Raw genomic sequence first — 57,671 nt, forward strand, 5'->3', positions numbered from 1 at the left:
AAGCTCGAAGCTCGAAGCTCGAAGCTCGAAGCTCGAAGCTCGAAGCTCGAAGCTCGAAGCTCGAAGCTCGAAGCCAGCATGATCGCCTAGCTTATCAAAGTGACAACCCCCGGTGGGACTCCACCGGGGGTTGTCTTCCAGCTTCAAGCTTACAGCTTCCGGCTTTAGTTCACCTGATAGCGGTTGAGGCGATTGCGGCGCTCAAACTCCTGCACCCGCTGGCGGGCGAACTCCACGGTCTGGGCGGTCATCACGCTCAGGTGCTCGTCCTTCAGCACGCCGCCCAGATGGCGGACGATGACCATAGCGGTCTCGACCATCGCCTCGAAGGCCGCCGCGGTATCACTGGCACCCGGCAGCGGCATCAGCAGGGTGATGCCCTGAGTGCGGAAGTCGTCCATGGCCTCGATGGGGAAGGTCCCCGGCTTGACCACGTTGACCATCGAGAACTGTAGGCGGCTGTCGGGATCCTCGGTCTCGAAACGGTGGAAGATCCCCATGTCGCGACCGTAGCGCAGCCCGCAGGCCAGCATCAGGTCGAGCAGCGCCGTGCCCGAGAAACCTTCCTCGTCGCGGGACATCACGCTGATCACGAGGATCTCCTCGGCGTGACTCAGGGTCTCGCGCGCATGCTCGGCGTTGACGTCGTGACGCAGCGCCCGCTCGAGCACCGGGTGGGTGCGCACCACGTCATCGCGCGGGGGCCGATCGTCCATGGCGGCCTCGGCGGGCGCTTCCCAAGGCGGCTCCGCATACGAAGCGGGAGCCTCGTGCGCCTGCTGCCGGCCGCGCGACGGGGTGAAGAGCGGATCGGCATCGTCGGTGCGCGCCACCGCCTCGGCCTCGAGGCGCCGCCGCTCGGCCTCGCGCACGGTCTCCTCCTGCTCGGCCTTCTGACGCTGCGCTGCCTCCCGGGCGGCCTTCTCGGCGCGCGCCTGCTCCCGGCGCTGCTTTTGGTCGCGCTTGTGCTCGCGGCGGTCGTTCAGGGTCTTCTGCAGGGAGGCGCCGAAACGCTGCACGGAGGAGCCCACCCGCCGGGAACCGCTCTTCAGGGAGTCGCCCATGCCCTCGAGGTCCACCAGCCGATAGCGCTCCTCGTCGGCATAGGCGTCGTGATCCTCGGGATCGGCGGCCAGGGCGCCGATGCCCTCGGCCTCGCCGGCCGTCCGCACCTCGGTCTCTTCCGGATGAGTGAGCGCTGGCTCTCGACGCGTCTCGGCGGTGGCGTGACCGGCAGAGAGGCCGGCGTGTTCGGCTCTCGCGGCTTCATCCTGTTGCGCGGACGCTGCTTGGGAAGACGAGACCGGGTCAGCATGCGCTTCACGGCGCACGGGGCGAGCGCTGTCACCCTGGCGATCGCGCGACGTCTCGTCTCGCGGGGCGCTGGCGCGCGGGGTGCCGTGGGCGGTGTCCTGCTGGACGCCTACGTCGTGGCGGGCGGCCGTTGACGCGCGGTCGTCGGCCGTCTCGGCCGGCCTGACCTCTTCGGCGTGGCGCCGGAACTCCGACAGCACCCGCGACGGGCCGGGATGCTCTTGGCGCTGCAGCTTGGGCTTGGGACGCACGGCCCCCTCGTCCGCCGGCCTGACGACCCGCGCCCCTCCGTTGGGCAACTCCCAGTTGATTTCGGCCCGGCGGGCCTCGGCGTCGGGGTCCACCTCGGGCTCGGCGTGCTCGTCAGCAGCGGTGCTCTCGACCTGATCCAGACGCGGTACGCGACGTTGACGCTGCAGGCGACGCACGCCATCGATGACGATGAGCGTCACCAGCGCCAGCCCTAGTATGATCAGCCACTCTCTCAATTCCATGGGTCGTCATGCCTTTTGCTAAGGCGCCATGCCTGATGGTTGTCCGTCAACAGCATAGCGCGATTGCCAAAAAAAGGGCCAATTCTTTTATTTGTCAAGCTCGGCATTGTGATGCCGTCACCTGACCCGGCCCTTCGCAATCGCCCTTCGGGTTCCCCATGCGTCCCTGCATTTCCATCGTTGTTTCCATCCTTGTTAACCCGTTTACCGTTGACGTTCAAGCCCATCAGGCCTCGGCCAGGGCCGCAGCCTCCTCCACGCCCACCGAGACCAGGCGCGAGACACCCGGCTCCTGCATGGTCACCCCCATCAACCGTTCCGATGCCTCCATGGCGATCTTGTTGTGGGTGATGTAGATGAACTGAACGGTATCGGACATCTCCTTCACCAGCTTGGCGTAGCGCCCGACGTTGGCGTCATCCAGCGGCGCATCGACTTCATCGAGCATGCAGAAGGGCGCCGGATTGAGCTGAAAGATGGCGAAGACCATCGACAGCGCGGTGAGGGCCTTTTCTCCGCCGGACAGCAAGTGAATGGTGCTGTTCTTCTTGCCCGGCGGGCGCGCCATGATGGCCACGCCGGTCTCCAGCAAATCCTCGCCGGTCAGCGTCAGCCAGGCAGTTCCGCCACCGAAAACTCGCGGGAAAAGGCCCTGTAGCCCGTTGTTGACACGCTCGAAGGTGTCGCGGAATCGCGTCCGAGTTTCCTGATCGATCCGCCGGATCGCCCGATCCAGGGTCTCCAGGGCCTCGCTGAGCTCGGCGTGCTGGGCCTCCAGGTAGTCGCGACGCTCGGCCTGCTGGTCGTACTCCTCGATGGCCGCCAGGTTGATGGCGCCCAGTCGCCGGATGCGCTCGCCGACCTCCTCCAGCCGGGTCTGCCAGGCGGATTCGGTGGCGTTGGGGTCGAGACTCTCGGCCAGGCTTTCGGCATCGTGATTCAGTTCAGCGAGCTGCTCGTCCTGGGTCTCGGCTTTGAGCGCCAGGGCCTGGACCTGCATGCGCGACTCCTGCAGGCGCTCGCGGATCCCCTCGAGGTTGCGCTCATGCCCCTGGCGGGCCTGCTCGTCTTCGCGCAGACGCTCGACCAGCTCGGCGGCGCGGGCACGGGTCTCGTTGAGCATCCGCTCCTCGCGCTCGCGGCGGGCCAGCAGCTCGTCGAGGCGTTCGCGCCGCTCCTCATCGGGCTCGTGGAGCCCCTCGCGGGCCTCCTCCAGTTCGGCGCAGCGCAGCTCGAGGCGCTCGCGCGCCTCGCCGGCCCGCCCCTGCTGCTCGGCGAGACCGGTACGCTCCGTGGACATCCGCTCCTGCTCGAGGGCCAGGCGCTGGGCCTGATCGGCCAACGGCCGCTGGCGGGTTCGCAGCGCGGCCAGCCGCTCTCGGGCCTCGCGGCGCTGCCGCTCGAGGCGCTCGCGGGTCTCGGCGCCCTCTTCCAGACAGGCCATGGCCGCCTGCCACTGCTCGCGCGCCTCCTCCAGGGCCAGCATCGCCTCCTCGCGGGATTCGGCCAGCCCCTCGAGTTCTTCGGCGAGCTCGGCGGCGCGCCCTTCCAGGTGCTCGAGCCGGCTGGCGAGCCCGCTCTCCTGCACGGCCAGCTGCTGGCGCTGCTGCTCGAGCTCGCGCTCCTCCTGGCGCGTCTGTTCCAGGGCCGACTCGCCCTGCTCGACCCGGGCCGCGGCCGCCTCGAGACGCTGCTCCTGTTCGCCCAGGCACGTCTCCACCTCGGCGAGGCTCTCGCGCACCTCCGCCTCTCGGCGCCGGCTGACCAGCAGGGCATCGGGCCCAGCGCCGGCGCCGCGATGACGTACCCAGCCCATGCCGAGCCAGAGACCGTCGGGGGTAATCAGGCTCTCGCCCGCGGCGAGTGCCTCGCGCGCGGCCCAGGCCGCCTCACGGCTCTCGATGCAGCGAATGCCGGCGAGCCACTGGCCGGCCGCCCCGGCGCCACGCACCCGGGCGGCTAGGCTCCCCGCCGGCGCGCTGACCTCGTCGGCCTCGAGCAGGCCGAGTTCGGCCTGGGGCGGCGCCACCATGGCCTCCTGAGACGCGCCCCGAGCCGCCAGACGCGCGCTCAGCCAGGGCGCCAGCACCCAGGAGACCGCCTCCTCCCAGCCGGACTCGACCTCGAGCGACTCGCCGAGGCGCGGCTGCCCCCCCAGGCCGTGGGCGGTCAGGTGCGCGTCGAGGGCCTCGTCGTGATCGGCCAGGGCGGCCTCGATCAGGGCCTCCAGCGAGGCCAGCTCGCCCTGCAGGGTGCTGCGACGCTGACGGTCGACCTCGCGGGCCTCCTCGGCCTCGCGCACCGCGCCGCGGGCGGCGTCGCGGTCGGCCTGGAGCTCACCGCGGCGCGCCTCGAGCTCGGCCAGCTGGCCCTCTATCTCGGCGTGACGCTCGGCCAGCTCGCGGCGCTGCTCACCGAGACCGGCGATATCGGGGAGTTCCGCGTGCTGCTGGCGGCGGCGACGCTCGTCGGCCGAGAGGCGCTCGAGCCGGCCCTCCAGGTCACGCAGGCGATCCTGGGCGCGTTCAGCCTCGCGGCTCTGCTCCTGCCAGCGCTCGCCGAAGCTTTCCCAGGCGGCCTCGGCCTCCTCGGCGAGCGGTTCGGCTTCCTCCAGGGCGGCCTCCAGCTCGGCGAGTTGCTCCGCCACCTCCTCCTGCTCGGGCCCCAGGGTCTCGAGGCGCTCCTCGAGACGCGCCAGGCGTTCGCCGTCGTCATCACCCAGGCGGGCGAGCTCGGCGAGCTCGCGGCGCGCGGCCTCGAGATCCCGAGCCAGCTGCTGGTCGCGGGAGCGGGTGTGCTCAAGGTCCTGCTCCAGGCGCGCGATGGCGGTGGTGGTCTCGTAGAAGCTCGACTGACGGCCGTCCAGCTCCTCGGCCAGGCGATCGTGCTCGGCACGAGCCTCCTCGAGGCGCGTCTCGGCCTGGCGCATGCCCAGCACCTCGCGCTCCACCGCGGTCTCGAACTCGCGAACGCGGTTCTCCTCCTCGGTCTGGCTGGCGCGCAGCGCGCGACCGCGCAGCAGCGCCAGCTCGCCCTTGAGGCGATGCTCCTCCTGCTTGAGGTTCTGGTAGCGGCGCGCCGCCTCGGCCTGGCGCTTGAGGCGCTCGAGCTGCTTGTCGAGCTCCTCGCGGATGTCCTCCAGACGCTCCAGGTTCTCCTGGGTGCGACGCATGCGGTTCTCGGTCTCGCGCCGCCGCTCCTTGTACTTGGAGATGCCGGCGGCCTCCTCGAGGGTGGCGCGCAGCTCCTCGGGGCGTGCCTCGATCAGCCGCGAGATCATGCCCTGGCCGATGATGGCGTAGGAGCGCGGCCCGAGGCCGGTGCCCAGGAAGAGGTCGGCGATATCGCGCCGCCGACACTTCTGGCCGTTGAAGAAGTAGCTGGACTGGGCGTCCCGGGTGACCTGGCGTTTGACCGCGATCTCGGCGTACTGGGCATAGATGCCGCCCATGGCACCGTCGCGGTTGTCGAAGAACAGCTCGATGGAGGCCATGCCCACCGGCTTGCGCCCGGTGGAGCCGTTGAAGATGACGTCGGTCATCGACTCGCCGCGGAGGGTCTTGGCCGAGGACTCGCCCATGACCCAGCGCACGGCGTCGATGATGTTGGACTTGCCGCAGCCGTTGGGGCCGACGACGGCGGTCATGTTGCCATCGAAGGGCACGGTGACCGGGTCGACGAAGGACTTGAAACCCGCCAGGCGAATCGATGTCAGGCGCATGGACTCACTCGACGACCCGGTCGATCACCACCTCGACGGGATCCCCGTCGACCCTGTCCACCGAGACCCCGCCGAGGGTGCCGACCAGATCGCCCGGCTGCGGCGTGGCCTCCCCGCTCTGGGAGACGCGCACCGTCAGCCGCGCCGCCTCCACCTGGGAGAGCTTGGCCATCGGTGCCATGGCGTCGGCGTCGTTGAGCACCGTGGTCAGCGGCAGCTCGCCGAGCCGCACTCGCGCCACGGCCAGCGGCGGCAGCTCGCCGGCGAGGTCGCGAGCCACCACGAAGACGGTGGCATCGTCGTCGAGCCGGCCGGCGAGTTCGTCGGCGAGGCGGACCCGCACGGCGATGCCGGGCCCCTCGGCGACGGCCGGCTGGTCAGGATCGGGGGCGACGCCCAGGCGCTGCTGGGCCACGCGGATGCCCTCGCGCAGGGCCTCGGCGGAGTCCGGATTGCTCATGCCGGCGATGGCCCGGCGCCAGCGGTCGATGGCGGCGTCGTAGTCACCCGTCTCGAAGGCCTCGATGCCGAGCATGCCGAGCACCGTGGGTTGGGCGGGCTCCGTGGCCAGCACCTCGTCGACCAGCGCCTGGACCCCCTCGGTCATCTCGCGGCCGGCGGCGAAGTAGCGAATCTGGGCGAGTTCGGCGAGCAGCCAGGGCTGGCGCCCCTCCAGCGCGACCAGCCGCTCCAGGGCGCGGGTGGCCTCCGGGATGCGGCCGCTGTCGCGATAGAGCGGGAACAGAGAACGCCAGACGTTGGGGTTGTCGGGTTGGCGCTGGGCCTGCTCCTCGAGGCGTTCGATCAGCATCGGCGTCGAGCCTTCGGGGTCGCTCATCACTTGGCGCTGCACGGCGTAGAGAGCGAGGTCCCCCTCGGCCCCCTCGTGGTGGTACCAGGCGACGCTGGCCAGCACCACGGCCACCATCACCACCGGCACCACCAGCCGGCCGGAGGCGGCCGGCTTGAGCGGGGCTCGTTCGAGATGCTCGGTGTCCTCGAGCAGGCTGCGCTCGAGCTCCAGGCGATCCTCCTCGAGGCGGGCCGCGTCGATCTCGCCGCGGGCGTGGGCGGCCTCTAGCGACGCCAGCCGGCGACGATAGATGGCGAGGTTCTGTTCGGTGGTGCGGTCGTTGGCCTCCACGTCACGCTGGGCCGCGCGCACGCCCGCGGCACGACGCAGCGGAGCCACCAGCAACCACAGGGCCGGCAGCAACAGCACGGCCAGGGCGATCCATAGCAGGGTCATTCGTTTCTCTCGCGATTGATCAGGGCATCCAGGCGATCACGCTCCTCGGCGCTCAGGGCACGGGCCGAGGTGCGGCGCCGCGCGCGCACCATCAGCACCACCACCACGGCGCCGAGCAGCACCAGCGCCGCGGGCAGCCCCCACAGCAGCAGGGTGCGACCCTCGAGGCGCGGATTGTAAAGCACGTAGTCGCCGAAGCGGCGCACCATGAAGTCGAGGATCTCCTTGTCCGAGCGGCCATCCTGGAGCTGGGCGTAGACCCGGTCGCGCATGTCGCCGGCGATCGGCGAGTCGGAGTCGCCGATCGCCTGGTTCTCACACTTGGGGCAACGCAGGCTGGCGGTCAGGTCCTGGTAGCGCTGCTCGGTCACCGGGTCATCGAACGGGCGGACCTCGATGCCCGCCGCCTGGGCGAGCAGCGGCAGCAGTAACAGCGCGGCCAGCAGGCCGCGGATCAGTCTCGCCATTTTTCCACCTCCGGCAGGATCGTCTCGCGCACGTCTTCCGGCTTGATGTAGCCGGTGTGGTGATAGCGGATGATGCCGTCACCGTCGACCAGGAAGGTCTCTGGGGCACCGTAGACGCCGAGATCGAAGCCCAGGGTGCCAGCGGGGTCGAAGACGTTGACCTCGAAGGGATTGCCGAACTCGGCCAGGAACTCGCGGCCCTTCTCCCGGGTGTCCTTGTAGTCGACACCGACCAGGCGCACGCCGCGGTCGGCCAGGTCGAGCAGCTGCGGCATCTCCTGCTTGCAGGTCGGGCACCACTCGCCCCAGACGTTGACCAGGGTGACCTTGCCCTCGAGCAGCGAGGCATCGACGGTGCGCTCGGGCTCCTCCAGGGTCGTCAGCTCGAAGGCCGGGAACTCCCGGGCCATCAGCGCCGAGTCACGCTCGAAGGGATTGATCGACAGCCCCATGTAGAGGAAGCCGCCCAGCACCAGGAAGCCGAGCAGCGGCAGCAGCAGCAGCAGGCGACGCTTCATGCCGTGGCCTCCTTGGGCGCGGCCGCGGCGGCCTGCTCGGGGTCGCGGGCGGTCGCGGTGCGCCGGTAGCGGCGATCGGCCACCGCCAGGATGCCGCCGGCCGCCATCAGCAGGCCGCCGAGCCACAGCCAGCGCACGAAGGGCTTGTACTGCAGGCGCATGGCCCAGCTACCGTCCTCGAGGTCCTCGCCCATGGCGACGTAGAGGTCGCGGAACAGTCCCGGACGCAGCGCGACGTCGGTCATCGGCATGCCTCGGGCGAGGTAGAGGCGCTTCTCCGGGGTCATGGTGAAGCTGCGCTGGCTATCGCCGCGGCGCACCTCGATCTCGGCGAAATCGGCCAGGAAGTTGGGGCCGCGACGGCTGCCGAGCTCGGTCATAGTGAAGGTGTAACCGGCCAGCTCGACGCTGTCGCCCACCCCCATGCGCACGTTGCGGTCGATGGCGTAGTTAGAGACCACGGTGACGCCGATGATGGTCACCGCCACCCCCAGATGGCCGAGTATCATGCCCCAGTAGGCGAGCGACAGGCGCCTGGCGCCGGCCAGGCGGCCCGACGAGTGGCGCGTCTTGACCCACAGGTCGCGCCCCATGGGCAGCACGACCCACAGCGCGATCAGCACGCCGAGGCTCACCTGGAGGTTCCACTCGCCGCGGTAGAGCAGCGGCGCCAGGGCGCCGATGGCCAGCGCCAGCAGGCCGGCGAGCCAGCTGCGCTTGAAGAGGTCGCGCCCGTCGGTGCGCTTCCAGCGCGCCAGCGGCCCCAGCCCCATGAAGAGGCACAGCACCACGGTCAGTGGCACGAACAGCGCATTGAAGTAGGGCGGGCCGACGCTGATCTTGCCGAGGTTCATGGCATCGAGCAGCAGCGGATAGACCGTCCCCAGCAGCACCGTGACGGTGATGATCACCAGCAGGATGTTGTTGATCACCAGCAGAGCATCACGCGACAGCCAGCTGAAGCCGACCTGGTGGCTGACCCGCGGCGCGCGCAGGGCGAACAGCAGCAGCGACAGGCCCACGGTGATGCCCAGCAGCACCAGAATGAACATCCCCCGGGAGGGGTCGTTGGCGAAGGCGTGCACCGAGGTGAGCACCCCCGAGCGCACCAGGAAGGTGCCCATCAGCGACAGCGAGAAGGTGGAGATCGCCAGCAGCACCGTCCAGCTCTTGAAGGAGCCGCGCTTCTCGGTCACCGCCAGGGAGTGGATCAGCGCGGTGCCGGCAAGCCAGGGCAGTAGCGAGGCATTCTCGACCGGGTCCCAGAACCACCAGCCGCCCCAGCCGAGCTCGTAATAGGCCCACCAGCTGCCCAGCGCGATGCCGACGGTCAGGAAGGCCCAGGCGACGTTGGTCCAGGGCCGCGCCCAGCGGGTCCAGGCGGCATCCAGGCGGCCGCCCAACAGGGCCGCGATGGCGAAGGCGAAGACCACCGAGAAGCCCACGTAGCCCATGTAGAGCATCGGCGGATGGACGATCAGGCCGAAGTCCTGGAGCAGCGGATTGAGATCGGCACCGTCCTGGGGCACGTTGGGCAGCAGCCGCTCGAAGGGGTTGGAGGTGACCAGCACGAAGGCCAGGAAGCCGACGCTGACCAGCCCCATCACGCCCAGCACCCGGGCCAGCATGTCGCGGGGCAGTTCGTGGGAGAAGCGGCTCACCGCGAAGGTCCAGGCGCCGAGGATCAGGCTCCACAGCAGCACCGAGCCCTCGTGGTTGCCCCATACGGCGCTGGCCTTGTAATACCAGGGCAGCAACGAGTTGGAGTTGTTGGCCACGTTGGCCACGCTGAAGTCATCCAGCAGGTAGCTGGCGGTTAGGCAGGCGTAGGCGATGGCCAGGAACAGGAACTGGCCGGTGGCCATGGGCCGCGCATAGGCCATCCACAGCGGGCGACGGGTCGCCGCGCCGGCCAGTGGCATCACGCCCTGGACCAAGGCCATCAGCAGGGCAATGATCAGGGCGAAGTGGCCGATTTCGGGGATCATCAGGGTCTGCATGGACACTCCGGATCAGTTCGCGAGGGCGCCGTCGTTCTGCGCCTCGAGCCGTTTGCCCACCTCGGCCGCCTTGGCCTGGTAGTCCTCCGGCGAATAGCCGGCCTCCTCCAGCGCCTGGGCCACCTCGGGGGGCATGTAGTTCTCGTCGTGGCGGGCCAGCACCTGGTCGGCACGCAGCCAGCCGCCCTGCTGGAGCTCGCCGACCACCACTACGCCCTGCCCCTCGCGGAACAGGTCCGGCAGGATGCCGCTGTAGCGCACCTCGACGTCCTCGACATAGTCGGTCACGGTGAACATCACCTCGAGGCTATCCGGGTCGCGCTCCACCGTGCCCTCGCGCACCATACCACCGGCGCGAATCTGGCGCTCCAGCGGGGCGTCGCCGGCGGTGATCTGCACCGGGCTGAAGAACAGGTTGATGTTGCTGCGCAGGGCATAGAGCGTCAGGCCTACGGCGATGGCAGCCAGCGAGACCAGCCCCAGGATCACGAACAGTTTCTGCTTGCGTTTAGCTCTCACGGGCGTGGCCCTCTTGATGTGAATCCGGTGTCGAGGCGCCCCGGCGCTGCTCGCGGCGCGCCCGGCGACGCAGGTCGCGAAGCAGCGCCCGGCGCTCGGCGCGGGCATGCAGGGTCACCCCCAGCAGCAGCGCGGCGGTGGCGCCGTAGGCCGCCCACACATAGGGGCCATGGCCACCCATGGCGAGGAAGGCGGAAAGCGACTCGAAGGCCATCAGGTCACCTCCCCGGCGAGCTCACGCACCCAGCGCTTGTTCGATTCGCGACGCAGGATCTCGCTGCGGGTGCGCATCAGGGTCACCGCGATGAAGAAGCAGTAGAAGCCCAGCACCATGATCAGCAGCGGCACCCACATCTCCACCGGCATGGCCGGGCGCGAAGTAACGCTGAAGGTGGCGGGCTGGTGCAGGGTGTACCACCAGTCCACCGAGTACTTGATGATGGGGATGTTGATCACGCCGACCATGGCCAGCACCGAGGCGGCGCGGGAGGCGCTGTCGCGGCTCGAGAAGGCGCCGCGCAGCGCGATCACACCGAAATAGAGAAACAGCAGGATCAGCATCGAGGTCAGGCGCGCGTCCCACATCCACCAGGTCCCCCAGGTGGGCACGCCCCAGACTGCCCCGGAGAACAGTGCCACGAAGGTCATGGCGGCGCCCAGCGGGGCCATCATCGCCGCGGCCATGTCGGCGACCTTGATCTTCCAGACCATGAAGACGAAGCCGGCGATCGCCATGCTGACGAAGATGGACTGCGCCAGGAAAGCCGCCGGCACGTGCACGTAGATGATGCGGAAGCTGTTGCCCTGCTGATAGTCGGCGGGCGCGAAGGCCAGCCCCCAGACGCTGCCGACGACGATCAGCAGCGCCGCCGCCGCCCAGAACCAGGGCGAGAGCCGAGCGCTGATGCCGTAGAACCACTTGGGGGATCCGAGCTTGTGTATGAAGGCCCACATGCCGATTGTCGTCCTCAACCGTTGATACTGATGCGCAGTGACGCCGCGATCGCCCAGGGGGCCAGGATCAGCGCGACTGCAAGAAGCGCCCCGAGAATCGCCAGGTGCGCCGCGACCCCCTCGCCGAAAATGGCCGCCTGCACGGCGCCGGCGCCGAAGATCAGCACCGGGATATAGAGCGGCAGCACCAGCAACGAGAGCAGCACGCCGCCCCGGGAGAGCCCCACGGTCAGCGCCGCGCCGATGGCGCCGATCAGGCTCAGACTGGCACTGCCCAGCGCCAGCGACAGCGCCAGCACCGCGTAGCTGCCCGCCGGCAGCGCCAGCATGATGCCGAGGATCGGCGCCATCAGCGCCAGCGGCAGGCCGGTCAACAGCCAGTGCACCGCCACCTTGGCCAGCACCAGCGCCGGCAGCGGCTGGGGCGAGAGCAGTAGCTGCTCCAAGGAGCCGTCCTCGTAGTCGCTGCGAAACAGGCTATCCAGGGACAGCAGGGCCGCGAGCAGCGCCGCCACCCACAGCAGGCCCGGCGCGATGGTCGCCAGTAGTTCCGGGTCCGGCGAGATGCCGATCGGAAACAGGGTGATCACCAGGGCGAAGAACACCAGCGGGTTCAACACCTCGCTGCGGCGGCGCATCAGCAGCACCAGATCGCGTTTCAGCGTTGCCCGGATTGCGACCCCGGCACCGCCCTCGGGTTCCCGGAACAGCCGAACGGCGTCCGCTTGCTGTACCAGGTGGGGGTCAGAGTTCGGCATCGCGCGCTTCCTGACCGAGCCGGATCCGCCGCAGGGCGGGCGTGTCGGCGAGTTCGTGGTGGGTCGTGACCAGCACGCAGCCGCCGCGGCGGGCATGGGCGGCCAGGCGCGCCTCGAGATCCGCGACGCCGTCGCGATCGATGGCGGTGAACGGCTCGTCGAGCACCCACAGCGCTCGCGGGATCAGTTCGAGGCGCGCTAGGGCCACGCGGCGCTGCTGACCGGCGGAGAGCTGTCCGGCGGGCAGGTCCTCGAAACCGACGAGGCCCACGGCCGCGAGCGCCGCGAAGCGCGCGGGCTCGTCATCGGGCTCGCCCGCCAGGGCCTGGTACCAGGCGAGGTTCTCCAACGGCGTCAGGGTCGCCTTGACCCCCGGGGCATGGCCCAGATAGAGCAGGTTGGCCAGGAAGTCCTGGCGCGTCCTACGCATGGGCTGCTCGTTCCAGTAGAGCTCACCGTCGAAGTCGGCCAGCTGCCCGGAGAGAATCTTCAGCAGGGTGGTCTTGCCACTGCCGTTGGGACCTTCCACGCGCACGATCTCGCCGGCATGGATATCCAGATCCAGGTCTTGAAACAGCCAGCGATCGTCCCGCTCACAGGCCAGCTTTCGGGCTTGCAGACGCAGGCTCAAGGCACTCTCCCGGCATGGATAATTGCGCCCGGAACTCTACACGGAAAGGGCTCTGGCTACCAGTCGAGGGGGTTGCGGCAGCCGGTCGCACTTGCCCTGAGTCAAGCGAATCGTGGAGCGCTTTCCCTTGCCAGTTTTCGATCGGCTGCTATGCTCGTGAAACACTGTATGTATCAACAGGTTTAGACGACCGGGGAGAGACCGCATGCCCAACGTCACACCGCAGTACCTGCAGCGCCGACCCAACCTGCCCCTGGCCGAGGCCTGGGAGGCCATCGCCGCCGACACCCTGACCGAGATCCCGATGCTGGGCCAGGTCTCGGCGGGCATGCCCATCGAGGCCTGTCCGGAGGCCGGCAGCATCCGTGTGCCCACGACCATGGTACGCCGCAACACCTACGCCCTGCGGGTGCGCGGCGACTCCATGGTCGATTGCAATATCTTCGACGGGGATGTGATCATCATCGAACGCCGCGAGAGCGCCGAGAACGGCGAGACCGCCGTGGTGATGATCAATGACCAGGAGGTCACCCTGAAGAAGTTCTACATCGAGAAGTCGGGCGTGCGCCTGCAGCCGGCCAACGAGCGCATGGCGCCGATCTACCTGCGCAACGATGACGTCCAGGTGATCGGTCTGGTGATGGGCGTGGTGCGCCAGACGGAACTGGCCGCCTGATGCGCTACGCGGTACCCGACCTACCGCCCGGCCGCTGGCAAGAGCGCGAACTCGAGGTGGAGAAGAGCCGCTTCATCGCCTGGCTCTGCCACGCGCCGAACACGGCCGCCTTCGAGGCGATGCTCGCCGAGGCCCGTCGCCTCCACCCCAACGCCAGCCACCACTGCAGCGCCTGGATCGCCGGCCCGCCCGGCGAGCAGACTGCCATCGGCTTCTCCGACGACGGCGAACCCGGTGGCACCGCCGGCCGCCCGATGTTTCAGGTGCTGGACGGCGCGGCCCTCGGCCAGGTGGGCTGCGTGGTGACCCGCTACTTCGGCGGCACCAAGCTCGGCACCGGCGGCCTGGCCCGCGCCTATTCCCGGGCCGTCGCCCAGGCGCTGGAGGCGCTGCCCCGGCGCGAAGTGGTCGAGCGCGCGCCGCTGCGCCTGAAGGTCGATTTCGCCGGCGAGGCCGAGGCCCGCGCCTGGCTGGCCGAGCGCGACGTGCCGGTAGAGCAGGCCGACTACGGCGCCGAGGGGGTAGAGTTGACCGTGGGCTGGCCGAGCGACACGCCCGCCGACCTGAGCGCGCTGGAAACGCGCCTGCGCGGGCGCCTCGCCCTGCTGCAGGACGACTGAGCACCCTGCCCCGCTCCCCGACAACCCACCATCGAGAACGGCGCCCGCAGGCGCCGTTCTCGATGGGGCAGGACGTTCGGTCTCAGCCGAGGTACTTGATCATCACCCCGGCGGCCACCGCCGAGCCGATCACCCCGGCCACATTGGGCCCCATGGCATGCATCAGCAGGAAGTTGTGGGGATTGGACTCGAGCCCCACCTTGTTGGAGACCCGCGCCGCCATGGGCACCGCCGAGACACCGGCGGAACCAATCAGCGGATTGATGGGCATCTTGCTGACGGTGTTCATCAGCTTGGCCATCAGGATACCGCAGGCCGTACCGATGGCGAAGGCCACCATGCCCAGCGCCAGGATGCCCAGCGTCTCCACCGCCAGGAAACGGTCGGCGATCAGCTTGGAGCCCACCGAGAGTCCCAGGAAGATGGTCACGATGTTGATCAGGGCATTCTGGGTGGTGTCGGAGAGACGCTCCACCACGCCGCTCTCGCGCATCAGGTTGCCGAAGCAGAACATCCCCAGCAGCGGCGCCGCATCGGGCAGGAACAGCACCACCAGGATCAACAGGCTGAGCGGGAAGACGATCTTCTCCAGCTTCGAGACCGGACGCAGCTGGGTCATGGTGATCTCGCGTTCCCGCTTGCTGGTCAACGCCTTCATGATCGGCGGCTGGATCAGCGGCACCAGTGCCATGTAGGAGTAGGAGGCCACGGCGATGGCACCCAGCAGCTCCGGCGCCAGGATGCTCGAGACATAGATCGAGGTCGGGCCGTCGGCGCCGCCGATGATGCCGATGGCGGCGGCCTGGTTGAGCGAGAAGTCCATCCAGCCCATGGCCGACATGCCCACCGCCCCGAGCAGGGTGGCGAAGATGCCAAACTGCGCCGCCGCGCCCAGGAACAGGGTCCGCGGGTTGGCCAGCAGCGGGCCGAAGTCGGTCATCGCGCCCACGCCCATGAAGATCACCAGCGGGGCAATGCCCGAGGCGATGGCCACGCTGTAGAACTGGTAGAGCATGCCGTGGGCGTAGCCACCATCCATGGCCACATCGTTAGCGGCGCGCACCAGGGCCGGCGAGATATCGCCGTGCAGCACCTCGGCGAGGCTATGCCGCCAGGCCTCGATACCGGCGGCCGGATCCAGGCTGAGCTGCAGGGTCTGAGCCATCTGCTCGAGCAGCGCCGGCGACGCCAGGTGGGCCGCCTGCTCGGCGGCCGACAGGGCGAGGCCCGCCTCAGGGATGTTGGCCAGTATACCGCCGAAGCCGATCGGCACCAGCAGCAGCGGCTCGAACTTCTTGCGGATGGCGAGGTAGAGCAGCAGCAGTCCCACCAGCACCATCACGGCCTGGCCCAGGGTCAGGTTGTAGAGCCCCGAGCCATACCAGAGGGTCAAGATCTTTTCCGACATGAAAACCGTCCTCAGAGCTCGATCAGGACATCGCCGACGGCGACGCTGTCGCCCTCGCCGACCTTGATGGCGGAGACGGTGCCGGCGCGACTGGCCCGCACCTCGGTCTCCATCTTCATGGCCTCGAGGATGATCACCACGTCCCCGTCCTCGACCTGGTCACCGGGGCTGACGTTGACCTTGAAGATGTTGCCGGCCAGCGGCGCGGTGATGGTCTCACCCGAGGGCGCGGCCGGGGCACTGGCGACCGACTGGGCGCCGCCCTGTTCGGTCACCTGGCCGATCTCGCCGCCCTCGGCGACCTCGACCACGTACTGCTTGCCATTGACGGTGACGGTGTAGGTCTCGGGACCGGCCGGCGCCGGGGCCTCGACCACGCGCTTCTGGGCAGCGGCCGGCAGGTTGGCCGACTGAGCCTCGGCGGCCTGGGGCGCCGGCTCGAAGGCGTCGGGGTTGTCGCGGTTCTGCAGGAACTTCAGGCCGATCTGCGGATAGAGTGCATAGGTCAGCACATCATCGATCTCGCGCTCGCCCTCGGCGAGACGGATGCCCATCTCCTTGGCCTTCTCCTTGAGCTCGGCGGTGAGGGTCGCCATCTCGGGCTCGAGCCGGTCGGCGGGACGGCAGGTAATCGGTTCGCCGCCCTCCAGCACGCGCGCCTGCAGCTCCTCGTTGAACGGGGCCGGAGCGGCGCCGTACTCACCCTTGAGGACCGCCTGGACCTCCTTGGAGATGGACTTGTAGCGCTCGCCCATCATCACGTTCATTACCGCCTGGGTGCCGACGATCTGCGAGGTCGGGGTGACCAGCGGGATGAAGCCCAGGTCGGCGCGGACCCGCGGAATCTCGGCGAGCACGTCGTCGAGCTTGTCGGCGGCGCCCTGCTCCTTGAGCTGACCCTCCATGTTGGTGAGCATGCCACCCGGCACCTGGGCGACGAGAATGCGCGAGTCGATGCCCTTGAGCGAGCCCTCGAAGGCGGCGTACTTCTTGCGCACCTCGCGGAAGTAGGCGGCAATCTCCTCGAGCAGTTCGAGGTCAAGGCCGGTATCCCGCTCGGTACCCTGGAGCATGGCGACGACCGACTCGGTCGGGCTGTGGCCGTAGGTCATCGACATGGAGGAGATGGCCGTATCGACGTTGTCGATGCCCGCCTCGGCGGCCTTGAGGGCCGTGACGGTGGAGAGGCCGGTGGTCGCGTGGCACTGCATGTGGATCGGGATATCCACGACCTTCTTAAGCTTGCTGACCAGCTCATAGGCGTCGTAGGGCTTGAGCAGGCCGGCCATGTCCTTGATCGCCAGGGAGTCGGCGCCCATGTCGGCGATGGTCTTGCCGAGCTCGACCCAACCGTCCAGGGTATGCACCGGGCTCACCGTATAGGAGAGCGTGCCCTGGGCGTGGCCCTCGACCCGGCGCACGGCCTGGATAGCCCGTTCGAGGTTGCGGGGATCGTTCATGGCGTCGAAGACGCGGAACACGTCGACCCCATTGATCTTGGCCCGCTCGACGAACTTGTCGACGAGATCGTCACCGTAGTGGCGGTAGCCGAGCAGATTCTGCCCGCGCAGCAGCATCTGCTGCGGCGTATTGGGCATCGCCTCCTTCAACGCCCGTATCCGCTCCCACGGATCCTCGCCGAGATAGCGGATACAGGCGTCGAAGGTGGCACCGCCCCAGGATTCCAGCGACCAGAAGCCGACACGATCGAGCTTCTCGGCGATCGGCAGCATGTCGTCCAGGCGCATGCGGGTGGCGAACAGCGACTGGTGGGCGTCGCGCAAGACGACATCGGTGATACCGAGCGGGCGTGTCTTGTCGTTCATGGTGTTGACCTTGTCGTTATGAATGGGAGGGGGAAGGCGGGACGCTCGCCTCAGCGCTTGTGGCGCTGGCGATAGCGGTGCACCGCCGCGCTGATGACCACGGTGAGGTCATCGTCCTGGCGCGCGGCCGGGGCACGGGAATCGCGGACGGCAGGGGCAACCGGCTCGGGGAAGAAACGGCCGATCGTCTTGGACATTAGCGTGGTGACGCCCACCAGCACGGTAAGAAAAACAAAGACGAAGCCCATGCCGAGGCCCATCAGGGCGAGACCCTCGTTTAACAGCTGTGAATCCTGCATGCGAATTCTCCTGACTCTTGCGGCAAGTTGGGCAATAAACGGCAAAAAAACCCGACTTGCGCATTTTTTGTGATCATATAACCTGCCAGATCCTCGACAGATTGCAATGGCGTCATGGTGGAAGTCAGCGTTGTTAATTTACTACATAGCGGGCGAGTCGGCCTAGCCCCCATGGAGGGGGTCATCGATGCGGTGACCCGCGACCTGCTGACGCGCGCCCCCGGCTTCGACTGGGTGGTGACCGAGTTCGTGCGCGTCGTCGATGCCCGGCTGCCGCCCCGCGTCTTCTACAAGCACTGCCCGGAACTGCAGGCCGAGACGCCGCCCGCCACCCCGAGCGGCGTACCGGTGACGCTGCAGCTGCTGGGCTCCGATCCCGCGGCGCTGGCCGCCAATGCCCGGCAGGCGCTGCGCCTCGGCGCCACCGGCGTGGATCTCAATTTCGGCTGCCCGGCCAAGCTGGTCAATCGCCATGACGGCGGCGCCTCGCTGCTTCGCGACCCACGCCGCGTACAGGCCGCCGTGGCGGCGGTGCATGCGGCCGTGGGCGAGGCGATCCCGGTGACCGCCAAGATCCGCCTGGGCTTCGCCGACCGCCGCCTGGCACTGGCCTGCGCCCTGGCCACCCAGGATGCCGGCGCCCGGCGGCTGGTGGTCCATGGCCGCACCCGCGACGAGGGCTACCGGCCACCCGCCCACTGGGAGTGGATCGGCCGGATCCGCCAGCGCCTCTCCATTCCGGTGGTCGCCAACGGCGACATCTGGACCCTGGAAGACTACTGGAAGGCGCGTACGCTCTCCGGCTGCCGCGACGTGATGCTCGGCCGCGGCGCCCTGGCCGACCCCCGGCTGGCCGCCCGCATCCGCCACTGGCAGGCCACCGGCGAACGCCTGCCAGAGACGCCCTGGCACGCGCGAGCGGCGATCCTCGGCGAGTTTGCTGCAACGCAGCGTAGCACGCTGCCCGACCGCGTCGTCACCTCGCTGCTCAAGCAGTGGCTCAACCATATGCGCCAGCGCGACGCCGAGGCCGCCCGACGCTTCCAGGCGCTCAAGCGCATCACGCAACTCGACGCCCTGCTCGAGGGACTGGCCGCGCCAGCGCCCCGCCCCACCTCCCGAGCCACGACCGAGGCGACGCTCAGCGCCTAGCCTCCCCCATCGTCGCGTGGAAGCGCCGATGGCGCCCATGCGATCCGCGCGGGTATCAGACCCGCCAGGCCTCGCGGAAGGCCACCTCTCAGCGACGACACAGGGCCATCATCGCCGGCATTCTCCAGACATGGGCGCATCCGCCGTTGAGTGATCGGGCCCCGTGGCTGGAGGCCGAGGCTCAGCAGCAGCGCTGCCGCTTGATCTCGGTCCAGTCGGTGTCCGGCGCACGACGCCCGTGGTGGCCGCGATAGGGCGCCGGCTCGGGCGAGCGCCAGCCCGCCAGACGTGTCTCGTCCAGGGCGTAGATCTCGACGCCGAGGGGGTGACAGGTCTCCAGCGGGTCGCGCGCGTCGGGGCCCCACAGATCCACCGACAGGTCGCCGCCAGGGCAGCACGACATGGCGCAGAGCAGATCGATCTCGGCGAAGAACTCGAGATAGTCGCCCTGGCGCGCCGGGCACGCCTTCATGAAGTACTGGTCGTCGTCGTTCAGCCCGGTGCACTGGAAGATGTTGAGCACATCATGCACATCGAACTCGGTCAGCCCCCAGGGCTCCACCGCGCGCACCAGGTTGGAGTGGCAGTGGAAGTCGAAGTCCTCGCCGGTGAGCAGGCGATTGACGTAGGGGTCGCAGCGCGTGCCCAGCAGGTCATGGACGCGCCCACCCTCGTCATCGACCCCATAGTCGGCCAGGGTGTCGTCGATGATGGTGGCCATGGGCCGCAGGTAGGGCAGCGTCGACCACAGGCGATCGTAGGTGCTGATGTGGGCGCGCTGCAGCTGGCGGGTGCGCGAGGCCCACATCCGCTCGCGGGGGTTGTGCAGGTTCCACATGTTGAAGTCGCCGACCTGTGAGCCCTCGACCACCTTGACCCGGAAGACGTGCCCCGCCGGCACCTTCCATGCCAGGCCGTCGCGCAGCGGCACCACGTGGCTCTCCTCCAGGCGGCGCGCGCCGTGCGCCGCGGTCAGGCGATCGTAGAAGGCCTGATCCACGTCGAGGATCGAGCCCTGGGTGGCCTGGTAGGCCGCAGGTACCTTACTGCTCATGGGAAACTCCTTGCGCCTTGGCGGCGGTCGGTTCACGGCTGGAATCCTGGGGGCGGCGCCAGGTGTTCATCTGCGTCTCGAAGCTCTCGCGCTCGCGACGCCCCTCGCCGAGGCGACTGACCAGCAGCGACAGCGCGAAGCCCGGCGCCACCTCGAACATGCCGAAGATGCCCGCCGGACCGCCGGAGAGCGGCTTCCAGACGGCCACGCTCACGGCGCCCCAGGCGTAGGAGACCAGATCGAGAATGCTGCTGTCACGATCCTGGGCCATGAAGGTCGCCAGCAGGGCCACGATCAGCACGCTCAGAGGCTCAGCCAGACCATCTCGCGCAGACTCACCACGGGCGTGCTCTAGCCGGACTTCAACCTGCTGAGTGCAGCGACCAGGGACGCCAGATGTCAGGTTAGGAGAAAACCCAGGACATAAAAAAGAGGCGCACGTCGCAATGCGACGGCGCCCCAAACGATCGCGGAGCCGGGGCCCTTCCTGGGCGCGGCCGGTCCAGCTAGCGAGAAAACATCGAGACAAAACAGAAGACCCGCCCTCGTGGTGAGGACGGGTCGATATCTGGCGCGCCCGGGAGGATTCGAACCTCCGACCACCTGATTCGTAGTCAGGTACTCTATCCAGCTGAGCTACGGGCGCGAAAGGCAATGAGCTGACTCATTGCAGGGACGGGCACGACGGCATGAAGCAGTCGATTGCATCCGGATGAAGATGGCGCGCCCGGGAGGATTCGAACCTCCGACCACCTGATTCGTAGTCAGGTACTCTATCCAGCTGAGCTACGGGCGCTTGATCTTCATGTGTCGATAATGGCGGAGAGGGAGGGATTCGAACCCTCGAAGAGGCTATAAACCCCTTACTCCCTTAGCAGGGGAGCGCCTTCAGCCACTCGGCCACCTCTCCCTCATCGGCACGGTGCGTATCCTACCGTTCTGTAAGGCCATTGTCCAGCGGTCCCGGCATTTTTTCGCTACCGGCCCGTGGCGGTACGGCCCACGCTCGTCCACCTCACCCTAGTCGTCGTTCTCGACATCGGGTTCGGACTTCTCGCGCTGGATACGCTGGTAGATCTCCTCACGATGCACGGCGACATCCTTGGGAGCATTGACGCCGATGCGGACCTGGTTGCCCTTGACGCCAAGGACGGTGACGGTGACGTCGTCACCGATCATCAGGGTTTCGCCGACACGGCGGGTCAAGATGAGCATGACTGATCTCCTTCTCAGACTTCTGGCTACGGGATGCTCGCCGGGAGGGACGACATGGCTGCATTGTGCGACAACTCGGCGCCCCTGACCACTGATGCCAGCGCGTGGTAGGCCAGCACCACGTTGAAAGAAAGCCCTTTGACACACGTTTCGACGACCACTACTGGAAGCGTAGAAGGTGTCGGCGACTCGAGTGAGCCCTTATTCCTGCTCGATGCTGCGCTTGTCGAGGCCGAACGCCTTGTGCAGCGCCTTGACCGCCAGCTCCATGTGCTTCTCGTCGATCACCACGGAGATCTTGATCTCGGAGGTGGAGACCATGCGGATGTTGATGTTCTCGTCGGCCAGCACGCGGAACATCTTGGAGGCCACCCCGGCGTGCGAGCGCATGCCCACGCCGACCAACGAGACCTTGGCGATATTGTCGTCGCCGCGCAGGTCGCCGCCACCGAGGTCGGGGATGACCTGATCCTGAAGGATCTTCATGGTCTGACGGTAGTCGCCCTTGGCCACGGTGAAGGTGAAGTCGGTGTAGTCGCCGGCGGGCGCCACGTTCTGCACGATCATGTCGATCTCGATGTTGGCATCGGCGATCGGGCCCAGGATGCGCGAGGCGACGCCCGGCACGTCCGGGGTGTTGAGCAGGGTGAGCTTGGCCTCGTTAGCGGTGAAGGCGATACCGGAGATCAGCGGTTCTTCCATGGAATCCTCGTCTTTGTCAGAGTCTGCAATGATCAGGGTGCCGGGGCCGCCCTCGAAGCTGGACAGCACGCGCAGCGCGACGTTGTACTTGCCGGCGAACTCGACGGCGCGAATCTGCAGCACCTTGGAGCCGAGGCTCGCCAGTTCCAGCATCTCCTCGACGGTGATGGTCTCCAGGCGCTGCGCCTTGGAGCAGACCCGCGGGTCGGTGGTGTAGACGCCATCGACGTCGGTATAGATCTGGCACTCGTCGGCCTTGAGCGCCGCGGCCAGGGCCACGCCGGTGGTGTCGGAGCCGCCGCGGCCGAGGGTAGTGATGTTGCCCTCCTCGTCGACCCCCTGGAAGCCGGCGACCACCACGACCTGACCCGCGTCCAGGTCGGCCTGCAGCTCATCGGTCTCAATGCGCTGGATGCGCGCCTTGGTGTGGGCGCTGTCGGTCTGGATGCCCACCTGGGAGCCGGTGTAGGAGGTCGCCGGCACGCCCAGTTTGTGCAGGGCCATGGCCAGCAGCGAGATGGTGACCTGCTCGCCGGTGGAGACCAGCATGTCCATCTCGCGCGGCGTGGGCTCGTCGTTGATCTCGTTGGCCATGCCGATCAGGCGGTTGGTCTCGCCGCTCATGGCGGAGACCACGACCACGATTTGGTGACCCTGGTCGCGAAAGCCCTTGACCTTCTCGGCCACGGCCTTGATGCGCTCCACGGAGCCCACCGAGGTGCCGCCGAATTTTTGTACGTATAGTGCCATTTGCCAATTTCCCTCGTATGTCGAGTGCGCGTCGCGCTCGGATGAGTGAAAGGTGTCCAGATACGACGAGGGCCGGTGCATCGCTGCTACCGGCCCTTCCGTATCCTACTTCAGTCGCTCCTCGACCCAGACGGGTACGCTCGCAAGCGCCCCCGGCAGTGCCGCAACATCGCTGCCCCCGGCCTGGGCCATGTCGGGTCGACCGCCGCCCTTGCCGCCGACCTGGGACGCCACGTGATTGACCAGCTCGCCGGCCTTGACCCGTGCGGTGAGGTCGTCGGTCACGCCGGCGATCAGGCTGACCTTGCCGGCATCGGCGTCGGCGACACCGAGCACCACGATGCCGGAGCCCAGCTTGTTCTTGAGCTGATCGAGCATGCCGCGCAGCTCCTTGCCGGCCACGCCCTCGAGGCGCTTGGCCAGCACCTTGACGCCCTCGACCTCATGGGCCTCGTTGAGCATGTCGTTGCCGGCGGCGCTGGCCAGCTTGGCCTTGAGCCGCTCGAGTTCCTTCTCCAGAGTGCGGTTGCGCTCGAGCAGCGACTCGACCCGCTCCTCTGCCTGCTCCGGCCTGGCCTTGAGCCGCTCGCCGATGCGGTTCAGGCGCGCCTCCTGCTCGCGGAACCAGGCCAGCGCGCCCTCCCCGGTGATCGCCTCGATGCGCCGCACGCCGCTGGCGATCCCCGCCTCGCTGACGATGTGGAAGCAGCCGATGTCGCCGCTGCGGTCGACGTGGGTGCCGCCGCACAGCTCGATGGAGAAGTCGTCGGCGCCGATCGTCAGCACCCGCACGCTATCGGCGTACTTGGCCTCGAACAGCGCCGCCGCGCCCTTCTCCTTGGCCTCGTCGAGGGTCATCTGCTCGATCCGCGTCGCGGCGTTGGCCAGGATCTGCTCATTGACCAGCCGTTCCACCTCGGCCAGCTGCTCGCCGGTCAGCGGCTCGAAGTGGCTGAAGTCGAAGCGCAGGCGCTCGGGCGTGACCAGCGAACCCTTCTGCTGGACGTGATCACCGAGCACCATGCGCAGCGCCTTGTGCATCAGGTGGGTCGCCGAGTGGTTGCGCACCGTGGCGGCGCGCAGGCTGGCGTCCACCCGGGGGTGCACCGCGGCCCCCACGGCCAGCGCCCCCTCGAGCAGCACGCCGTGGTGCAGGTGGTGGCCGGCCTGCTTCTGGGTATCGGTCACCAGGAAGCGTCCGCCGTCGAGCTCCAGGTAGCCGGTATCGCCGACCTGGCCGCCGGACTCGCCGTAGAAGGGGGTGCGGTCGAGCACCACGACGCCACGCTGCTCGGGCGCCAGCTCGGCCAGGGCGTTGCCCTCGCGATCGACGATCGCGGTGACCGTGGCGCGGTCTTCCAGCTGGTCATACCCGGTGAAGGCGGTCTCGCCCTCGAGCTCGATCCCCGCAGTGTAGTCGGCGCCGAACTGGCTGGCCGCCCGGGCGCGCTCGCGCTGGGCCTCCAGCTCGCGCTCGAAGCCGGCCTCATCGGGGCTGACGCCCCGCTCGCGGCAGACGTCGGCAGTCAGGTCGTAGGGGAAGCCGTAGGTGTCGTAGAGCTTGAACACCGTCTCGCCGGGCAGGGTATCGCCCTCGAGCCCGCCCAGGGCTTCCTCGAGGAGGCCCATGCCGTGCTCCAGGGTACGGGCGAACTGCTCCTCCTCCTTGAGCAGCACACGCTCGATCTGGTGACGCGCCTCGCGCAGCTCGGGATAGGCGTCGCCCATCACGACATCCAGCGCCCCCACCAGCTTGTGGAAGAAATTGCCCTTGGCCCCCAGCTTGTGGCCGTGGCGCACCGCCCGGCGGATGATCCGTCGCAGCACATAGCCGCGCCCCTCGTTGGAAGGCATCACGCCGTCGGCGATCAGGAAAGCGCAGGAACGGATATGGTCGGCGATTACCCGCAGCGAGGGCGTGGTGGTATCGGCATGGCCGGTGGCCCGTGCAGCGGCCTCGAGCAGGTACTGGAAGAGGTCGATTTCGTAGTTGGAGTGCACCCCCTGCATCACCGCGGCGATCCGCTCCAGGCCCATCCCGGTATCGATGGAGGGCTTGGGCAGCGGATGGAGGGTGCCGGCCGCGTCGCGATCGAACTGCATGAACACCAGGTTCCAGATCTCGATGTAGCGGTCGCCATCCTCTTCCGGGCTGCCGGGCGGGCCACCCCACACCTCGGGGCCGTGATCGAAGAAGATCTCGGAGCTCGGCCCGCAGGGACCGGTGTCGCCCATCTGCCAGAAGTTATCCTCGTCGAGCGTCGAGAAGCGCTCGGGGTCGATGCCCATCTCGTCCTTCCAGATGCGCTCGGCCTCATCATCGCTTACGTGCACCGTGACCCATAGCTTCTCCCTGGGCAGCCCAAGCACCTCGGTGAGGAAGGTCCAGGCGAAGCGAATGGCGTCGCGCTTGAAGTAGTCGCCGAAGCTGAAGTTGCCCAGCATCTCGAAGAAGGTGTGGTGGCGGGCGGTGTAGCCGACGTTGTCCAGGTCGTTGTGCTTGCCGCCGGCACGCACGCAGCGCTGGGACGAGGTGGCGCGCACGTAGGGGCGCGGGTCACGCCCCAGGAAGACGTCCTTGAACGGCACCATGCCGGCGTTGGTGAACAGCAGGGTCGGATCGTTGCCCGGCACCAGCGAGCTGGAGGGCACGATGGTATGGCCCTGTTCCTCGAAGAACGTCAGGAAAGCCTGTCTGATGTCTGCGCTTTTCATGGGGTATCCGTAGCGATGAGCATGGTGGCCCGGTGGGTCGGCAAGCGGCGTGTCGATGCCGGTATCGGCTCGCCACTGCGCCACAGGAGCGCCACCCAGGGCATTCGCAAAGGGAGCCATTATAGCGCAGTTGTCAATCGACTGAAGGGGAGCGGACCAATGCGCGTTCAGGCATCGGTCGACCAGGCCGCGTCCAGGGCGTGGCGCACCTGGTCGAAATCGAAGCCGCGGCCGGCCAAGAAGCGCTCGCGCCGGGCGCGTTCGCGGGGGGTGTCGCCCGGGCCGGGAAAGCGCCGCGCCAGGGCCTCGCAGGCCAGAGCGAACCAGTCACCCTCGCCGCGCCGGGCGGCCTCGTCGAAGGCGTGGCGGATCACCTCTCGATCCAGGCCGCGACGCTCCAGGTCGAGGCGAATCTTCAGCGGCCCCTGGCCGCGCAGGATGCGCGAGCGCAGGAAGCCCTCCGCGAAGCGCTCATCGGACTGCAGGCCCTGTTCGACCAGGGAGGCGAGACACTCGGCGATCGCTTCGGCGTCGTGCCCCTTGGCCGCCAGCCGCTCGGCGAGCTCCTGGCGCGAATACTCGCGACGAGCCAGCAGGCGGATGGCCTCACTGCGGGGCGTCGTCTCGCCGCCCCCGGAGGCGTCACCACGCATGGCTTAGCCCCGGTCGTCGCCGCCGTCCTCGGCGGCCAATGCGTCATCGGCGATCTCTTTCTGCTTCGGCTCCACCGGGGCGAGCAGCTGAGCGCGGATCTGGCTCTCGATCTCCTCCATCACCGCCGGGTTGTCCTCGAGGAACTGGGCGGCGTTGGCCTTGCCCTGGCCGATCTTGTTGCCCTGGTAGCTGTACCAGGCGCCGGCCTTGTCGACCAGCTTGCATTGCACGCCGAGATCGACCACCTCGCCGGCGTGGTAGATCCCCTTGCCGTAGAGGATCTGGAACTCGGCCTGGCGGAACGGCGGCGCCACCTTGTTCTTGACCACCTTGACCCGGGTCTCGTTGCCGGTCACCTCGTCGCCCTGCTTGACCGAGCCGGTGCGGCGGATGTCCAGTCGTACGCTGGAGTAGAACTTCAGCGCATTGCCGCCGGTGGTGGTCTCGGGGCTGCCGAACATCACGCCGATCTTCATGCGGATCTGGTTGATGAACACCACCATGCAGTTGGCGTTCTTGATGTTGCCGGTGATCTTGCGCAGGGCCTGGGACATCAGGCGCGCCTGCAGGCCGACGTGGGAGTCGCCCATCTCGCCCTCGATCTCGGCGCGCGGGGTCAGCGCCGCCACCGAATCGATGACGATCATGTCGACGCCGCCGGAACGCACCAGCATGTCGCAGACCTCCAGCGCCTGCTCACCGGTATCCGGTTGCGACACCAGCAGATCATCGAGATTGACGCCGAGTTTCTCGGCGTAGCTCGGATCCAGGGCGTGCTCGGCGTCGATGAAGGCGCAGGTCTTGCCCTGCTTCTGGGCCTGGGCGATCACCGACAGGGTCAAGGTCGTCTTGCCCGAGGATTCGGGACCGAAGATCTCGACCACCCGACCCAGCGGCAGGCCACCGATACCCAGGGCGATATCGAGGCCCAGCGAGCCGGTGGAGACCGAGGGCATCACCACGCGGGGCGCATCACCCAGGCGCATCACGGTGCCCTTGCCGAACTGACGGTCGATCTGGGAAAGGGCGGCGTCGAGCGCCTTGCTGCGGTTTTCGTCCTGAGCCATGAAGGAACTCCTGAGAGATAGCGAATGAAGGTAACGATGGCCGGCAACCACTGTATGACTGCACAGTAGTATGACGAAAAACTCCGACGGCGACCAGCGTCGTGAGCGGCGGCGCGCGCCTGGCGCGCGTCAGGGGAGCGCCAGACGCCGCACCAGGCCGACCAGCGCCTCATGCACGGCCCGCTCGCGCACGGCGGCGCGATCGCCGGGGAAGCGGTGGCACGTCGATTCGGCCCCCTCGGCGCTGCCCCAGGCCAGCCAGACCATCCCCACGGGCTTTTCAGCGCTGCCGCCACCGGGGCCGGCCACCCCACTGATCGCCACGCCGAGCGCCGCACCGCTGTCGCGGCAGGCGCCGATGACCATCGCCTCGACGACCTCGCGACTCACCGCGCCGTGCTCGGCCAGTAGCGCCTCGGGCACCCCGAGCAGGCGGGTCTTGGCGCCGTTGGCATAGGTCACGTAGCCGGTCTCGAACCAGGCGGAGCTGCCGGCCACGGCGGTGATGGCACTGGCCACCCCGCCGCCGGTACAGGACTCCGCCGCGGTCACGGTGATGCCCCGCGCACGACAGCGTTCGCCGAGCTGCTCGGCGAGGCGCCGCAGGTCCTGGCGTTCGAGGGTCTCGTCGCTTACGGCCATGACCTTCCTCCCTGACGATGGTGGGGCGTCGGCGGCCTGACGTCGACCGTCCTTGGGCGTAGAATACTGGCTTTGCCCGAGACATGCATGGCGTGCCCGACGCCGGTCTCCCCCGCCACTCGCCACCCTACTTCACAGGACGTCAAAGGAAGCCCATGTCACAGGCCAGCGCCCAGCATACCCCGATGATGAGCCAGTTCCTGAAGATCAAGCGCGAGCATCCCGACGTGCTGCTCTTCTATCGCATGGGCGACTTCTACGAGCTGTTCTTCGATGATGCCCGACGCGCCGCCGCGCTGCTCGACATCACCCTGACCCAGCGCGGCCAGTCGGCCGGCCAGCCGATCCCCATGGCCGGCGTGCCCTACCACAGTGCCGAGGGCTACCTGGCGCGCCTGGTGGCCGCCGGAGAGTCGGTGGCGATCTGCGAGCAGATCGGCGATCCGGCGACCAGCAAGGGGCCGGTGGAGCGGCGCGTGGTGCGTATCGTCACCCCCGGCACCCTCTACGACGAGGCGCTGCTGGATGCTCGCCGCGACAACCTGCTGGTGGCCATGGCGCCACTCGGCGAGCGCTGGGGGCTGGCCTGGCTGGAGCTCTCCAGCGGGCGCTTCAGCGTGCTGGAGGTCGAGGGCGAGGGCGAGATGCTCGCCGAGCTCACGCGCCTCGACCCCGCCGAGCTGCTGGTCGCCGAGAGCCTATCGCTGCCGTCGGCCCTGGCGGAGCGGCGCGGCCTGCGCCGCCAGAGCGACTGGCTGTTCGACCTCGAGAGCGCGGCGCGTACCCTGTGCGACCAGTTCCAGGTCCAGGACCTGCGCGGCTTCGGCTGCGCCCACCTGGAGGCGGCCATCACCGCCGCCGGGGTGCTGGTCGACTATGCTCGGGACACTCAGCGCACGGCCCTGCCCCACGTCACCGCCATCGGCGTGGAGAGTCGCGACGACGCCGTGGTGATCGATGCGGCCAGCCGGCGCAACCTGGAAATCGACATCAACCTCGGCGGCAGCGCCGATAACACGCTGGCCAGCGTGCTCGACACCACCGCCACGGCCATGGGCTCGCGGCTGCTCAAGCGCTGGCTCAACCGCCCGCTACGCGATCGCGATCAGGTCGGCGCCCGCCAGGCGGCGGTGGCGCTGCTGCTCGACGACGAGGGCTTCGAGCCCCTGCGCGACTCGCTCAAGGCGATCGGCGACGTCGAGCGTATTCTCGCCCGGGTGGCCCTCTACAGCGCGCGGCCCCGCGACCTGGCACGCCTGCGCGACGCCCTGGTCGCCCTGCCCGCCCTCGAGACCGAGCTCGAGTGCTACGCCGAGGGCACCACGCTGGACGAGCTCAGGCGCCATATCCACCCCTATCCGGCGCTCGCCGACACCCTGAGCCGCGCCCTGGTGGAGAACCCGCCGGTGGTGATCCGCGACGGCGGGGTGATCGCCGATGGCTTCGACGCCGAGCTCGACGAGCACCGCGGGCTCGCCGAACACGCCGGCGATTACCTGGTGGCGCTGGAGACCCGGGAGCGCGAGCGCACGGGGCTTGCCGGCCTCAAGGTCGGCTACAACCGAGTCCACGGCTACTACATCGAGATCCCCCGCGCCCAGGCCCGGGACGCCCCGGTGGACTACGTGCGCCGCCAGACCCTCAAGAACGCCGAACGCTTCATCATCCCCGAGCTCAAGGAGTTCGAGGACAAGGCACTGTCGGCCAAGTCCCGGGCCCTGGCCCGGGAGAAGCTGCTCTACGACGGCCTGCTCGACACCCTGAACACCGAGCTCGCCACACTGCAGGGCACCGGCCGGGCGCTGGCGGGGCTGGACGTGTTGTGCGCCTTCGCCGAGCGCGCCCGGGCGCTGGAGTTCGTGCGACCGTCGCTGCCCGAGACGCCGGGCATCGACATCCGCGGCGGGCGCCACCCGGTGGTCGAGCGGGTCAGCGAGGCGCCCTTCGTGCCCAACGACCTGGTCATGGGTGACGACCGGCGCATGCTGGTCATCACCGGCCCCAACATGGGCGGCAAGTCGACCTACATGCGCCAGGCCGCGCTGATCACCCTGCTCGCCCATACCGGCAGCTTCGTGCCGGCGGATGCGGCCGCCATCGGCCCGGTGGATCGTATCTTCACCCGCATCGGCTCCTCCGATGACCTGGCCGGCGGGCGCTCCACCTTCATGGTGGAGATGACCGAGACTGCCAGCATCCTGCACAACGCCACCGAGCAGAGCCTGGTGCTGATGGACGAGATCGGCCGCGGCACCTCGACCTTCGATGGCCTGTCGCTGGCCTGGGCCAGCGCCGAGCACCTGACGCGTACCCGGGCCTTCACGCTGTTCGCCACCCACTACTTCGAGATGACGGCGCTGGCCGAGCAGACCGAGGGGGTGGCCAACGTGCACCTGACGGCCGCGGAACACCGCGACGGCATCGTCTTCATGCACCGGGTGGAGGATGGCCCGGCCAGCCAGAGCTATGGCCTGCAGGTGGCACAGCTCGCCGGCGTCCCCCAGGGGGTGATCGCCCGCGCCCGGGAGAAGCTGGCCACCCTCGAGCAGCAGGAGATCGACCAGGGCAGCCGGCTGCCGACGACCGCCGCCAGCGACGAACGCCCGACCGGCGCGCCCCGCCAGGCCGACCTCTTCGCCAGCACGCCCCATCCGCTGGTCGAGCAGCTGGGCGAGCTGGACCCCGACGCGCTATCGCCTCGCCAGGCCCTGGAGCTGCTCTACCGCTGGAAGGAGGCCCTGTGAATGGCCGACAATGGCGGCCCGACGCGCTTGCGGGCGTCCCGCGCCGCGACTAGAATGGCTCGATCAAAAGCCTTGAAATTATAAGAAATGATTTTCTTATAACCAAAATCGAATCAATGACTATCGGCCACGCCCCGGCCGGAGAATGGGAGACTGGCATGACATTCGTCGTCACCGAGAACTGCATCAAGTGCAAGTACACCGACTGTGTCGAGGTCTGCCCGGTGGACTGCTTCTACGAGGGCCCCAATTTCCTGGTGATCCACCCCGACGAGTGCATCGACTGCGCGCTGTGCGAGCCGGAGTGCCCCGCCGAGGCGATCTTCGCGGAGGATGAGCTGCCGGAGGGCCAGGAGGCGTTCATCGAGATCAATGCCGAGCTGGCCGAGGTGTGGCCCAACATCAGCGAGAAGCAGGACCCGCCGGAAGACGCGGAGAGCTGGGACGGCAAGCCGGGTAAGCTGGAGCTGCTCGAGCGCTGAGCGAGCCCGCCAGACACGACGACGCCGGATGTCTCTCGACATCCGGCGTCGTCGTTGAGTACTGAGCCAAGCCGCCAATCGCTTGGCCAACCTAAACTCTCGGCCACAAAAAAGGCGGCCCGCAGGCCGCCCGCTCCCAGCCGTTCCTTGAGCGGCTCCCTCCGCTCGACTCCCGTGATGACGTCCCTGCCCGGGGGCGGCGTCCTGCCGCGCCGAGCGCATCACTCTTGCTTGCATCCCAATGCATCCTGCCGGAGAGCGTTGCCACTCTCCCCTAATCCCGTATTCATTGTGCCACGCCGGCCCTGCCACACAACCTCGCGCATGGCGGCCTGCGAGGCTCCTCGGCACCCGACCCACCGGAGAAATCAACCAAAAAACCGTTTTAAATCAGTCAAATAAAAATGGCCGACCCCACGTAGGGTCGACCCTGTACGACGCACGAATAGCGGATGTCGTCGTCACCGTGTAAGCGATCTCCTACACGAGCTCACGCCAAAGGCAACGCTGTTCGCTTACTCCGCGCACTTACTGGCCCTTGATCGCGCCTCGCCCCGGGTAGTCGACCCCGTCTCCCAGCTCCTGCTCGATCACCAGCAGGCGGTTGTACTTGGCGACGCGATCCGAGCGGCACAGCGAGCCGGTCTTGATCTGGCCGGCACAGGTGCCTACCGCGAGGTCGGCGATGGTGGTGTCCTCGGTCTCGCCGCTACGATGGGAGATCACTGCCGTGAAGCCGGCGTCCTGGGCCATGCGCACGGCCTCCAGGGTCTCGGAGAGCGAGCCGATCTGGTTGAACTTGATCAGGATGGAGTTGCCGATCTGCTCGTCGATGCCGCGCTTGAGGATCCGGGTGTTGGTGACGAAGAGATCATCGCCCACCAGCTGAACCTTGTCACCGAGCTTGTCGGTCAGCGCCTTCCAGCCATCCCAATCGGACTCATCCATGCCGTCCTCGATGGAGACGATGGGATACTGGTCACACAGCTCGGCCAGGTAGTCGGCGAAGCCGCTCGCGTCGAAGCTCTTGCCCTCGCCAGACAGGTTGTACTCGCCGTCGCGGTAGAACTCCGAGGAAGCGCAGTCCAGGGCCAGGGTCACGTCGCTATCGAGCCCGTAGCCGGCATTGGAGACGGCTTCCTTGATCACCGCCAGCGCCTCGGCGTTGGAAGCGAGGTTCGGCGCGAAGCCGCCCTCGTCGCCCACCGAGGTGGAGAGGCCTCGGGCGGAGAGCACCTTCTTCAGGGCGTGGAAGATCTCGGCGCCCATGCGCAGGCCTTCGCGGAAGTTCGGCGCGCCCACCGGCTGGATCATGAACTCCTGGATGTCGACGTTGTTGTCGGCATGCTCGCCGCCGTTGAGGATGTTCATCATCGGCACCGGCATCAGGTAGCGACCCGGCTGGCCGTAGAGCTCGGCGATGTGGGCGTAGAGCGGCACGCCCTTGGCGGCGGCGGCGGCCTTGGCCGACGCCAGGGAGACGGCCAGGATGGCGTTGGCGCCGAGCGTGGCCTTGTTGTCGGTGCCATCGAGCACCCGCATGGCATCATCCAGACCGTGCTGGTCGCAGGCATCCATGCCGATCAGGCGTTCACGAATCGCGGTGTTGACGGCCTCCACGGCCTTCAGCACGCCCTTGCCCAGGTAGCGACTCTTGTCGCCGTCACGCAGTTCCAGGGCCTCGCGGGAGCCGGTGGAGGCGCCGCTCGGGGCGCACGCCACGCCGATGGCGCCGCTCTCCAGGCGCACTTCGGCCTGGACGGTTGGATTGCCGCGTGAGTCCAGCACTTCGAGGGCGCGGAGTTCGACGATATGGGTCATCTTGTTGGTCCTTGTCGTGTCAGCGTTGGGAAGAATCAGGAAATCTCGAGCGGCGCGAATCCCTTGACCAGGTCATCGAGGGCCTTCAGCTGGGCCAGGAAGGGCTCCAGGCGGTCCAGCGGCAATGCGCAGGGCCCGTCGCACTTGGCGTTGTCCGGGTCGGGATGGGCCTCGAGGAAGAGCCCCGCCAGGCCCACCGCCACGCCGGCGCGCGCCAGCTCGGCGACCTGCTGACGCCGACCGCCGGCGCTGTCGGCCCGGCCGCCCGGGCGCTGCAGGGCGTGGGTGACATCGAAGAAGACGGGGTAGCCCGTCTGCTTCATGTCGCCGAAGCCCAGCATGTCGACGATCAGGTTGTTGTAGCCGAAGCTGGAACCGCGCTCGCAGAGCAGCAGCCGGTCATTACCGGCCTCCTCGCACTTGCGCAGGATATGGCGCATCTCGTGGGGGGCCAGGAACTGCGGCTTCTTGATGTTGATCACCGCCCCGGTCTCGGCCATGGCCACCACCAGGTCGGTCTGGCGCGCCAGGAAGGCCGGCAACTGGATGATGTCGGCGACCTCGGCCGCCGGCGCCGCCTGCCAGGGCTCGTGCACATCGGTGATGATCGGCACCCCGAAGCGCGCCTTCACCTCGGCGAGTATCGCAAGGCCCTTATCGAGGCCCGGGCCACGGAAGGAGTGGACGGAGCTGCGGTTGGCCTTGTCGAAGCTAGCTTTGAAGACGTAGGGCATGCCGAGCCGACCGGTCACCTCGACATAGGTCTGGGCCACCTCGAGGGCCAGCTCGCGGGACTCCAGCACGTTCATGCCACCGAGCAGCATCAGCGGCAGGGAGTTGCCGGCCTCGAGGCCGGCAATGCCGATGTGGCGCTCGGGGGTCTCGCCTGTCGATGCCGACATCGTCCTCACTCCTGGTGGGCGGACTGGGGGCGCGCGCGCGCCGTCTTGTGCTCCAGCGCCGCATTGACGAAACCGGTGAACAGCGGGTGACCGTCACGGGGCGTGGAGGTGAACTCGGGGTGGAACTGGCAGGCGACGTACCAAGGATGGCCCGCCAGCTCGACCACTTCCACCAGGGAGTTGTCGACGCTCTTGCCGGAGACCACCAGGCCCGCCTGCTCGAGCTCGCCGATGAACTGGTTGTTGACCTCGAAGCGATGGCGGTGGCGCTCGACGATCTCGTCGCTGCCGTAGGCCTCGCGGGTCTTGCTGCCGGCCTTGAGCTGACAGACCTGGCCGCCCAGGCGCATGGTGCCACCGAGGTCGGAGGCCTCGTCGCGCAGCTCGACCTTGCCCTCGGGGCTCAGCCACTCGGTGATCAGGCCCACGACCGGATGCTGTGTATCGTGGGTGAACTCGGTGGAGTCGGCGTCGTTCCAGCCGGCCACGTTGCGCGCGAACTCGATCACCGCCACCTGCATGCCGAGGCAGATGCCGAGATAGGGAATGCCGTTCTCGCGAGCGTAGCGGGCCGTGGCGATCTTGCCCTCGACGCCGCGCTCGCCGAAGCCGCCGGGCACCAGGATGGCGTCCTTGCCGGCCAGGCGCTCGGCGCCGTGGTGCTCGATGTCCTCGGAGTCGATGTAGTCGACGTTGACCTTGATGCGGGACTGGATGCCGGCATGGATCAGCGCCTCGTTGAGCGACTTGTAGGCGTCGAGCAGCTCCATGTACTTGCCGACCATGGCGATGCTGACCGACTTCAGTGGGTTGAGCTTGGCATCGAGCACCTTCACCCACTCGCCGAGGTCCGCCTCGCCGGGCTCCAGGCGCAGCTTGTCGCAGACGATGTCGTCGAGGCCGTGCTCGTGGAGCATCAGCGGAATGCGGTAGATGGTGTCGGCATCCTGCAGCGGGATGACCGCCCGCTCCTCGACGTTGGTGAACAGCGCGATCTTGCGCCGCTCGCTCTCCTCGAGTTCCACCTCGCTGCGACAGATCAGGATGTCCGGCTGGATGCCGATCGAGCGCAGCTCCTTGACGCTGTGCTGGGTCGGCTTGGTCTTGGTCTCGCCGGCGGTCTTGATGTAGGGCACCAGGGTCAGGTGCATGAAGATCGCCCGGTTCGCGCCCAGCTCGCTGCGTATCTGGCGGATCGACTCCAGGAACGGCAGCGACTCGATGTCGCCCACGGTGCCGCCGATCTCGACCAGCGCCACGTCGAAGCCCTTGCCGCCCTCGAAGACCCGGCGCTTGATCTCGTCGGTGATGTGCGGGATCACCTGCACGGTGCCGCCCAGGTAGTCGCCCCGGCGCTCCTTGCGCAGCACGTGCTCGTAGACGCGGCCGGTGGTGAAGTTGTTGGCCTGAGTCATCTTCGTGCGGATGAAGCGCTCGTAGTGCCCCAGGTCTAGATCGGTCTCGGCGCCATCCTCGGTGACGAACACCTCGCCGTGCTGAAAGGGGCTCATGGTGCCCGGATCCACGTTGATGTAGGGATCGAGCTTGAGCATGGTGACCTTGAGGCCGCGGGCCTCGAGAATCGCCGCCAGCGAGGCCGACGCGATGCCCTTGCCGAGAGAGGACACAACGCCGCCGGTCACGAAGATATATCGTGTCATGGAGAACCTGTCGAAACGTGATCGGTAGGCACGGCAGGAAGCCGCGCCAGGATGGGACGACAGACTAGCAGAATGCGACCAAAGGCTCAATTTCAGCGCCGCGTGCAGCAACGGGAGCGGGCGGCGCTGAAGGCGGCTGGCCACCGACCTGAGCGGCCCCGGGGACAGGTCGAAGCGGAGGTCATTTGCCATGGATGGCAAATGTAGCGCCCAGGGAGGGGTTCACAGCGCCTCCGCGTAGATTTGTCGCCGGGTAAGCCGCGAGCCAGGCCGCCGTTCACACCTCCAGGTAATCGAGGATACCCTCGCCGGCCTGGCGTCCCTCGTAGATGGCGGTGACCACCAGGTCGGAGCCGCGCACCATGTCGCCACCGGCGAAGATCTTCTCGTTGGTGGTCTGGAACGGATGGGCGCCCTGCTCCGGCGCCTGGACCCGGCCGCGCTCGTCGATCTCGATGCCCACGGTCTCGAACCAGGGTGCGGGGCTCGGCTGGAAGCCGAAGGCCACCACCACGGCGTCGGCGGGAATGACCTCCTCGGAGCCGGGCACCACCTCGGGGCGCTGGCGACCGTTCTCGTCGGGCTCGCCGAGCCGGGTACGTACCACCTTCACGCCCTCGACCTTGCCCTCGCCGACCACCGCCACCGGCTGACGGTTGAACAGGAACTCCACGCCCTCCTCGCGGGCATTGGCCACCTCGCGCTTGGAGCCCGGCATGTTCTCCTCGTCGCGGCGATAGGCGCAGGTCACGCTGGAGGCCCCCTGGCGAATGGCCGTGCGGTTGCAGTCCATAGCGGTATCGCCGCCGCCCAGCACCACCACGCGCTGCCCCTTCAGCGAGGTGTACTCATGGGGCTCCTTCTCGAAGCCCAGGCAGTGGTTGACGTTGCCGATCAGGTAGTCGAGCGCCTTGTGCACACCGGGCAGGTCCTCGCCGGGGAAACCGCCCTCCATGTACTTGTAGGTACCCATGCCCAGGAAGACGGCGTCGTACTCCTCGAGCAGGGCGTCGAAGGCGATATCCTTGCCCACCTCGACGCCGAGGCAGAACTCGATGCCCATCTCCTCGAAGACCGCGCGGCGGCGCTTCATCACCGTCTTGTCGAGCTTGAACTCCGGGATGCCGAAGGTGAGCAGCCCGCCGATCTCGGGGTACTTGTCGAACACCACCGGCTTGACGCCGTTGCGCACCAGGATGTCGGCGCAACCCAGGCCCGCCGGGCCGGCGCCGATCACCGCCACCTTGCGACCGGTCGCGGTGACCTTGGAGAGGTCCGGGCGCCAGCCCATGGCGAAAGCGGTGTCGGTGATGTACTTCTCCACCGAGCCGATGGTCACGGCGCCGAAGCCGTCGTTGAGGGTGCAGGCCCCCTCGCAGAGGCGATCCTGGGGGCAGACGCGCCCGCACACCTCGGGCAGCGAATTGGTCTTGTGACACAGCTCCACCGCCTCGAGGATATTGCCCTCGCTGACCAGCTGCAGCCAGTTGGGAATGTAGTTGTGGACCGGGCACTTCCACTCGCAGTAGGGGTTGCCACAGTGCAGGCAGCGATGCGCCTGCCCGGCCGCCTCCTGGGGCTTGTAGGGCTCATAGATCTCGGCGAACTCCCGCGCCCGGGTCCGCGCTGCCTTCTTGTCGGGGTCCTGGCGACCCACGTCGATGAACTGGAAATCGTTGCTCAAACGGTTGGCCATGACACTCTTCCTCTATACAAACCTGATCGGGACGCCGACGACTGACTCATTCCGGCTGACGCCGCCTCACTCATTCCGGCCTGCGCCGTGATTCGGCCAGCAGGCTGCTCAGGCTCGCCGCCTTGGGCTTCACCAGCCAGAAGTGGCGAATGAAGTCGCTGAAATCCTCGAGGATCGCCTGGCCGCGCTCGGAACCGGTCTCGGCGACGAACTCCTCGATGACCTCCCGCAGGTGCCGCCGATGGGCCTCCATGGCCTCGGTGTTCACCCGATGGATCTCCACCAGTTCATGGTTGTACTTGTCGACGAAGGTGCGGTCCTCATCGAGCACGTAGGCGAAGCCGCCGGTCATGCCCGCGCCGAAGTTGACGCCCACCTCGCCCAGCACACAGACCATGCCACCGGTCATGTACTCGCCGCAGTGGTCGCCGGCCCCCTCGACCACCGCGTGGGCGCCGGAGTTGCGCACGGCGAAGCGCTCGCCGGCGGTGCCGGCGGCGAACAACTTGCCGCCGGTGGCGCCGTACAGGCAGGTGTTGCCGATGATCGCCGTCTCGTGACTCGCGAAGGCGCTGCCGGCCGGCGGCACGATCACCACCCGGCCGCCGTTCATGCCCTTGCCCACGTAGTCGTTGGCATCGCCCTCCAGGTAGAGGTGCAGGCCGCGGGCGTTGAACACCCCGAAACTCTGGCCGGCCACGCCCTTGAAGCGGGCGACGACCGGGGCCTCCTCGAGCCCCGCCTCGCCGTAGCGCTTGGCGATGGCGCCGGAGATCAGCGCGCCCACCGAGCGATCGCAATTGGTGATGGTGAAGTCGAACTCGCCGCCGGACTTCGCCTCGATGGCCGCCTCGAGCGCCTCCAGAACCTCCTGGTTCTTGGCGCCCGGGTCGTGGGGCACGTTGCGGCTCACCCGGCAGAATTGCGGAGCATCCTCAGGCACGAAGTCGTTGCCCAGCAGGCCCGACAGGTCGAGCTTGCGCTGGGAGGCGGTGACGCCCTCGAGCACCTCGAGCAGGTCGGTACGGCCGATCAGGTCGGTCAGCTGGCGTACCCCGAGCAGGGCCATCAGCTCGCGCACCTCCTCGGCGATGAAGCGGAAGTAGTGCTTGACCATGTCGACGGTGCCGCGGAAGTGCTCGTCGCGCAGGTACTGCATCTGGGTAGCCACGCCGGTGGCGCAGTTGTTGAGGTGGCAGATGCGCAGGTACTTGCAGCCCAGCGCCACCATCGGCGCGGTGCCGAAGCCGAAGCTCTCGGCGCCGAGGATCGCCGCCTTCACCACGTCGAGGCCGGTCTTCAGGCCACCATCGGTCTGCAGGCGGATCTTGTCGCGCAGGCCGTTGATGCGCAGCGCCTGATGGACCTCGGGCAGGCCCAGCTCCCAGGGGCTGCCGGCGTGCTTGATCGAGGTCAGCGGGCTCGCCGCGGTGCCGCCATCGTAGCCGGAGACGGTGATCAGGTCGGCATAGGCCTTGGCCACGCCGGTGGCGATGGTGCCGATGCCGGGCTCGGAGACCAGCTTCACCGAGACCTGGGCGTCCGGATTGACCTGCTTGAGGTCGAAGATCAGCTGCGCCAGGTCCTCGATGGAGTAGATGTCGTGGTGCGGCGGCGGCGAGATCAGGGTCACGCCGGGCACCGAGTAGCGCAGCCGGGCGATCAGCTCATTGACCTTGCCGCCGGGCAGCTGGCCGCCCTCGCCGGGCTTGGCGCCCTGGGCCACCTTGATCTGCAGCACCTCGGCGTTGACCAGGTAAGCCGGCGTCACGCCGAAGCGTCCGGAGGCGATCTGCTTGATCTTGGAGCTTCTGATGGTGCCGTAACGCGCCGGATCCTCGCCCCCCTCGCCGGAGTTGGAACGCCCGCCGGCCTCGTTCATGGCCTGGGCCAGCGCCTCGTGGGCCTCCGGCGAGAGGGCGCCGAGGCTCATGCCGGCGCTATCGAAGCGCGGCAACAGGTCCTCGATCGCCTCGATCTCCTCGAGCGGCAACGGCTCGGCGGCCGGCTTGAGGGCGAGCAGGTCGCGCAGGGTAGCCGGATCGCGCTCGTTGACCAACCGGGCAAACTTCTTCCACTTGGCGTAGTCGCCCTCCTGGACCGCCTCCTGGAGCGCCGTGACCACGTCGGGGTTGTAGGCGTGATACTCGTGGCCATGGACGTACTTCATCAGGCCGCCCTGGGCGATGCCCTTGCGTGGGATCCAGGCATCCTTGGCCAACAGCTCCTGCTGCAGCTGCAGCTCGCTGAACCCCGTGCCCTCGATGCGCGACGCCATGCCGGTGAAGCAGAGCTCGACCACCTCCGAGGAGAGCCCCACCGCCTCGAACAGCTGGGAGCCGCGATAGGAGGCCAGCGTCGAGATCCCCATCTTGGAGAGGATCTTATAGAGCCCCTTCTGCATCCCCTTGCGGTAGTTCTCGCGCGCATCGGCCGGATTGCCGACCAGCTCGCCGGTCTGGTGCATGTCGGCCATCACCTGATAGGCCAGCCACGGGAAGACCGCGGTGGCACCGACGCCGAACAGCACCGCCATCTGGTGGGCATCCCGGGCGTAGCCGGTCTCGACCACGAGGTTACAGCGCGGGCGCAGCGCCAGGCGGCCCAGATGGTGGTGCACCGCGCCCACCGCCAAGGCCGCGGGGATGGGCACCAGCCCCTTGCCCAGTTCGGCGTCCGAGAGCACCAGGATCACCTTGCCGTCATGGACGGCCTGCTCGGCCTGGCGGCACAATTCATGGATCGCCCCCTTGAGGCCGACCTCCTGGGGGTCGTAGCCCAGCGGCAGGACCTGGCTCGTGAAGGCCGGGTCGTCCTGATGCATCAGCGCGGCGAACTTGCGGGGCGAGAGCACCGGCGTGGTCAGGATGATGCGGTGCGCGTGCTCCGGGGTCGCCTTGAAGACGTTGAGCTCGGCGCCGATACAGGTCTCCAGCGACATCACGATCGCCTCGCGCAACGGATCGATGGCGGGATTGGTGACCTGGGCAAACTTCTGGCGAAAGTAGTCGGTGAGCAGGCGCTGCTTGCCGGAGAGCACCGCCATGGGCGTGTCATCGCCCATGGAACCCACGGCCTCCTGGCCGCTCTCGGCCAGCGGGCGCAGCACCTGGTCGCGCTCCTCGAAGCTGACCTGAAACATCTTCTGCTGGGCGAGCAGCGCGTCACCGTCCATGGCGTGGAAGCGGGCGAGCTCGGTCAGCGCCGACTCCAGATACTGGGCCTCCTGCTTCAACCAGCGCTTGTAGGGATAGGCGGCCTTCAGGCGCTGGTCGATGTCGGTGGTATGCAGCACCTCCCCGGTGTGGGTATCCACGGCTAGGATCTGGCCGGGGCCGACCCGCCCCTTGGCCACCACGTCCTCGGGAGCGTAATCGTAGGTGCCGATCTCGGAGGCCAGGGTGATATAGCCGTTCTTGGTAATCACCCAGCGCGCCGGGCGCAGCCCGTTGCGGTCGAGCATGCAGACCGCCTGGCGGCCGTCGGTCATCACCACCCCGGCCGGGCCGTCCCAGGGCTCCATGTGCATGGAGTTGAACTCATAGAAGGCACGCAGGTCGGCGTCCATCAGCTCGACGTTCTGCCAGGCCGGCGGCACCATCATGCGCACCGCGCGGTGCAGCTCCATGCCGCCGGTCAGCAACACCTCGAGCATGTTGTCCATGCTGGAGGAGTCGGAGCCGGTGGTATTGACGATCTCGTCGAGGTCGGTGATCTCCGGCAGCCGCTCGCTCAGGAAGTTCTCCTTGCGGGAGTTCGCCCAGCCCCGGTTGGCCTCGACGGTGTTGATCTCGCCGTTGTGGGCCAGCAGACGGAACGGCTGGGCCAGCGGCCAGCGCGGCGCGGTATTGGTAGAGAAGCGCTGGTGGAAGACGCAGATCGCAGTCTCGAGGCGCTCATCGCCCAGGTCGCGGTAAAAGGCCGGCAGGTCCACCGGCATCACCAACCCCTTGTAGGAGACGACCTCGGCGGAGAGCGAACAGACGTAGAAGTCCGGCTCGTCGCGTAGCTTTTCCTCGGCGCGGCGGCGCGCCATGAAGAGATCGACGTCGAAGCGTTCGCCTCCCTCGGCGCCCGGCTCCACGAACAGCTGGCGGATGCGCGGCAGACAGTCGAGCGCCATGGGGCCGCAGACGCTGGGGTCCAGCGGCACGTCGCGCCAGCCCGCCACCCGCAGGCCGCGCGCCTCGAGCTCGGCGACGAGGGTCTCGCGCCCGTGGGCCTCGCGGGCGTCGTCGTCGGGCAGGAAGATGGCCCCTACGGCATAGCGCTCGCCCAGGGTCACGCCCAGCGCCTCCTTCGCCACCTCGCGCATGAAGGCATCCGGCATCTGCAGCAGCAGCCCGCAGCCATCGCCGGTCTTGCCGTCAGCGGCGATGCCACCACGGTGGGTCATGCAGGTCAGTGACTCGATGGCGGTCTTGAGCAGGTCGTGACTGGCCTGGCCCTCCATATGGGCGATCAGGCCGAAGCCGCAGTTGTCACGGAACTCGCCGGGCTGATGAAGACCTCTGTTCATGGGCGTGCCTCGGGTTGAATGGTTTCTTTGGCAGTCATCACATGGTAATCTATACGGTTTTTCTTTTTTCACGTCGCTCCTGATGGGAGCGAGGACTGCTCTGCAAAAGGCCGACCAGCATAGCCAGAGGTGCGCCCACCGCGCAATCGACCTCCCCCGCCACCCCCATGAAAACCGCCGACAAATCCGTCACTTGCACGGCACTCGAGGCAAAAAAACCCGCTAACTCAATGGCTTGCAAAGTCATGCAACGGTTTTTAAACGCCGCCCACAGATTATTAGACTTTAGTCTATTAATGCCCAATTTATCCATGCCGATCCGGCATGAGGCATGCGAATAGCTTAAAGATAGCCCGCACGGAACGTCGGCGCAGCCCAAACGTCGGCGCAGCCCAAACACGACGACGCCCGCACAAGGGCGGGCGTCGAACAAGGCGGATATTGAGTCGATGCGTCGAGGCACAGACAAAAGGCGCCGAGCACCGGCAAACGATCAGCGGCGAGGGAAGGCCTCGATGAGCGCGGCCAGGGTCTGCGGCGGCGTCTCGTCATGGATGCAGGCATCGCCCAGCGCACGCAGCAGGATCAGCCGCAGACGGCTGTCGAGGTTCTTCTTGTCCAGGCGCATGATGGCGAGAAAGTCGTCCACCCCCATCTCGGCCGGGGCCGTCAGCGGCAGGCCGGCGGCCTCGATGAGCATCCGCACGCGGGCCACCTCGGCCTCGCTGAGCCAACCCAGACGACACGACAGCTCGGCGGCCATCAGCATGCCGGTGCCGACGGCCTCGCCGTGGAGCCAGTGCCCGTAGCCCTGATGCGCCTCGATGGCGTGCCCGAAGGTGTGTCCCAGGTTGAGCAGCGCCCTCACCCCCTGCTCGGTCTCGTCCTCGGCGACGATCTCGGCCTTGAGCGCGCAACTGCGCTCGATGGCGTGGGTCAGGGCGGCGGCGTCGAGACCCCGCAGCGCCGGCAGCTCGGCCTCGAGCCAGGCCAGGAAGTCGGCGTCGCGGATCAGCCCGTACTTGAGCACCTCGGCGAGCCCCGCCGAGAGCTCGCGCGGCGGCAGCGTCGCCAGGGTGCCGGTGTCGATCAGTACCGCGCGGGGCTGCCAGAAGGCGCCGATCATGTTCTTGCCGCGGGGATGGTTCACGCCGGTCTTGCCGCCTACCGAGGAGTCGACCTGGGCGAGCAGCGTGGTCGGCACCTGAACGAAGGCCACGCCGCGCTGATAGCAGGCGGCGGCGAAGCCGACCATGTCGCCGGTCACCCCGCCGCCGAGGGCGATCAGGGTGCAGCGGCGATTGAAGCCGGCGGCGAGCAGGGCATCCCAGATCCGCTCCACGTGAGCCAGCGTCTTGGTGGCCTCGCCGTCGGGCAGCACCAGGGTGCGCACCTCGAGGTCATCGGCCAACCCTTGGGTCAGCTTCTCGAGATAGAGCGGCGCCACCGTCTCGTTGGTGACCACCATGACCTGGCGACCGGCCAGGTGCGGCGCCAGCCACTGTGGGTCGCCCAACAGGCCGGGGCCGATATGGATGGGGTAGCTGCGATCGCCCAGCGCCACCTCGAGGGTGGACGGGACGGCAGGGGACTCGATCATGGGCTCAGGCCTTGCATTGCAGGGGATCGACCAGGCGCGTCACGCGCCGCACGATCTCGTTGACCACGGCACGCGGGCCGCGACGGTCGGTGCGCACTACCACATCGGCGGTGGCGCGATAGAGCGGGTCGCGCAGCGCGAACATGTCGCGCAGCACGGCCTCCTTGTCGGGGCGCTGCAGCAGCGGCCGATTGCGGTCCTTGGCGGTCCGCCGCAGCTGCTGCTCCACGGTGGTGAGCAGGTAGATCACGGTGCCGCTCTCGCGCAGCACGCGGCGATTCTCCTCCCGCAGCACGGCCCCTCCCCCGGTGGCGATGACCACGTTCTCGTAGTGCGTCAGCTCACGGATCATCTGCGTTTCGCGATCGCGAAAGCCCGCCTCGCCCTCGACGTCGAAGATCCACGGGATGTCGGCGCCACAGCGCGCCTGGATCTCGTGGTCGCTGTCGTAGAACGCGCGTGACAGCTCGGCCGCCAGAAGGCGGCCGATAGTGCTCTTGCCGGCCCCCATGGGGCCGATCAGTATCAGGTTGGGAAGTGCCTGCATCAGCGAATGGCCAGGTTGTCGTCCAGTATTCGGGGCGTGATGAATACTAGCAACTCTACCTTATCATTGGTGTTCTCGGTATAGCGGAAGAGGTTCCCCAGCACCGGCAGGTCACCCAGGAAGGGTGTCTTGAACAAACTGCGGGCCTCCTCGGTGGTAAGGATGCCGCCCAACACCACGGTCTCGCCGTTGTCCACCAGCACCTGGGTCTCAATGGAGTTGGTGTCGATGGAGGGCACGCCGTTGAAGAGTTGGCCCACCGTATCATTGTTGATCACCAGGTCCATGATGATGCGGTTGTCCGGAGTGATCTGCGGGGTGACCTCGAGCGCCAGCACCGCCTCCTTGAACTCGACGTTGGTGGCTCCGCTGGAGGACGCCTCCTGATAGGGGATCTCGGTGCCCTGCTTGATCACCGCGGTGCGCTGGTTGGCGGTGATCACTCGCGGCTGGGAGATGGTCTGACTCTTGCCCTCGCTCTCCAGGGCGCGCAGCTCCAGGTCGAGCAGGATATCGCCCGACAGGTAGCCGAAGCTGAAGGCGGTGGAGGACGAGGCGGTCCCCCCCATGTCCACGGCCAGGCCACCGTTGCCCACGCTGCCGTCCGCAGCCCCGCCGACATCGAATCGACCATCGCCGATGCGATCGGGGGACGACAACCCCCAGTTGATCCCGAGCTCTCGTGTGGCGCTGTCACGGGCGATGACGATGCGCGCCTCGATCTGCACCTGACGCACCGCCACGTCCAGCGTCTCGAACGTCGAGAGGATGTCGTCGATGTTCTCGGCGGTATCCTGAATCAACAGGGTGTTGGTGCGCGCATCGACGGCCACCTTGCCCCGCTCGGAGAGCAGGCCGAAGCCCTGATCGCCCCCCCGCAGCAGGCGGGCCAAATTCTCGGCCTTGGCATACTTGACCTGAATGTACTCGGACTCCAGCGGCGTGAGCGTCTCGAGCTGCTCGCGCGTCTGAAGTTCGATCTGTTCACGCTGCGCCAGCTCCGTGGCCGGCGCCACCACGATGACGTTGCCCTCCTGGCGGCTGGCGAGGCCGTGGCTCTTGAGCACCAGGTCCAGGGCCTGATCCCAGGGCACGTCCTGCAGGTTGAGGGTGACACGACCGGTCACGCTGTCGCTGGCCACCAGATTGAGGCCGGTGAAATCGGCGATGATCGCCAGTACCGAGCGCACCTCGATGTCCTGGAAGTTCAGAGTGATGCGCTCGCCGGTATAGGGGAACTGTTCGCGGACGCGCTCCTCCTGCTGCGCCTGGGTGACCGGCTCGGCCTCGATCACCAGCTGACGGCCGGTCTGGGTGGAGAGCATAGCAAATCGCCCTTCCCCCTCGATCTCCAGGGTCACGCCGTCGCGCCCCGCGCGCGGGGTGACGCGCTTGAGCGGGGTACCGAAATCGCTGACGTCATAGACCTGATCCAGAGAGGCCGGCAGTCGGACATCCTGCAGTTCGGCGACGATGCGCTGGCCGCTCTCACGCACCCGGGCATCCACACCGGAGCGGTCGAAGGTCACGACCAGCCGTCCCGCACCAGCGTCGCCGCGACGGAAGTCGATGTCCTGAATGCTCGGCTGCCGGTACGCCTGGGTCGATGACTGAGTCGACGCCCGGGTCGATGACGCCACCGTCCGCGAGGTGGCCGCCGGCGTGGCGGGCGCCATGGCCGGCTGGTCGGCCGCGCCGCCGATGGAGATCAGCAGGCGATCGCCCTGCTGACGGGTGTTGTAGGGCAAGGGGCCTTCCAGCTCGAAGACCAGCCGCGTGCGTGATCCCGCCTCCAGGGCCGTGACCCGCTCGACCCCGCCCATGCCGAGCTCCTCGCGGCGGCGCTCCAGGGCGCTGGCCGTGTCCATCAGGTCGATGGTCAGGCGAGCGGGCTCGTCGAGACGATAGCCACGCACCTCGGGTACCGGCCCGCCGAAGTCGAGCTCCACCTCCAGCGCCCCATCCGTCCCTTGGCGGAAGGCCAGGTCGGTGAGGGTAGAGGCTGCCATAGCGGTCGTGGCGACCGCCAGCAGCGCCACAATAGCGAGACCACGAATCATCGCATGCATTATTCCCTTCCCCCTGCGGACCCCAGCCCGCCACCAGATCGGCGGCGGGGCATGAATGTGTTATGCGCCCTCGCCGAGGGCAATCTGCCTGGAACGCTCCTGCCAGGCATTGCTCTCCAGCACGGTCTCCACCAGCACCAGCGAGGCCTCCGTGATGCTCACGATGCGCCCATGATCGAGGCCCATGTAGTCACCGATCGTGACCCGGTGCACCTTGCCATCCGGCCCTCGCACCAGGGCCGACGGCTTGCCACCGACCGTCAACGTTCCTACCAGATCCAGCTCGGCGAGATCGTAGGCCTCGAGCGGCTCTCGCGGGCGATCCGGAGGCGGCGCTAGATCGCCGGCCTCTGGCACCTCACGCTGATCCTGCATGCGTCGAGGCATGAAGGGGCTGCGATCCTCGTTGCCGGCATACGACACCCGCTCGATGGGCGGAATATCCGGAAGATCCAGCTGGGGAACTTCCCCCGGATTCGCGCGCACCTCGACCAGCTGCTGCTCAAGCTGGCGCAGCTCGGGGTCCACGCAGCCGCTCAAGAGCCCCATTCCGAGAGCGAGAAACGCATATCGCGCACTTAGGCGGGTCACGGGCCCTCCTCGTCCGGCTGGCGGTAGCTGTAGGTACGGGCGAGCATGGAGAGCTGCAATTGCTGCCCCCCCGCTTCCTCGACGGGCTCGAGGGTCAGATCGTGCTGGGTGACGATGCGCGGCAAGCCAGCGACCGTGGCCAGAAATTCCGAGATGCGGTGATAGCCACCCTGCACCCGGATATCGAACGGCTGCTCGAGATAGAACTCCTGGGCGACGGGGCTGCGCAGGCGGATGAACTCGATGGCAAGCTGATTACTGATCGCCGCTTCGCTGATGTTGTCAATCAACGAGGGAATCTCGGCATCCGTGGGCAACATCTCGCGAAGATGGCCCATACGCTCCTCGAGGACGGCCATCTCCTCACGCATCACATCGAGATGGGCCGCCTGCGCCGCCTTGCTCCGATAGTCTCTGATCAACCGCGTTTCTTCCGCCCTGGCCTGCTTCAGCTCCTCCGCCTTCGGTGCTCCGAGGTACCAGTACATGCCGGCCAGGGTCAGGCCGAGTACCAGCACGCAGCAGATCAGCTGCAGCAGGAAGGGCCAACTACCGGCCTCTTTGACATCCAGTTCGCCCCAGTCCAGGTCGCGAAGACGACGCACTTCGGTGGATAAGTTCATGGCGCCTCCGTGACTGTTGCACCCTCGACACGGTCTGTATCGGGCATGTGCTGGTTGACACTGAGGTTAAAGTGGCGCATCTCGTCGTCGGCGGCTTCGACCTCGGAAAGAACGGGCCTGGAAAGGGAGATTGCCGCATCCAGCGATCTGAGCTGATCGGAGACTTGCCGATTATTCTCTGCCACGCCGGCCATCCGCAGCACGTCCCCCTGTCGGTTGAGCTGCGTGTAGTACACGCCGTCGACCAGGCTGGTGACCAGATCATTGACGACGTGAACGGTCTGAGCGCGCCCCGTCTGAAGCTCCGTGAAGACCCGCACCTGGGCCTCCATGGTTTGCCGAACCTGCTCCAGCTCGCTGATTTCACGTATCGCGGCATCCAGCTTCTGAGCCTCGACTTCAACGAAGTGGTTGCGCTCCTGCTGAGCACTCAAGCGCTGATCATAGTGCCAGGTCATGGCATAGCCACCCCCCAGGCCGACCAGCGCGCTCAGCACGATGGCCGTGGCAAACCGCTTGCTGCGACGGGCGCGCACTTCCTCCCGCCAAGGGAGCAGGTTGATCTCGATGGTCGTCATTTGCCTACCCTCATCGCCAGGCCGCAGGCCGTGAGCATGGCCGGGGCATCGCCGGCCAGGGTCGGGACGTCGATGCGGGCGTTCACCTTCATGCGACGGAAGGGGTTGGCGATCACCACCTCCATGCCGCTCTCCTCGGCCAACCGCTCGGCCAGGCCCGGCAGCACGCTGGTGCCGCCCGCCAGGATCATACGACGCACCTCCTGCTTGCGCCCGGCGGTGTAATAGAGCTGCAGCGAGCGACCCACCTGCTGCACGAGGGTGTCGAGGAAGGGATCCAGCACGCTGCGCTGGTAGTCATCAGGCAGGCCGCCACGCTTCTTGGCCAGGCCCGCCTCCTCGAGCGTCAGCCCATAGCGATTGCGGATCTCGTCGGTCAGCTGGCGGCCGCCGAACACGGTGTCGCGGCTGTAGGTGACGCGGCCGTCGCGCAACACGTGGAAGGCGTTCATGGTGGCGCCGATATCGACCAGCGCCACGCACTCCTGCTCGCCGCCCTCCGACGGCAGCTGATGGCGCAGCTCCTGGAAGGCGCGCTCCATGGCGAAGGTCTCGACATCGACGGCCGCCGGCGTGAGCCCCGCCTGCAGTACGGCCTCGGTCAGCTGATTGACGTCCTGCTGGCGACAGGCCACCAGCAGCACGTCCTGCTGATCGCCGTAGCGCGCATTGAGGCCGAGGCGCTGGAAGTCGAAGGCGACCTCGTTGAACGGAAACGGGATATGGCGGTCGGATTCGAGCTGGATGCGTGTCTCGATCTCGCCGTCGTCGAGCGAGGCGGGAAACGACAGCGTCTTGGTGATGGCGGCACCGGCCGGCACGGCCACGGCGGCGTTGCGCGAGCCAGGGCGCGCATGGTCCACGGCGCGCTTGAGGGCATCCACCACGGCCGGCATGTCGCGAATTCGCCGCTCGATCACGGCGCCCTCGCGCAGCGGCCGTACCGCGTAGCTTTCCACCTGGTAGTGGCCACCCGCGCGTTTCAGCTCGATGACTTTGACGGTAGCCGAGGTGATATCGACACCGATCAGTCCCTTACCGGGTGCTTTCAGTCGCATCGTATGTCATGCCCCTGCCTGACCCCTGCGGCGTGCCGCTCATTATGATTATCCAGTCCAGACCGAGTTATCACGCATGATGCTCACCATACCCAGGTCCGTAAGCGCAGATTACATGATATTGCCGAATCTCACACGATTGGCAGTGTCGCCACGAGTCAACGCTGGTGACCACACCCTCGGCTTCCTATAATGGCTGCCTCGAGGGAAGGCCACTGCATCGCCACCACTCCGCCCCCGTTCCCAGCATGGATACCGCATTTTCATGAAGTTTCTCAGAACTCTGGTCATTTCCGTCCTCTGGCTGCTGGTCTCGCTGTCCGCCGCCGGCGTCCTGGGCGTGGTGGGTGCCGCGCTCTACTTCGCGCCCGGCCTGCCCGACGTGCGACAGCTCCAGGACTTCGAGCTGCAGACGCCGCTGCGCATCTTCACCCGCGACGGCAAGTTGATCGGCGAATTCGGCGAGGAGCGCCGCACTCCGGTGGAGTATGCCGAGATCCCCGAGGAGCTGATCGACGCCCTGCTGGCCGCCGAGGACGCGACCTACTTCGACCATGCCGGCGTCGACCCGAAGGGCCTGCTGCGGGCCGCGGTGGAGCTGGCGGCGAGCGGCGGCGACATCCAGTCTGGCGGCTCGACGATCACCATGCAGGTGGCGCGCAACTACCTGCTCACGCTGGACCAGACCTTCACCCGCAAGATCCGCGAGATCCTGCTGGCGCTGCAGATGGAGCAGATCCTCTCCAAGCAGGAGATCCTCGAGCTCTACGTCAATAAGATCTATCTCGGCAATCGCGCCTACGGCATCGCGGCGGCCTCGGTGGTCTACTACGACCGGCCGCTTGGCGAGCTGACCCTGGCCGAGAAGGCGATGATCGCCGGCCTGCCCAAGGCCCCCTCGGCCTTCAATCCGCTGGCCAATGCCGAGCGCGCGCTGATTCGCCGCAACTGGATCCTGTTTCGCATGCGCGAACTCGGCTACATCGACGAGGCCGCTTACGAGGAGGCCGTGCAGGCACCGGTCACCGCCCGCCGCCACCTCGCCCAGGTCGAGGTGGAGGCCGACTACGTGGCCGAGATGGCGCGCCAGTTCGCCATCGACCGCTACGGCGACCGAGCCTACACCGGCGGCTATCGCATCCACACCACCCTGGACAGCGAACTGCAGCCGCTGGCCGGGCGCGCCCTGGCGGGCGGGCTGATCGAATACGATACTCGCCACGGCTGGCGCGGCCCCGAGCAGACCGACATTCCGCGCAGCCTGGCCGAGGCCCAGGAGCGCACCGACCGCGAGGGGCTGGAGGAAGAGCTCGCCGAGTCGCCGGAGGTCATGCAGACTGCACGGCGCGCCGCCGAGCGCAGCCAGACCGAAATCGAAGGCATCGAGGGCGACGTCAGCAACTGGCTGCAGGTGCTCGAGCGCACGCCCGCCTTTGGTCCGCTCAAGCCCGCCATCGTGGTCGAGAGCGAGGGGCGCGAGATGCGCGTCCTGGCTCGCGGCGGAGAACTCATCACCCTGCCCTGGAGCGGACTGGAGTGGGCGGATCCCTACCTGAGCCCCTACAGCCGCGGTACGCCGCCGAACTCGGCCGACGACATCGCCCAGCGCGCCTCGCTGGTGCGCATCCTGCAGAACGAGGACGGCAGCTGGCGCCTCTCCCAGCGCCCCGAGGCCGAGGGCTCGCTGGTGGTCATGAATCCCGACACCGGGGCTATCCTGGCCCTGCAGGGCGGCTTCGACTTCGATGCCAGCAAGTTCAACCGCGCCACCCAGGCGCGCCGACAGGCCGGCTCGATCTTCAAGCCGTTCGTCTACCTGGCGGCGCTGAACAGCGGCGAGATGAACCCGGCGAGCGTGGTCAACGACGCCCCCGTGGTGCTGCAGGACGGCAGCAACGAGCTGTGGCGCCCTGCCAACTCCAGCGGCGACTTCCTCGGCCCGACCCGGATCAGAGTGGGCCTGGCGAAGTCGCGCAACCTCATCACCATCCGCGTGCTGCAGTCGCTGGGGCTGGAGCGCACCATCGACTTCCTCGAGGGGTTCGGCTTCGACCCCGACCAGCTGCCGCGCGGCCTCTCCCTGGCGCTGGGCAGCGCCAGCCTGACGCCGCTGGAGATGACCAACGCCTACGCGGTGCTGGCCAATGGCGGCTTCCAGGTCTCCCCCTGGTTCATCGACCGGGTGACCCGTGGCGACGACGAGGAGTCCTCCGTCGTCGACGAGGCATCGCCGCGCGTCGCCTGCCGTGCATGCAGCGACGACCAGATGATGGTCGAGATCGATGGCGAGACCTACGAGGTGGCACCCCGTGTGGCCGACCCGGCCGCTGTCTACATCCTGCGCGACATGCTGCGCGACGTAGTCGAGCATGGCACGGCACGCCGCGCCCTGGCCCTCGAGCGCAGCGACATCGTCGGCAAGACCGGCACCACCAACGATCAGCGGGACGCCTGGTTCGCCGGCTTCAACAGCGACCTCGTGGCTACCACCTGGGTGGGCAAGGACAACAACGAGAGCACTGCCGAGTACGGCTCGCAGGTCGCCCTGCCGATCTGGATGGACTTCATGGGCCAGGCCCTGGACGGGCAGCCCGAGCGCTGGCCCGAGCGGCCGGCGGGCGTGGTCAGCGAGCAGATCGATCCCGACACCGGCCGCCGCTTGCGCGACGATCAGGGCGGCGGCATCGAGGAGCTGTTCATGGCCGATCATCTGCCCGGCTTCCAGCCGCGCCGGGTCGAGCAGGAGGTCGAGCGCGAGAGCGGCTCCCAGGGCACCGGCGCCTACGAGGCCATCTTCTAGGCCGACGCCGCCCTCCCGCCTCGGGCGGCCGCCTGGCCGCCCGCCCCATGCACCGATGGCGACGCGTCGGCAGACGCCGACAGCGGCAACCCCAGAGATCGACCATGTCGTACCCAAGCCCCTCCCTCCGACTGCCTCGCTGGCTGGCCATCGGCGGGCTGATGGCGATCGCCGGAGGCGGTCAGGCCAGCCCCTTCTACGCGCCACCGCCCCCCGAGGAACACGCCGAGGGGCTCAGCGGCAGTGCCGAACTGGGCTACACCCACCTGTCGGGCAATACCGACAGTCAGACCTTGATCGCCAAGGGCCGACTCACCTGGCTGACGGGAAAATGGACTCAGACGCTGCGCGGCGAGGTGCGCAACGTCTCCCGCGACGGCGACATCAGCGCCGAGCAGTACCTGGTCGCCGGCCGCGAACGCTACGACCTCGACGGCCCCCACTACGCCTTCGGCTTCGCCCGCTGGGACCGCGACCGTTTCAGCGGCTATGAGCAGCAGTTCACCACCATCGGCGGCTATGGCCGCGACCTGCTAGACGACGCGCGTCAACGACTCTCGCTGGAGGCCGGGCCGGGCTATCGTTACGACCGCATCGTGGGCAAGGATGACGAATCGCTGGGCGTGGCCTACGGCGCCCTGGCCTACGCCTGGGACTTCTCGGAGACCGCCAGCCTCGAGCAGGAGCTCTCGGTGGAGGCCACCGACGCCAACGTCACCTCGCGCTCGCTGACCTCGCTCACCGCCCGCCTCAACGCGCACCTGGCCCTGAAGCTCTCCCACGAGATCAAGGACACCTCGCGTCCGCCCGAAGACGCCACGGCCCGCACCGATCGCACCACCTCCGCCTCCCTGCTCTACAACTGGTAGGCCGCCTCCCGAAATCCCACCGCCCAGAGACGACGACGCCGGCCCGAGGGCCGGCGTCGTCATGCAGCGTGAAAGGCGTCAGTGACTCAGACGCCGTAGACGTCCTCCGCGGAGCGCAACGGGTAGTGGGAGGGGTAGGGCTTGCGTGCCACCCCGGAGTCCACCGCCGCCTGGGCCACGGCCGCCGGCACCCGCTCCAGCAGGCGGATATCCACCGGCGTGGGGATGATGTAGTTCGGCCCGAAGGTCATCTCGTCCATCTCATAGGCCTCCAGCACGTCGCGCGGGACCGGCTCGCGAGCCAGGTCCTTCAGCGCATGGACGGCGGCGACCTTCATCTCCTCGTTGATGCGGGTGGCGCGCACATCGAGCGCTCCGCGGAAGATGAACGGGAAGCCCAGTACGTTGTTGACCTGGTTCGGATAGTCGGAGCGACCGGTGGCCATGATCACGTCCGGGCGGATCTCGCGAGCCAGGTCGGGGTGGATCTCGGGATCCGGATTGGTGCAGGCGAAGACCACCGGGTTGGGGGCCATGCTGCGAATGTGGTCGGCGCTCATCAGGCCGGGGCCGGAGAGGCCGACGAAGACATCGGCCCCATCGATGGCATCGGCCAGGGTGCGCTTGTCCGTCTCCACGGCGAACATCGCCTTATACTGGTTCAGGTCCTCGCGGCCGCTGTGGATCACGCCCTTACGGTCGAGCATCACGATGTTCTCGGAATGCGCACCACAGGAGACCAGCAGCTTCATGCAGGCAATGGCGGCCGCGCCGGCGCCCAGGCAGACGATGCGGGCGCTGTCCAGCGACTTGCCGGCGATCTCCAGGGCGTTGAGCATGCCCGCGGCGGTGACGATGGCGGTGCCGTGCTGGTCGTCATGAAACACCGGGATGCTGCACTGCTCGACCAGCGCCTGCTCGATCTCGAAGCACTCGGGTGCCTTGATGTCCTCGAGGTTGATGCCACCCCAGGTATCGGCGATGCGCGCCACGGTGTCGATGAAGGCCTGCGGGCTCTCGGCATTGACCTCGACGTCCACCGAGTTGATGCCGGCGAAGCGCTTGAACAGTACGCCCTTGCCTTCCATCACCGGCTTGCTCGCCAGGGGCCCCAGATTGCCAAGACCGAGGATGGCACTGCCGTCGGAGATCACCGCGACCAGGTTGCCCTTGCCGGTATAGAGGTAGGCGTTTTCCGGATCATTGGCGATCTCGCGCACCGGCTCCGCGACCCCGGGGCTGTAGGCCAGGGACAGGTCCCGAGCGCTGGCAGTGGGCTTGGTGAGCTCCACCGAGAGCTTCCCGGGGAAAGGTTTCGCGTGGTAGTCCAGCGCCGCCTGCTTCTTCGCGTCCGTCATGCTGAGAGTTTCCGGTAGCCGATGATGGGTCAGCCAGTGTATACAAGAACACCGGGAGCCTCAACTCGTTCAATATCCAACCCGTTCCCGCCTCGTTTGAAGACGTTGCCGGTCATTTGCCGAAACTTATAGCTGAGCGCATCAGCTATAACGTTTTACTTATCATGGCGACGGCACGGGCAGCAGGCGTCGTCGGCAGGGGCCAGACACGAAGAAACCCGCCTCGGCGGGCGGGTTTCTCGATACAGCGAGGTGCCGGTCGGCTCAACGCTTGATGGCAGCACCGAAGCGCTTGTTGAAGCGCTCGACGCGACCGCCAGTGGTCGCCTGCTTCTGCTTGCCCGTATAGAACGGGTGGCACTGCGAGCAGACGTCCAGGGAAAAGTCATGGCCAGAGGTGGAGCCGACCTCGAAGGTGGCGCCGCAGGAGCAGGTCACGTTGACCGTCTTGTAATCCGGGTGGATACCTTGTTTCATCTTGAGCCTCACGAAGCTGTATGCCGCCACCTGATCTTCTGCCAGGCACCGCATACGGGTTGTCTGTACATGCGAACCGGTTGCCGCCAGGCACCCAGGGTGTCCACAGCGGCGAAGTATTCTAGCAGAGCCCACGCCGGAGGCCAATTGCCCGATTCCCCCCAGCCGCCCGCGCCCCGCGTGCTGGGCGTGGCGGTGCCCTCGCCGCTGCGCCGCCTGTTCGACTACCGACCCGGCCGCCATGCGCCCCCCGGCGGCTGGCAGCCGGGGCTACGCGTACGGGTGCCCTTCGGCCGGCGCCACGTCGTCGGCGTGGTAATGGAGTGCCGCGACGACAGCGAGCTGCCGCCCTCGCGCCTCAAGCCAGTGGACGCCTGCCTCGACGAGGCGCCGCTGCCGGCCGACTGGCTGTGGCTATGTCGCTTCACCGCCCGCTACTATCAGCACGCCCTCGGCGACACCCTGCAGCAGGCCATGCCGGTGCTGCTGCGCCAGGGGCGTGCGCTGGCGTCGCGCACCCGCGAGCGCTGGTGCGTGACGCCGGCCGGCGAGCAGGACGCCCCGCCGGGACTCGCCCGGGCGCCCCGCCAGGCCGAGCTGCTGGCCATGCTGCGTCAGCACCCCCACGGCCTGGTCAGCCAGGCGATCCTCGCCCAGTCGTTCACCCGCGACCAGCTGCGTGCGCTGGTCGACAAGGGACTGATCGTGCGCCACGAGGAGCCGCTCTCGGCCGGCGCGCCGAGCGATGACGGCCAGCGGCTGGCCGAACCCGCCCTGCCCCTCAACGGCGAGCAGGCCACCGCGCTGAGCGCCCTGCACGAGCGGCTCGACGCCTTTCACCCCTGCCTGCTCCACGGGGTCACCGGCAGCGGCAAGACCGAGGTCTACCTGCAGCTCATCGAAGCCGTCATCGGGCGTCACCGCCAGGCACTGGTGCTGGTCCCCGAGATCGGCCTGACCCCGCAGACCCTGGCGCGCTTTCGCAGCCGTTTCCGAGTGCCGGTGGTGGCGCTCCACTCGGGCCTCACCGACCACGAACGCCTCGACGCCTGGGAGGCGGCCGCCAGCGGCCGGGCGCCCATCGTCATCGGCACCCGCTCGGCGATCTTCACGCCGCTGACACGCCCGGGAGTGATCATCGTCGACGAGGAGCACGACGGCTCCTTCAAGCAGCAGGACGGGCTGCGCTACCATGCCCGCGACCTCGCCGTGGCCCGCGCCCACCATCACCGCATCCCGCTGCTACTGGGCACGGCCACGCCCTCGCTGGAGACCCTGCAGCGCGCCCAGGCCGGCGACTACCGCCACCTGCGTCTGACCCGCCGCGCCAGCCGCTATGCCCCGGCGCGCCTCGAGCTTACCGACCTGCGCGGCCGCCAGCGTCGGGCCGGGCTGATTCCGCCGGTGATCGAGACCATCGGCGAGACCCTGGCCGCCGGCCATCAGGTGCTGGTCTTCATCAATCGCCGCGGCTTCGCCCCCACCCTCGCCTGCCACGCCTGCGGCTGGCTGGCCGAGTGCGACCACTGCGATGCGCGCATGACCCTCCACCGCCAGCCGCCCCTGCTGGCCTGCCACCACTGCGACCGCCGCCGCGCCCTGCCCGACGCCTGCCCCGAATGCGGCAGCATCGACTTGCGCCCGCTGGGCAGCGGCACCGAGCGCACCGAGGAGACCCTGGCGGCGCTCTTCCCCGAGACGCCGGTGCACCGCATCGACCGCGACAGCACCCGCCGCCGCGACGCCCTCGAGCAGGTGCTGACCGAGGTGCGCCGCGGCGAGCCCTGCCTGCTGGTGGGCACCCAGATGCTGGCCAAGGGCCACCACCTGCCCCACGTCACCCTGGTGGTGGTGGTCAACGCCGACGCCGGCCTCTACGCCAGCGACTTCCGGGCCCTGGAACACAGCGCCCAGCTGCTCGAGCAGGTGGCGGGGCGCGCCGGCCGAGCCGCCCATCCCGGCCGCGTGCTGGTGCAGACGATGCACACCGACGACCCGCACCTGCGCCTGCTCGCCGACGCGGGCTACGATGCCCTCGCTGCCCAACTGCTGGAGGAGCGCCGCGCCGCCCAGCTGCCGCCCTTCCGCTTCCTGGCCCTGCTGCGCCTGGAGGCGCCCCATGAGGCGGCGGTGGTCGAGCTCGGCGGCCTGGCGGCCGAGGCGCTGCGCGGCTGGCTCACCGAGCGCGGCCTCGAGGTCGACTGCCTGGGACCGGTACCCGCGCCCATGGAGCGGCGCCAGAACCGCTATCACCTGCAGCTGATGCTCTCATCCCCGCGCCGCAGCCGGCTCCACGAGGCCGGCGCCTGGCTAATCGCCTGGCTGGAGGGCCGCCCCGAGGCGCGGCGGGTCCGGTGGTCGCTGGATATCGATCCGCAGACACTGGCCTGAAAGCCGTAAGCCGTAAGCCGTAAGTCGTAAGCCGGGAGGCTGCTGTTAGCACTGCTGATGGCACGGGGGTTTCTCTTATAGCTTAAAGCTTATGGCTTAGCGCTCCGGGCGAAGCCCGGGCGGGCTTTAAAGCCCGGCGCCGATTGCCGATAATGGCGCCCCAGACTCGCCCGGGCGGTCGCTTCGCATCGCCCACGCCACAGGACACCGGACACTTCCATGAAAGAGACCATCATCGCGCTGCTCGAGGACGCCCTGGACAACCTCCGGCAACAGGGCGTCGTGCCCGCCGAGATCGCCCCCACCATCAAGGTCGATCCGACCCGCGACAAGGCGCATGGCGACTACGCCACCAACCTCGCGCTGATGCTGGCGAAACCGGCCGGAAAGAAGCCCCGCGAGCTGGCCGAGGCCCTGGTCGCCGCGCTGCCCGAAAGCGACGCCGTGCAGAAGGTGGAGATCGCCGGGCCTGGCTTCGTCAACTTCTTCGCCGCCACCGATGCCGCCGCCCAGGTGGTGCGCCAGGTGCTCGAGGCCGGCGATGCCTTCGGCCGCAACCTGGCGGGCCAGGGGCGCAAGGTGCAGGTGGAGTTCGTCTCCGCCAATCCGACCGGGCCGCTGCACGTCGGCCACGGCCGCGGGGCGGCGATCGGCGACTGCATCTGCCGTCTGTTGGAGGCCACCGGCCACGACGTGACCCGCGAGTTCTACTACAACGACGCCGGCGCCCAGATCGCCAACCTGGCGCGTTCGGTGCAGGCGCGAGTGCAGGGCATCGATCCCGGCGATGCGGGCTGGCCCGAGGATGGCTACCGCGGCGGCTACATCATCGATGTGGCCAACAGCTATCTGGCCGGCGAGACCGTGCACGCCGACGACCGCCACGTCACCGGCGCCGGCGACCCGGACGACCTCGAGGCCATCCGCGACTTCGCCGTGGCCTACCTGCGTCGCGAGCAGGATCTGGACCTCAAGGCCTTCGGCGTCGAATTCGACGTCTACTTCCTGGAGTCCTCGCTCTACGAGCAGGGCAAGGTCGAGGCCGCGGCCGAGCGGCTGATCGAGAAGGGCCACACCTTTGAACAGGACGGCGCCCTGTGGCTGCGCACCACCGACTTCGGTGATGACAAGGACCGCGTGATGCGCAAGTCCGACGGCCAGTACACCTACTTCCTGCCCGACGTCGCCTACCACCTCGACAAGTGGCAGCGCGGCTTCACCACGGTGATCAACGAGCAGGGCGCCGACCACCACTCCACCGTGACCCGGGTGCGCGCCGGGTTGCAGGCCCTCGAGGCCGGCATACCCCAGGGCTGGCCCGACTACGTGCTGCACCAGATGGTGATGGTCACCCGCTCCGGAGTCGAGGTAAAGCTCTCCAAGCGCGCCGGCAGCTACGTCACGGTGCGCGACCTGATCGACGAGGTGGGACGCGACGCCACGCGCTTCTTCCTGGCCGCCCGCCGCGCCGACTCCCAGC

General features: G+C 67.9%; 46 protein-coding genes and 3 tRNA genes (1 of these 49 running past the window's edge). 9 read left to right on the forward strand and 40 right to left on the reverse strand.

The window, feature by feature from the left end; all coding sequences use genetic code 11:
• Positions 1–164: 164 nt before the first annotated feature.
• The 11 genes from zipA to ccmA form a co-directional block, all read right to left on the reverse strand.
• On the reverse strand, positions 165–1,808 hold the full coding sequence (gene zipA, locus FEI13_RS14665) for a cell division protein ZipA (protein ID WP_138182270.1): 1,644 nt from the start codon (positions 1,806–1,808) through the stop codon (positions 165–167).
• 226 nt (positions 1,809–2,034) lie between these two features.
• Positions 2,035–5,529: a chromosome segregation protein SMC gene (smc, locus tag FEI13_RS14670; RefSeq protein ID WP_138182271.1), complete on the reverse strand. Its 3,495-nt coding sequence runs from the start codon at positions 5,527–5,529 to the stop codon at positions 2,035–2,037.
• A gap of 4 nt (positions 5,530–5,533) precedes the next feature.
• Positions 5,534–6,778, reverse strand: coding sequence for a c-type cytochrome biogenesis protein CcmI (ccmI, locus tag FEI13_RS14675; RefSeq protein ID WP_138182272.1), 1,245 nt, complete (start codon positions 6,776–6,778; stop codon positions 5,534–5,536).
• Positions 6,775–7,245, reverse strand: coding sequence for a cytochrome c-type biogenesis protein (locus tag FEI13_RS14680; RefSeq protein WP_138182273.1), 471 nt, complete (start codon positions 7,243–7,245; stop codon positions 6,775–6,777). The genes ccmI and FEI13_RS14680 overlap by 4 nt, the downstream gene beginning before the upstream one ends.
• The gene (locus tag FEI13_RS14685) at positions 7,233–7,763 is read right to left on the reverse strand and encodes a DsbE family thiol:disulfide interchange protein (RefSeq protein ID WP_138182274.1); all 531 of its coding nucleotides are present in this window, start codon (positions 7,761–7,763) and stop codon (positions 7,233–7,235) included. The genes FEI13_RS14680 and FEI13_RS14685 overlap by 13 nt, the downstream gene beginning before the upstream one ends.
• Positions 7,760–9,751 carry a heme lyase CcmF/NrfE family subunit gene (locus FEI13_RS14690; RefSeq protein WP_166462139.1) on the reverse strand — a complete coding sequence of 664 codons (1,992 nt, stop codon included), beginning with the start codon at positions 9,749–9,751 and terminating at the stop codon, positions 7,760–7,762. Before FEI13_RS14690 ends, FEI13_RS14685 begins: the two co-directional genes overlap by 4 nt.
• A gap of 24 nt (positions 9,752–9,775) precedes the next feature.
• Positions 9,776–10,282 carry a cytochrome c maturation protein CcmE gene (ccmE, locus tag FEI13_RS14695; RefSeq protein ID WP_138182276.1) on the reverse strand — a complete coding sequence of 169 codons (507 nt, stop codon included), beginning with the start codon at positions 10,280–10,282 and terminating at the stop codon, positions 9,776–9,778.
• Positions 10,272–10,496, reverse strand: a complete 225-nt coding sequence (ccmD, locus tag FEI13_RS14700) for a heme exporter protein CcmD (protein ID WP_138182277.1) — start codon at positions 10,494–10,496, stop codon at positions 10,272–10,274. Before ccmD ends, ccmE begins: the two co-directional genes overlap by 11 nt.
• Positions 10,496–11,236, reverse strand: coding sequence for a heme ABC transporter permease (locus tag FEI13_RS14705; RefSeq protein WP_138182278.1), 741 nt, complete (start codon positions 11,234–11,236; stop codon positions 10,496–10,498). The genes ccmD and FEI13_RS14705 overlap by 1 nt, the downstream gene beginning before the upstream one ends.
• Before the next feature lie 14 nt (positions 11,237–11,250).
• The gene (gene ccmB / locus FEI13_RS14710) at positions 11,251–11,994 is read right to left on the reverse strand and encodes a heme exporter protein CcmB (RefSeq protein WP_138182279.1); all 744 of its coding nucleotides are present in this window, start codon (positions 11,992–11,994) and stop codon (positions 11,251–11,253) included.
• Positions 11,981–12,625 carry a cytochrome c biogenesis heme-transporting ATPase CcmA gene (ccmA, locus tag FEI13_RS14715; RefSeq protein WP_138182280.1) on the reverse strand — a complete coding sequence of 215 codons (645 nt, stop codon included), beginning with the start codon at positions 12,623–12,625 and terminating at the stop codon, positions 11,981–11,983. Before ccmA ends, ccmB begins: the two co-directional genes overlap by 14 nt.
• 205 nt (positions 12,626–12,830) lie before the next feature.
• Between ccmA and lexA the strand changes: the two genes are divergently transcribed.
• Positions 12,831–13,301 (forward strand): transcriptional repressor LexA, encoded by a 471-nt coding sequence (lexA, locus tag FEI13_RS14720; RefSeq protein ID WP_138182281.1) that lies wholly within the window; start codon positions 12,831–12,833, stop codon positions 13,299–13,301.
• Complete coding sequence (locus tag FEI13_RS14725; protein WP_138182282.1) at positions 13,301–13,921, forward strand: IMPACT family protein; 621 nt, start codon at positions 13,301–13,303, stop codon at positions 13,919–13,921. The genes lexA and FEI13_RS14725 overlap by 1 nt, the downstream gene beginning before the upstream one ends.
• Positions 13,922–14,003: 82 nt before the next feature.
• Here the strand turns inward: FEI13_RS14725 and FEI13_RS14730 are convergent, their stop codons facing one another.
• Genes FEI13_RS14730 through FEI13_RS14740 form a run of 3 tightly spaced genes read right to left on the reverse strand, consistent with a single transcriptional unit; the run spans position 14,004 to position 17,454 of the window.
• Positions 14,004–15,329: a sodium ion-translocating decarboxylase subunit beta gene (locus FEI13_RS14730; RefSeq protein WP_138182283.1), complete on the reverse strand. Its 1,326-nt coding sequence runs from the start codon at positions 15,327–15,329 to the stop codon at positions 14,004–14,006.
• A gap of 11 nt (positions 15,330–15,340) precedes the next feature.
• A complete protein-coding gene (gene oadA, locus FEI13_RS14735; RefSeq protein ID WP_138182284.1) occupies positions 15,341–17,155 on the reverse strand; it encodes a sodium-extruding oxaloacetate decarboxylase subunit alpha in 1,815 nt (604 codons plus the stop codon).
• A 50-nt stretch (positions 17,156–17,205) separates the two neighbouring features.
• On the reverse strand, positions 17,206–17,454 hold the full coding sequence (locus FEI13_RS14740; protein ID WP_138182285.1) for an OadG family protein: 249 nt from the start codon (positions 17,452–17,454) through the stop codon (positions 17,206–17,208).
• A 171-nt stretch (positions 17,455–17,625) separates the two neighbouring features.
• On the opposite strand from FEI13_RS14740, the gene FEI13_RS14745 reads away from it, so the two are divergent.
• Positions 17,626–18,606 (forward strand): tRNA dihydrouridine synthase, encoded by a 981-nt coding sequence (locus FEI13_RS14745; RefSeq protein WP_138182286.1) that lies wholly within the window; start codon positions 17,626–17,628, stop codon positions 18,604–18,606.
• Positions 18,607–18,787: 181 nt separating this feature from the next.
• Here FEI13_RS14745 and FEI13_RS14750 read toward each other — a convergent pair whose 3' ends face one another.
• The 11 genes from FEI13_RS14750 to FEI13_RS14800 all read right to left on the reverse strand — a co-directional run bounded on the left by FEI13_RS14750 (position 18,788) and on the right by FEI13_RS14800 (position 27,405).
• Positions 18,788–19,660: an urea carboxylase-associated family protein gene (locus FEI13_RS14750; protein WP_138182287.1), complete on the reverse strand. Its 873-nt coding sequence runs from the start codon at positions 19,658–19,660 to the stop codon at positions 18,788–18,790.
• A complete protein-coding gene (locus FEI13_RS14755) occupies positions 19,650–19,961 on the reverse strand; it encodes a hypothetical protein (protein ID WP_138182288.1) in 312 nt (103 codons plus the stop codon). Before FEI13_RS14755 ends, FEI13_RS14750 begins: the two co-directional genes overlap by 11 nt.
• A gap of 268 nt (positions 19,962–20,229) precedes the next feature.
• Positions 20,230–20,306 (reverse strand) — tRNA-Arg (locus FEI13_RS14760).
• Between the two features lie 73 nt (positions 20,307–20,379).
• A tRNA-Arg gene (locus tag FEI13_RS14765) sits at positions 20,380–20,456 on the reverse strand.
• Between the two features lie 21 nt (positions 20,457–20,477).
• Positions 20,478–20,570: transfer RNA gene (locus FEI13_RS14770), tRNA-Ser, on the reverse strand.
• Between the two features lie 110 nt (positions 20,571–20,680).
• On the reverse strand, positions 20,681–20,875 hold the full coding sequence (gene csrA / locus FEI13_RS14775; protein WP_138182289.1) for a carbon storage regulator CsrA: 195 nt from the start codon (positions 20,873–20,875) through the stop codon (positions 20,681–20,683).
• A 201-nt stretch (positions 20,876–21,076) separates the two neighbouring features.
• A complete protein-coding gene (locus tag FEI13_RS14780) occupies positions 21,077–22,327 on the reverse strand; it encodes an aspartate kinase (RefSeq protein ID WP_138182290.1) in 1,251 nt (416 codons plus the stop codon).
• A gap of 105 nt (positions 22,328–22,432) precedes the next feature.
• Positions 22,433–25,042 (reverse strand): alanine--tRNA ligase, encoded by a 2,610-nt coding sequence (gene alaS, locus FEI13_RS14785; protein ID WP_138182291.1) that lies wholly within the window; start codon positions 25,040–25,042, stop codon positions 22,433–22,435.
• 167 nt (positions 25,043–25,209) lie between these two features.
• Complete coding sequence (locus FEI13_RS14790; protein ID WP_138182292.1) at positions 25,210–25,695, reverse strand: regulatory protein RecX; 486 nt, start codon at positions 25,693–25,695, stop codon at positions 25,210–25,212.
• A gap of 3 nt (positions 25,696–25,698) precedes the next feature.
• Positions 25,699–26,763 (reverse strand): recombinase RecA, encoded by a 1,065-nt coding sequence (gene recA, locus FEI13_RS14795; protein WP_138182293.1) that lies wholly within the window; start codon positions 26,761–26,763, stop codon positions 25,699–25,701.
• Between the two features lie 129 nt (positions 26,764–26,892).
• Complete coding sequence (locus tag FEI13_RS14800) at positions 26,893–27,405, reverse strand: CinA family protein (protein ID WP_138182294.1); 513 nt, start codon at positions 27,403–27,405, stop codon at positions 26,893–26,895.
• A 155-nt stretch (positions 27,406–27,560) separates the two neighbouring features.
• Between FEI13_RS14800 and mutS the strand changes: the two genes are divergently transcribed.
• Positions 27,561–30,149 carry a DNA mismatch repair protein MutS gene (mutS, locus tag FEI13_RS14805; RefSeq protein WP_138182295.1) on the forward strand — a complete coding sequence of 863 codons (2,589 nt, stop codon included), beginning with the start codon at positions 27,561–27,563 and terminating at the stop codon, positions 30,147–30,149.
• Between the two features lie 158 nt (positions 30,150–30,307).
• A complete protein-coding gene (fdxA, locus tag FEI13_RS14810; protein ID WP_138182296.1) occupies positions 30,308–30,631 on the forward strand; it encodes a ferredoxin FdxA in 324 nt (107 codons plus the stop codon).
• Between the two features lie 528 nt (positions 30,632–31,159).
• On the opposite strand, the gene eno is transcribed toward fdxA, so the two are convergent.
• The 13 genes from eno to pilM form a co-directional block, all read right to left on the reverse strand.
• Positions 31,160–32,452 (reverse strand): phosphopyruvate hydratase, encoded by a 1,293-nt coding sequence (gene eno / locus FEI13_RS14815; protein WP_138182297.1) that lies wholly within the window; start codon positions 32,450–32,452, stop codon positions 31,160–31,162.
• A 35-nt stretch (positions 32,453–32,487) separates the two neighbouring features.
• A complete protein-coding gene (gene kdsA / locus FEI13_RS14820; RefSeq protein WP_138182298.1) occupies positions 32,488–33,354 on the reverse strand; it encodes a 3-deoxy-8-phosphooctulonate synthase in 867 nt (288 codons plus the stop codon).
• Positions 33,355–33,359: 5 nt separating this feature from the next.
• Complete coding sequence (locus tag FEI13_RS14825; RefSeq protein ID WP_138182299.1) at positions 33,360–35,015, reverse strand: CTP synthase; 1,656 nt, start codon at positions 35,013–35,015, stop codon at positions 33,360–33,362.
• A 277-nt stretch (positions 35,016–35,292) separates the two neighbouring features.
• Complete coding sequence (locus FEI13_RS14830) at positions 35,293–36,711, reverse strand: FAD-dependent oxidoreductase (protein WP_138182300.1); 1,419 nt, start codon at positions 36,709–36,711, stop codon at positions 35,293–35,295.
• A 70-nt stretch (positions 36,712–36,781) separates the two neighbouring features.
• Complete coding sequence (gene gltB / locus FEI13_RS14835; protein WP_138182301.1) at positions 36,782–41,230, reverse strand: glutamate synthase large subunit; 4,449 nt, start codon at positions 41,228–41,230, stop codon at positions 36,782–36,784.
• A gap of 49 nt (positions 41,231–41,279) precedes the next feature.
• Entirely contained in the window at positions 41,280–41,543 is a 264-nt protein-coding gene (locus FEI13_RS14840; RefSeq protein WP_138182302.1) for a hypothetical protein, read from the reverse strand.
• A 180-nt stretch (positions 41,544–41,723) separates the two neighbouring features.
• Positions 41,724–42,830, reverse strand: coding sequence for a 3-dehydroquinate synthase (aroB, locus tag FEI13_RS14845; RefSeq protein WP_138182303.1), 1,107 nt, complete (start codon positions 42,828–42,830; stop codon positions 41,724–41,726).
• Positions 42,831–42,834: 4 nt separating this feature from the next.
• Complete coding sequence (gene aroK, locus FEI13_RS14850; RefSeq protein ID WP_138182304.1) at positions 42,835–43,377, reverse strand: shikimate kinase AroK; 543 nt, start codon at positions 43,375–43,377, stop codon at positions 42,835–42,837.
• Positions 43,377–45,386: a type IV pilus secretin PilQ gene (locus tag FEI13_RS14855; protein ID WP_240036538.1), complete on the reverse strand. Its 2,010-nt coding sequence runs from the start codon at positions 45,384–45,386 to the stop codon at positions 43,377–43,379. The genes aroK and FEI13_RS14855 overlap by 1 nt, the downstream gene beginning before the upstream one ends.
• Positions 45,387–45,506: 120 nt before the next feature.
• Positions 45,507–46,037: a pilus assembly protein PilP gene (locus FEI13_RS14860; RefSeq protein WP_138182306.1), complete on the reverse strand. Its 531-nt coding sequence runs from the start codon at positions 46,035–46,037 to the stop codon at positions 45,507–45,509.
• Positions 46,034–46,660, reverse strand: a complete 627-nt coding sequence (locus FEI13_RS14865; RefSeq protein ID WP_138182307.1) for a type IV pilus inner membrane component PilO — start codon at positions 46,658–46,660, stop codon at positions 46,034–46,036. Before FEI13_RS14865 ends, FEI13_RS14860 begins: the two co-directional genes overlap by 4 nt.
• On the reverse strand, positions 46,657–47,238 hold the full coding sequence (locus tag FEI13_RS14870) for a PilN domain-containing protein (RefSeq protein WP_138182308.1): 582 nt from the start codon (positions 47,236–47,238) through the stop codon (positions 46,657–46,659). Before FEI13_RS14870 ends, FEI13_RS14865 begins: the two co-directional genes overlap by 4 nt.
• Positions 47,235–48,296 carry a type IV pilus assembly protein PilM gene (pilM, locus tag FEI13_RS14875; protein WP_138182309.1) on the reverse strand — a complete coding sequence of 354 codons (1,062 nt, stop codon included), beginning with the start codon at positions 48,294–48,296 and terminating at the stop codon, positions 47,235–47,237. Before pilM ends, FEI13_RS14870 begins: the two co-directional genes overlap by 4 nt.
• Before the next feature lie 265 nt (positions 48,297–48,561).
• Between pilM and FEI13_RS14880 the strand changes: the two genes are divergently transcribed.
• Positions 48,562–51,096 carry a penicillin-binding protein 1A gene (locus FEI13_RS14880; RefSeq protein ID WP_138182310.1) on the forward strand — a complete coding sequence of 845 codons (2,535 nt, stop codon included), beginning with the start codon at positions 48,562–48,564 and terminating at the stop codon, positions 51,094–51,096.
• 104 nt (positions 51,097–51,200) lie between these two features.
• Positions 51,201–51,965 carry a DUF481 domain-containing protein gene (locus tag FEI13_RS14885; protein ID WP_138182311.1) on the forward strand — a complete coding sequence of 255 codons (765 nt, stop codon included), beginning with the start codon at positions 51,201–51,203 and terminating at the stop codon, positions 51,963–51,965.
• An 86-nt stretch (positions 51,966–52,051) separates the two neighbouring features.
• Here FEI13_RS14885 and FEI13_RS14890 read toward each other — a convergent pair whose 3' ends face one another.
• Entirely contained in the window at positions 52,052–53,323 is a 1,272-nt protein-coding gene (locus FEI13_RS14890) for a malic enzyme-like NAD(P)-binding protein (RefSeq protein WP_138182312.1), read from the reverse strand.
• 264 nt (positions 53,324–53,587) lie between these two features.
• The gene (gene rpmE, locus FEI13_RS14895) at positions 53,588–53,800 is read right to left on the reverse strand and encodes a 50S ribosomal protein L31 (protein ID WP_108445243.1); all 213 of its coding nucleotides are present in this window, start codon (positions 53,798–53,800) and stop codon (positions 53,588–53,590) included.
• A gap of 147 nt (positions 53,801–53,947) precedes the next feature.
• Between rpmE and FEI13_RS14900 the strand changes: the two genes are divergently transcribed.
• Both FEI13_RS14900 and argS read left to right on the forward strand, forming a co-directional pair.
• Complete coding sequence (locus FEI13_RS14900; RefSeq protein WP_240036539.1) at positions 53,948–56,191, forward strand: primosomal protein N'; 2,244 nt, start codon at positions 53,948–53,950, stop codon at positions 56,189–56,191.
• A gap of 219 nt (positions 56,192–56,410) precedes the next feature.
• Positions 56,411–57,671, forward strand: the 5' portion of a protein-coding gene (gene argS / locus FEI13_RS14905; protein ID WP_138182314.1) for an arginine--tRNA ligase. The gene runs 425 nt beyond the window's last position; 1,261 of the gene's 1,686 nt are visible here — the first part of the coding sequence; its start codon is at positions 56,411–56,413; the stop codon falls past the right edge of the window.

This window comes from Halomonas urmiana, assembly GCF_005780185.1.
Lineage (GTDB): Bacteria > Pseudomonadota > Gammaproteobacteria > Pseudomonadales > Halomonadaceae > Halomonas > Halomonas urmiana.

Excerpts from the sequence above, each read along its gene's own strand:
- zipA (WP_138182270.1), bottom strand. The coding sequence starts at position 1,808 with ATGGAATTGAGAGAGTGGCTGATCATACTAGGGCTGGCGCTGGTGACG.
- smc (WP_138182271.1), bottom strand. The coding sequence starts at position 5,529 with ATGCGCCTGACATCGATTCGCCTGGCGGGTTTCAAGTCCTTCGTCGAC.
- ccmI (WP_138182272.1), bottom strand. The coding sequence starts at position 6,778 with ATGACCCTGCTATGGATCGCCCTGGCCGTGCTGTTGCTGCCGGCCCTG.
- FEI13_RS14680 (WP_138182273.1), bottom strand. The coding sequence starts at position 7,245 with ATGGCGAGACTGATCCGCGGCCTGCTGGCCGCGCTGTTACTGCTGCCG.
- FEI13_RS14685 (WP_138182274.1), bottom strand. The coding sequence starts at position 7,763 with ATGAAGCGTCGCCTGCTGCTGCTGCTGCCGCTGCTCGGCTTCCTGGTG.
- FEI13_RS14690 (WP_166462139.1), bottom strand. The coding sequence starts at position 9,751 with ATGATCCCCGAAATCGGCCACTTCGCCCTGATCATTGCCCTGCTGATG.
- ccmD (WP_138182277.1), bottom strand. The coding sequence starts at position 10,496 with ATGGCCTTCGAGTCGCTTTCCGCCTTCCTCGCCATGGGTGGCCATGGC.
- FEI13_RS14705 (WP_138182278.1), bottom strand. The coding sequence starts at position 11,236 with ATGTGGGCCTTCATACACAAGCTCGGATCCCCCAAGTGGTTCTACGGC.
- ccmB (WP_138182279.1), bottom strand. The coding sequence starts at position 11,994 with ATGCCGAACTCTGACCCCCACCTGGTACAGCAAGCGGACGCCGTTCGG.
- lexA (WP_138182281.1), top strand. The coding sequence starts at position 12,831 with ATGCCCAACGTCACACCGCAGTACCTGCAGCGCCGACCCAACCTGCCC.
- FEI13_RS14725 (WP_138182282.1), top strand. The coding sequence starts at position 13,301 with ATGCGCTACGCGGTACCCGACCTACCGCCCGGCCGCTGGCAAGAGCGC.
- FEI13_RS14730 (WP_138182283.1), bottom strand. The coding sequence starts at position 15,329 with ATGTCGGAAAAGATCTTGACCCTCTGGTATGGCTCGGGGCTCTACAAC.
- oadA (WP_138182284.1), bottom strand. The coding sequence starts at position 17,155 with ATGAACGACAAGACACGCCCGCTCGGTATCACCGATGTCGTCTTGCGC.
- FEI13_RS14740 (WP_138182285.1), bottom strand. The coding sequence starts at position 17,454 with ATGCAGGATTCACAGCTGTTAAACGAGGGTCTCGCCCTGATGGGCCTC.
- FEI13_RS14745 (WP_138182286.1), top strand. The coding sequence starts at position 17,626 with ATGGAGGGGGTCATCGATGCGGTGACCCGCGACCTGCTGACGCGCGCC.
- FEI13_RS14750 (WP_138182287.1), bottom strand. The coding sequence starts at position 19,660 with ATGAGCAGTAAGGTACCTGCGGCCTACCAGGCCACCCAGGGCTCGATC.
- csrA (WP_138182289.1), bottom strand. The coding sequence starts at position 20,875 with ATGCTCATCTTGACCCGCCGTGTCGGCGAAACCCTGATGATCGGTGAC.
- FEI13_RS14780 (WP_138182290.1), bottom strand. The coding sequence starts at position 22,327 with ATGGCACTATACGTACAAAAATTCGGCGGCACCTCGGTGGGCTCCGTG.
- alaS (WP_138182291.1), bottom strand. The coding sequence starts at position 25,042 with ATGAAAAGCGCAGACATCAGACAGGCTTTCCTGACGTTCTTCGAGGAA.
- FEI13_RS14790 (WP_138182292.1), bottom strand. The coding sequence starts at position 25,695 with ATGCGTGGTGACGCCTCCGGGGGCGGCGAGACGACGCCCCGCAGTGAG.
- recA (WP_138182293.1), bottom strand. The coding sequence starts at position 26,763 with ATGGCTCAGGACGAAAACCGCAGCAAGGCGCTCGACGCCGCCCTTTCC.
- FEI13_RS14800 (WP_138182294.1), bottom strand. The coding sequence starts at position 27,405 with ATGGCCGTAAGCGACGAGACCCTCGAACGCCAGGACCTGCGGCGCCTC.
- mutS (WP_138182295.1), top strand. The coding sequence starts at position 27,561 with ATGTCACAGGCCAGCGCCCAGCATACCCCGATGATGAGCCAGTTCCTG.
- fdxA (WP_138182296.1), top strand. The coding sequence starts at position 30,308 with ATGACATTCGTCGTCACCGAGAACTGCATCAAGTGCAAGTACACCGAC.
- eno (WP_138182297.1), bottom strand. The coding sequence starts at position 32,452 with ATGACCCATATCGTCGAACTCCGCGCCCTCGAAGTGCTGGACTCACGC.
- kdsA (WP_138182298.1), bottom strand. The coding sequence starts at position 33,354 with ATGTCGGCATCGACAGGCGAGACCCCCGAGCGCCACATCGGCATTGCC.
- FEI13_RS14825 (WP_138182299.1), bottom strand. The coding sequence starts at position 35,015 with ATGACACGATATATCTTCGTGACCGGCGGCGTTGTGTCCTCTCTCGGC.
- FEI13_RS14830 (WP_138182300.1), bottom strand. The coding sequence starts at position 36,711 with ATGGCCAACCGTTTGAGCAACGATTTCCAGTTCATCGACGTGGGTCGC.
- gltB (WP_138182301.1), bottom strand. The coding sequence starts at position 41,230 with ATGAACAGAGGTCTTCATCAGCCCGGCGAGTTCCGTGACAACTGCGGC.
- FEI13_RS14840 (WP_138182302.1), bottom strand. The coding sequence starts at position 41,543 with ATGGATAAATTGGGCATTAATAGACTAAAGTCTAATAATCTGTGGGCG.
- aroB (WP_138182303.1), bottom strand. The coding sequence starts at position 42,830 with ATGATCGAGTCCCCTGCCGTCCCGTCCACCCTCGAGGTGGCGCTGGGC.
- aroK (WP_138182304.1), bottom strand. The coding sequence starts at position 43,377 with ATGCAGGCACTTCCCAACCTGATACTGATCGGCCCCATGGGGGCCGGC.
- FEI13_RS14855 (WP_240036538.1), bottom strand. The coding sequence starts at position 45,386 with ATGGCAGCCTCTACCCTCACCGACCTGGCCTTCCGCCAAGGGACGGAT.
- FEI13_RS14865 (WP_138182307.1), bottom strand. The coding sequence starts at position 46,660 with ATGAACTTATCCACCGAAGTGCGTCGTCTTCGCGACCTGGACTGGGGC.
- FEI13_RS14870 (WP_138182308.1), bottom strand. The coding sequence starts at position 47,238 with ATGACGACCATCGAGATCAACCTGCTCCCTTGGCGGGAGGAAGTGCGC.
- pilM (WP_138182309.1), bottom strand. The coding sequence starts at position 48,296 with ATGCGACTGAAAGCACCCGGTAAGGGACTGATCGGTGTCGATATCACC.
- FEI13_RS14880 (WP_138182310.1), top strand. The coding sequence starts at position 48,562 with ATGAAGTTTCTCAGAACTCTGGTCATTTCCGTCCTCTGGCTGCTGGTC.
- FEI13_RS14885 (WP_138182311.1), top strand. The coding sequence starts at position 51,201 with ATGTCGTACCCAAGCCCCTCCCTCCGACTGCCTCGCTGGCTGGCCATC.
- FEI13_RS14890 (WP_138182312.1), bottom strand. The coding sequence starts at position 53,323 with ATGACGGACGCGAAGAAGCAGGCGGCGCTGGACTACCACGCGAAACCT.
- rpmE (WP_108445243.1), bottom strand. The coding sequence starts at position 53,800 with ATGAAACAAGGTATCCACCCGGATTACAAGACGGTCAACGTGACCTGC.